Below are 56,718 nucleotides of genomic sequence, written 5' to 3' on the forward strand. Positions count from 1 at the left end.
GGTCCCGGTCCGATGTCACGCTCGCAATAATGAAAAACCCGGCACCAGGCCGGGTTTTGCTGTCACTGATCGTCGAATCAGTGGTGTTTGTTCTTGTGCTTATGCTTGTGTTTGTGCCCGTTGCCGGAATGGGAATCGCCGCTGTCAGTACCCAGGTTGTTGCCCAGCGCACCACCCGCTGCGCCGCCGAGGCCTGCGCCAATGGTCGAACCGGTCTTGCCGCCAATGCTGTTACCAATCACCGAGCCGCCCGCCGAGCCCAAACCACCACCGATCGCTGCTTCAGTGCGACTGCCTTTAGGTGCACCAACAGCGCTACCCGCCGCGCCGCCTACACCTGCGCCAATCGCGGCACCGGTGCTGCCGCCCATTTGCTGACCTACCACGTTACCCAATGCACCGCCGATACCACCGCCAACAGCAGCGGTGCCATCACCGGCAGCCATCGCACCTTGAGCAACCAAAAGTCCCAGAAACAATGTGGACAATGTCAAACGCATGATATGAACCTCTAATTCCGCATCGGGAGAAAAGAATTCGCTGCGGATGGGCGGAGTCTAGCACCTGCCCCCACTGAATCCGGCCAGCGATGACCGTTGGACAGCTAAAGATGCAAAAGCTGCGAAAGAGAAACAGCCAGATACAAAAAGCCCGGCATCAAGCCGGGCTTTTTGAGCGGATCGATCAGGATCAGTGGCCCTTGTGGCCCTTGCCCAGGTTGCTGCCCACGCCGCCGCCCAAAGCACCGCCCAGGCCTGCGCCGATGGTCGAACCGGTCTTTCCGCCCAGGCTGTTGCCGATTATCGAGCCGCCCGCAGCACCCACGCCGCCGCCAATGGCCGCTTTGGTGCGGCTGCCTTTGCGTGCTCCAACAGCACTGCCGGCGGCGCCCGCGACACCAGCACCAATCGCAGCGCCAGTGCTGCCGCCCATGCTTTGGCCGACCACATTACCCAGCGCGCCACCCAGACCGCCACCCAGTGCGGCAGTGCCGTCGCCAGCAGCCATTGCACCTTGAGCAACCAAAAGGCCCAGAACCAGAGCGGGCAGTGTTAAACGCATGACAAGAACCTCAAAAAATAGGGGGAAATCAAAAAGGGTCGAGATTGAATGCTTTAGCGGCGAGAAAGTCCAGACACACAGCCCCAACCTCACCATCGGCGACGGTTGGACAGCTTTTATGGAAAAGGTTTTATGACAGACAAAAAAAAGCCCGCTGGGGAGACGGGCCAGGTGTTGCTTTCTAACGGATGAGTTGAGATTACGTAAGGCCTTGTGAAAACTTTGTGAAAACCCAGGCCGAAAAACACACGCCGCCAAAAAGGTTGCAGGCATAAAAAACCCCGCTCAATGACGGGGTCTGGAGGGGATGGATTACTTCCTGACGGGTGCCGCAACCTTGGGTAAAAATTTCGCCTTCGGCCCTTGGGGCACCTGGGATTTCATTTTGCCAAGCTTGACCTGATCGTCACCGTAAGCCACCACATAGTCTGTCTGGCCACACCGCACGCTATTGTTGATTGGAAATTCAGCACCGTCGTCTTCGATATACGGATCAGCCATCTTTTCGCCCCTTTCAAAAGCGGGATCGATACCGGCAAGCCCTTTTGCCTGAAACATATCGACCACCAAGCTTTTGAGACTAGCCGGTCATTACCGGACTTGTAATTCAGATTCCCCAACACCCGACGAATGGCCCGCACGGCTTCCTACAAAACAAACACATGAACCGTTACCTGAATCACCTCAGTTTGACGGCCGTCCCGGTCACAAATACCACCACCATGCCGCCCTTGCCGGCCGGCATGCTGATCTCATAATCGAGCCCCACCACCGCATCGGCCTGCAGTGCCCGCGCCCGCTCCTTGATCTCGTCGGTGGCCTGAATCCGCGCCTCCTTCAATGCACGCTCCAATGTTTGAGAGCGCCCGCCGAAAAAATCCCGCATCCCGGCGAACATGTCGCGGATAACGTTGACCCCCTGCACCGACTCGGCGCTGACGATGTCGAGGTAAGCGGTGATCTGGCGGCCTTCGATGGCGTGGGTGGTGGTGGTGATCATGGGCATTCCTTCTTCATAAATAGTCACTCAAGGCCTGAAACCTCAATTATTGATACACAAAGAGATCCTCTGAAGAGTCCACCTCTCCCCACTCTCCAGTGTATGCAACGGCGTGTATCGGGACCCGCCCCGCGTCAATGACGTGTTGAAGCGTGTTCGTCATATGCACCTTGTCTCTTTGTTCCGGGGTCAAGGCCTGGCGAAGCCGGACGACCTCTGCCCACCCCTCAGGCGTGAAGCGTAGAAGCCCCATGTATTGGCCCTGAACATCATCGACTGAAGTCGGTTTGTTGCCGATTTCGGTCAAGGTGCCGGTGGAGGCAAGGCGGAACGTTTCGGCATCCAGTAACGGATCACCAAAGCGCTGTGTCCAGAGCGCCAGCCAGTTCGGGTCATAGGTGACGGCCAGGGAAGCCTTGCATGTCATTAACGACTGGACTGCTGCGGGGCTGTAAAAAATGTCGGAGTAACTCACGATGCACGGAGCATCCTGCAACCAGGCTTCAGCACACGCCAATGAGGAGACCATGTTGGTTTGCGCCCAGCGAGGATTATGGAACTCGATCAGCCCTTGGTCTGCCAACACCTCGCGCTTGTAGCCGGTCACGATGGCTATCTCGCTAATGCCTGCACCGCGCAGCGCCAAAAGTTGCCACTCCAGCAGTGTCTTGCCACGCAATTCGACCATGCATTTCGGACGTTCATCCGTGAGACTTTTCATGCGGCTGCCACGTCCGGCAGCCAGAATAATGGCTTTCACAACAGTCCTACCTCATGAAATGTCTTTATTAACCGAACAATTGCTTCAGTCGATGAACGTCGTGCGCAGCCCAGACGTCCTCTCGCTCCGGATGCCACATCCAGCCCTCCCAAGGGAGGTTGCGGTGCCGGATGGCTTCGATTTCCCCATCCCCACTGCACGCCAGGACCTCAAAACCTTCAGGGCAAGCGGCAAGCGAAAAACCGTGATAACTGTTCACCTCGGCAACGATTTTTCCTGACAGTTCATGCCGGGTTCGCACATGACCGTTCACCGCTTTCAGCTCGCCGCCCGACCAGTGCGCAATCATCTGCATGCCCCGGCAAATTCCAAGTACGGGCAGGCGCAGGGATCGTGCATGGGCAAGCAATCTGCCTTCAGTCAGGTCGCGCGCCGGACACTGGCCGATGTCATTTCCCCCCGAAAGCACGATGGCTTGTGGCGATACTGTGTGCAGCCAGTCATGCAGGGCGTCCTGAGTCAGCCGTCCGTCAGCGGTTTGCAGGCACAACCCGTTGGGTACCGGCACCGGCAAAAAGCCAGCATCCAGTAGAAAGCTGATCAGACGCTGGTCTATTGCATCGCGGCTTTCACCACGCTCGGGAAATACGTCCACACGCTGGCTGAGGGCAACGACTTTCATGCCAGCATCTCCACGCAGCGCCCCGGACAATCCAGGTGCAAGCGTTGAGCCGCCGACCAGCGCCGATAGAGGACTTCGCCGGCACCGATCACTGCCGGCAAGCCAAGTTCTCCTGCACGAATCGCCATGTGCGAGTTCGCGCCGCCCCAAGCCGTTATCAGCCCGGCAATCGGGTAGGCAAACAACCAATCGAACCCGGGATCCGCGTTGGGAATGCAGACAATCGCGCCGGCGAGTATTTCTCGGTCGTCACTGCCCACCACGGGGGCAGTCACCTGCTTCTGGGTGATGAAGTTGGGGGCTGTTTCCGGCCATTCAAAAGACCAGACATCCTCAGGCCGGGTGATCACCGGCGGTAACGATACCTTTAGTGTCTCTGCGTGGCGGGCCTTGCCCTGCTCAATGCTGCGCAACAGCACATCGCTCGTGTTGGCTGCCGCAACGTGCAGTTCCTTGAAGACACTGATGTCGCAATAGGCCATGTCTTCACGGCTGATGCCGTGCTGCGCCCCCACTTGCGCGATCAATGCCAGGGCATCCGAGAGATTGCGGGTGAAGTGGAACTTCGCCAGCTCGCGCAGTTCGATTCCTGCTTGCATGAAGTCCAGCAAGCCGACAGGGTCGGGCTGCAAGCCGTGTGATTCCAGTTGCTTCACGATTTCGCGCATTTGTGGAAGGGTCAGCGAAAACGGTTGTACGGGCTCCGGGACGGACGGGCGCTGAGTCCAGTCAAAGTAAAGTTCCGGCGCTTCATCGTAGCGAGGCGAAAGGATGTCGTAGGTGCCCGGGCGCAAGTGGCCGTAGCGCGCGAGGAACGTCGCCTTGTCCAATGTCGCGCGGTCACGCGCCAACTGGCCGCTGACAGTCGACACCCCACCCATGAAACAATCGTAGTCAGCCTGCGAGAGCACGCCCACCGTCATCAGGGATTTGAGCATCTGCACCGCGACGAAGCCGGCGCGGGCCAGACCGGCGAATGGCAGGGTCCCGTAGCGCTTGGCATCCTCCAGCAGCCAGTAAATCCGTTCCAAAGGGTCGGCGTTGGAGGCCAGCAATGCCTCACGTCGCGCATTCAGCGTATCGAGTTTGTTGGCATCAGCGCGCCACAAGCCATCCTTGGGATGGACGATGCGGTTGGTCAACTTGCGCAAACTGCTGCTGATGGCCTCCAGCTCATGCTCCAGGAAACCGGCACTGGCCAGGCGCTCCAGTCGCTGCGACAAATCCAGTGTGTAGCACGAGAACACAATCTCGAACTCCACTTTGTCGTGCAGCGTCGGCTCGGACAGCAGCCGATCGATATAGTGGTCGACCAGACGCCCCGCCAACCCCTCATCCAGGTCTGCCGGGATGAACGAGTTGAAAGACAATCGAACATCGATGTACGGCAGCCCGAAAAAATGCGGCATCAGCGGAAAGCTGCGCAAGTTGCGGTAGCCGTAATTATGGCGTTGATAGGCCCAGATCGAGTCAGTCACCAAATCCCGGTAAAGCGAAAGCGCCAGTGGTTTGGGACGGATACCGATAATTTCGGCCGGATTCCAGTCCGGCATCACACCATAAACGGTACGCTGGCCGATCAGGAACGGGTGCGGCCGCATGCCCCGCGCTACCTTGCGTTGAATATTTTCCAGCCGATCGGCTTGAGCTGCTTCGGATTCCGGGCGTGCTGGCAAAATCAGTGGTCGGGCTTGCAATAACCACAACACCTCGCCTTCAGCCTCCCGCGTGACAGCGAACTCACAGTCGACCGGTACCCCCTCGAACAACCCCAACAACTCTTCGAGCAAGGTCACGACGGGCAGCATATCTGGCGGTGGCGGCACTTTGCTGTGGGCCGCCTGCTGCCAAAGCCGGCCACCCAGACCGCCAGTGACAGAGGCGGTGTCACGGCCCTCCGTCCAGTTCACCACCCGATAGGGCGCACAGGTATTCGGGTCGTGGGAAAAGGCAACGCCGGACCGAACGACATTACTCAACATAGGTTGAATCAGAACTTCGTCTGCCTGGTTGGCATCGCCATAACTGGCGATGACCTGTTCAACCGCCGATTCCAACCCTGCTTCATTGACGTCAAGTACAGAGAGAAACGCCCCCGCACCGGATGCTTGTACGCCGTCTTCGCGCAGACAACTGGAGCGCACGATCCAGGGGCCGGCGTCCAAGCGTCCCTGAATGTCGCGTAAACAGGCTTGCCGGCCCACTTGCCAGTCCCTTACGGTGAAAGACAGCAACGGAGCAATGCGCGCCGAAGTCAGCCGCTCTTGCAGGCCGGCAAGCGTACCGGCCTTGGTGGAAAATCGCAGAGCCATCAGGATTATCTCAGCTGAGCAACCCAGATATTGGTTGAGTACGGAATCTGGATCGAGGCAGTCCCCAGGCCCTTCAAATAGTCATCGATTGCGCTAATCACCTCATGGAAATTCGCACCTGCCTGACGCTCAAGCGTTGCGTGAGAACGCCACGCCTCCAGACATTCTTCAATGGTTTGTTCGTGAATGACACGCGCATCAAGATGAACAACAGGACCGAATAGCGCACTGGCATCAATCACCGCAGTTTGATCTTCACGACGAGTACCGTAGCCGTAACCCTGAACCCGTTCTTTAATGATCGCTTCAATTCGGGCCTGGACAGGATCTTCAAGATGACGATGATTCCACATACAGGCGAACCAGCCTCGCGGCTTGAGAATGCGCGCGGTTTCCTTGAGAGCCTGCTCACGGTCACAGACATTGAAGGAACTGCCGAAAGTGACCATGTCGAAAGCTTGCGACTGCTGCCCTGTTACTTCGCCTGTTCCTTCATGCCAACTGACATGAGTCAGGTCCGCGGTACGCTTGATGCCATTCGCTCGCATCGCATCATTAGGTTCCACCGCAACAACGTCCAGGCCTCGCGCAGCCAACATTAAGGTCAGGTGCGCAACCCCGGCTCCAACGTCGCAGAACTTGTCGCCTTTCTCGGCGCCTGCAATCGAAAGCATTGCATCGATCGCAGCATCGGCGTAGTCAGGACGCTTCAAGTAAGCGTCAGCCAGTGTGGTGTAATCCCATTCCGTTTTCATACCAACTTCCTTTTATAAAAATGGTGCAGTAAGTCATCAGTCAACATAGATAGAGGGCGGTGGGGGTCGAACTCCACCACCCAGTCCGCCGCGCCCGGTTCATCAATCGACAAATCGAGCCCCGCGACGTTGTGCAACTCGCCCGCATCGAACCGGCGATAGATGCCCTTGGGATCCCGACGGCGCAGCTCCTCCATCGGCACCTTCAAATAGATTTCGAAATAACCAGGCAGGTGGGCACGGTTCCACGCATGAACTTCGCGGAACAGCGAAATCGTGGCGATCACCACCGTGAACCCCTGCGCCGCTATGACCCTGCATAAATGAGCGTATTGCATGGCCAGCGCCAACCGCCCTTCACGCCCGTGGTTTTGCGCATTGGCCGCACTTGCGCCAAACACATCACGCAGTTCATCTCCATCCAGCATGACAACCGGATGACCATCGCTTCTAAGCCTGGCAACAAGCTCATGGGCCAGCGTTGATTTACCGGCACCCGACAAACCGGTAATCCACACGACCTCGCCAATAGAGGTATTCATATCAACACTGGGAGCCTGGAAGTTACTCACGATCATTGCAGCGCTCTTTCAGGGTCGCTAATGAAATTGTCGTGAGCGCCCCCAAAAGAGTCGATCACACAGTAACGAAAACGGGACTCATGTCGGTTTTCAACCAACTCAAGAAACACCTCATCCGGATGATGAAGTCCGCTGTACTCTGAGTCGTAGAACTTCTTATAAATGAAGTACTTTTGCTCTGAAGTAAGCAGTTTAAATCCAAGCACCATATCCTTAAGCTCATCGCCATTTTTAGCGATCGGCAACAAGCCCTCCATCTGTTCCAACCAGGCTTCGACGATTGGACTGCTATCGTGACCCACTGGAACATAATAAATCGGCAGCTTGCACGTATTCAGCATAAAGGACACACCACCACTGGAGGCATCAGTGATGATCGTGTCACATATCCGATAGAAGTCTTTACTGCTGCCTTTAGTATCGTCAATTGAAACCCATGGGTACCGGGCAAGTTGCTCACACAACTCTTTTACATAGGGACGATCAAAATCCGTCATATACGGTCGAAAAATAATCTTTGCATGAGGAATCTGGGATTTCACTGAGTTAATGACCACCTCCATGTTTTCAAACAGAGAAGCGCCACTCGGGCAAATACCTATCTGGGTAGGCAGAAGGCCAACAACATACTCCTCGGACATGCACCGAAACTCAGGGGGAGCGCTGAACATGTCGGGAATTTTGATGGGCAGTACGGATACTGCGCTAGTGTTTCGAAGGTCCGTACGTGATCGGTCCGGTTCAAGTTCCAGACGCAAGGCGACTCTGTCTCGCCTGAAGTAGTACATGCCTGTTTTAATCAAATCAAAAAGCGATCTGGAGGAGGAAACAATTGCATCCCAATAGGATGTCCAGCCGGAACAGTAGTAAACATCCGCGAGGGGCATCCCTACATTGCCGTGCGCAATAAAAATGGTGAAGTTTGATTCATCAAGTAATTTCCCGATAGAAGCATCGTTCGAAATAATTACTTGTGATTTCAGTTTTCCAATATCATCCAGTCCCACCTCATCAACTGGACAGCCTAGAAACTGTTCCGCTTCAAACTTGCTGACACCGACAATATTTGTCTGAAGCACAATACAGTTGTAGTGATTGCGAAGAGCATTTAGCGCTGGCAGCAAGTACTCAAGATAGGTTTTTCCGCCATTATTGACGTTACTGATCAAATAAACGCTTTGCATATAAAACGCGCACCTTCAAAGCTGTCCCAGGCAAGCCAGGCTTAGGCCAAGTAAACGCGCAAAAAAGGGGAAAGCATTTGATCCTGCCTAAGTGCATATCCCTTTCGCACGTGTACATCCTTGTTGTTAAGCGAATCAGACTAAAGTCGTATTAATTTTCATTGAAAATCAATAGTAAAGCTTTGATCCTGATCACATAAACCGCGCCAATATATCATACGCTGGCAAATTGACACCCCACCAGGCGAGCATTTTTTACCCTTGGCGCGGCCAACGTGCCGCCTCGAAATCCAGACACCCAGAAACCACAAAACCCCTGATTTCTTTCGAAATCAGGGGTTCTGGTTACATCGAATTTGGCGGTGAAGGAGAGATTCGAACTCTCGATACAATTTCTTGTATACACACTTTCCAGGCGTGCTCCTTAAGCCACTCGGACACTTCACCGTATCTCTTCAAACATATTCTGTCTGTCGAGGCGCGCTAATGTAGTCGAAAGCTTTTCTGATGGCAAACTTTTTTTGCAGAATTTTCATGTGCTTAGCGGTTTGGAGGTTCCGGGAGCATTCCGGGCCATGGCAAACCTGCCAATCTCTGGCTTCGCGCTCTCCTATATAGAGAGGGGAATGCACGGCGGGAGCGGCGAGCTACGCTTGCCCGGCGGGGAAAGGGTGACTGGCGGGTCAGTCACGGCGCTTTACCTGGCCTGCGGCGGTGGGTAACGTCTGCCCCAACTTTCATACAAGGAATAGCGTCATGAGTGAGTTGATTTCCTACCACCTCGAAGACGGTATCGCGACCCTGACCTTGAGCAACGGCAAGGTCAATGCCATCTCTCCGGACGTGATTGCTGCGTTTAACGCTGCGCTGGATCAGGCAGTGACTGATCGCGCAGTGGTGATCATCACCGGTACGCCAGGAATTCTGTCGGGCGGTTATGACCTGAAGGTGATGACAGCAGGCCCTAAAGAAGCCGTATCGCTGGTGACGGCTGGCTCGACATTGTCCCGTCGTCTGTTGTCGCACCCGTTTCCGGTGATTGTTGCGTGCCCTGGGCATGCAGTGGCCAAGGGCGCGTTCCTGTTGTTGTCGGCGGATTACCGCATTGGTGTCGACGGCCCGTTCAGCATTGGCCTGAACGAAGTGCAGATCGGCATGACCATGCACCACGCCGGCATTGAGATCGCCCGTGATCGCCTGAGCAAGGCAGCGCTGCATCGTTCGGTGATCAACGGTGAGATGTTCAACCCGAAGAGTGCCGTGGATGCCGGTTTCCTCGACTTGGTGGTGTCGCCAGAAGAACTGCAAGGCGCGGCGCTGGCAGCGGCTCGTCAGTTGAAGAAGATCAACATGACCGCCCACAAGAACACCAAGCTGAAAGTGCGCAAGGCACTGCTGGACACCCTGGACAACGCAATCATCCAGGATCAGGAGCATTTGGGTTAACCCAAAGATGCTGCACCGAAAGCCCGACCATCGTGTCGGGCTTTTTCATACACGCTCTGTGGAAAAGTCTACAACCCCTCTAGAACAGATCTGACCAACTAGTCGGAAACATGCGCTCAAACATCGGCTATCTCCTACCTCTATAGAGGCAATTGCCGAAAACAGTGCACATCCGTACACTGCGCCACCTTTTGTCCCGGTGGGGCCTGTAAATGCTGTTCGTGTTTCGTATGTTATTGATGGGCCTGCACTTTATTCTCGCTGGTGTGCTGGGAGTGATTCTGGGGCTGTTTCGCCCGTTCAACCCGGACAACAGCCGTTTGTGCGCGCGCCTCTATGCGTGGCCGGCAATGTGCATTTTGCGTTTGCGAGTGAAGGCCGACGTCGGGCCATTGATGGACAAACCCGAGAGCTGCGTGATCATCGCCAACCACCAGTCCAACTATGACTTGTTTGTTTTCGGCAACGTGGTGCCCCGCCGCACCGTGTGCATCGGCAAGAAGAGCCTGAAGTGGGTGCCGTTGTTCGGTCAGCTGTTCTGGTTGGCCGGTAATGTGTTGATCGACCGTGGCAATGCGCACAAGGCGCGCCAGTCGATGCTGACCACCACGCACACCTTGCAACATGAAGACACCTCGATCTGGGTGTTCCCGGAAGGCACGCGCAATCTCGGCGAAGACCTGCTGCCCTTCAAGAAAGGCGCGTTCCAGATGGCGATCGCGGCGGGCGTGCCGATCGTCCCGGTGTGTGTCAGCAGTTACGTCAAACACATGCGATTGAACCGCTGGCGCAGTGGGAAAATTCTGATCCGTTCTTTGCCGGCCATTCCAACTGCCGGACTGAGCCTGGACGACATGCCGCTGCTGATCGCCCAATGCCGCGAGCAGATGCGCGAGTGCATCGCCTCGATGGATCGGCAACTGCAAGCCGCATGAAACAAAACCCGCCTTGTGCGGGTTTTCTTTTGCCTGCGAACTTTTGCCTTCGAACTCTGCAGATTTCACTGACTCTCAAGCGGTATAGAAGGATAAGCTGAACACTGCCTGCTACTAATAAGAAGTGAAGCTGAATCATGGGTAGAGTTGTTGCTGCTGCGGTTTACAGCGCTGGTAAGAAGGTCACCAATATCACCCTCGACGAAGGCGCTGCCTGGGCCGCCAAGCCTGGTCACTTTGTCTGGATCGGCCTCGAAGAGCCGAATGCCCAGGAGCTGTTCAATCTGCAACGCCAGTTCAACCTGCACGAACTGGCCATTGAAGACGCCCTGGAAAAACACAGTCGACCGAAGTTGGAAACCTTTGGCGATGCGCTGTTTATCGTCACGTATTCGCCGATCCGCCATGAAGGAAAGCTTGAGTTCATCGAGACTCATATCTTTGCCGGCAACGGTTACATCATTACTGCGCGTAACGGTCATTCGGCGTCCTACGCTTATGTCCGCCAGCGTTGTGAGGCGCGTCCACTGTTGCTGGAGCACGGGGAAGATTTCGTACTCTATGCCATCCTCGATTTTGTGATTGAAAACTATCAGCCGATGGGCGAAGCGATCCATGCAGAGATCGATGAGCTGGAACGTAACGTCATGTGCAGCTCCCTGAACGAGCGCGACATTCAAAAACTCCACAGTCTGCGCCGCGATGTATTGCGTTTGCGGCGGTACGCGGCGCCGATGGTGGAAATCGGTGAGGAGCTGCAGAAGCTGAGTTTTCCGTTCATCGACAAGAACATGCGCCCGTACTTCCGCGATGTGCAGATCCATGTGACCCGGCAGATGGAAGACCTGACGACCCTGGCAGACATTGCCAGCCAGACCATTGAAGTCGGGGTGTTGCTGGAGGCGTCACGGCAGAGCGTGGTGCAGCGCAAGTTTGCGGCGTGGGCGGCGATTCTGGCGTTCCCGACGGCAGTGGCCGGGATCTACGGGATGAACTTCCAGAACATGCCGGAGCTGACCTGGCATTACGGGTATTTCGCGGTGCTGGGGTTTATTGCGGTGGGGTGTGTGAGTTTGTGGGCGAGTTTCAAGAAGTCGGGGTGGTTGTAAACAACACAATCGCTGGCAAACCAGCTCCTACAGGGAACCGTGTACCCCTTGTAGGAGCTGGCTTGCCAGCGATGCTTTTCAGCTTCAAACAGTTTCTGGTTTATGCGCCACAAACCGCATCATCCACTCCGCAACGGTTGCGCCATGATGCTCATGCTCAAGGCTCGCCATGCCCTTGGTATACACCTGCTCGCCCAACGCTTCCTGACGAATATCCAGCAAGGCTCGCGAGTAATCGTGAATGAATTCCGGGTGCCCCTGGAAGCACAACACCTGGTCGTTGATGTGGTACGCGGCAAACGGACAGAAATCGCTGGAAGCGATGACCGTGGCGTTTTCCGGCAGCGACGTCACCTGGTCCTGGTGGCTGATCAATAACGTCAACTCTTCGCGCACCGGGCTCATCCACGGTGCCTTGGCGGCGAGTTTGTAACTGTGGGTGCCGACGCCCCAGCCCTGGGTCGCACGCTCGCTCTTGCCGCCCAGCAGCAGCGCCAGCAACTGATGGCCGAAGCACACGCCCAGCAGTTTGTCACCGCGTTCGTAGCGGGTCAGCAGGTAAGCCTTGAGGGTTTGAATCCACGGGTCGGTGCCGAAGGAATCGGCCTTGCTGCCGGTGACGAGATAGGCGTCGAAGGCCTCATCATCGCTGGGGTATTCGCCCTGCATCACGTTGTAGACAGTGAACTCGGCCGCGATGGGTTGTTGCGAAAACAGACGCTGGAACATCTGCCCGTAACCCTGATATTGATCGACCAGTTCCGGACGCAGGATGTCGGTTTCCAGAATGCAGATGCGTAACGACATAAAAAATACCTGACACGTGATGGGAATAATGCACACCCCAGAGCCTGCCTCGAAACACCGTCCCAAGGCAAGCCCCACGAGTCGTCATCGGTCCCTTAAAACACCTCCCCTTTGGCCGCTTTCTCCAGCAGCAGCGCGGGTGGCGCGAACCGTTCGCCGTACTGCTCGGCCAGGTATTGCGCACGCGCGACGAAGTCCTTCACGCCGTACTGGTTGATGAACTGCAGCGCGCCGCCGGTCCAGGCCGCGAAACCAATGCCGAAGATCGAGCCGACGTTGGCATCCGCAGTCGAGGTCAGCACGCCCTCCTCCACGCAACGCACGGTTTCAATGGCTTGCACGAACAGCAGGCGATCACGCACGTCCTTTGGTGAAATCTGCCCGTCAGCCTTCTCGAAACGGCTTTTCAGCCCTGGCCACAAGTGCTTCTGGCCGCCGGCCGGGTATTCGTAGAAACCACCGCCTGCCGCTTTGCCCGGACGCTTGTATTCGTTGAGCAACAAGTCAATCACGGCAAACGCCGGGTGCTCAATCAGTGGTTTCCCTTCCGCTTGCAGGTCTTTGGCCGTTTGCTGGCGGATATGGCTCATGAGGCTGAGGGAAACTTCGTCGGAGATCGCCAGAGGCCCGATGGGCATGCCCGCCTTGCGCGCTTCGGTCTCGATCATCGCTGCGCTCACGCCTTCGCCGAGCATGGCAATGCCTTCGTTGGTGAAGGTGCCGAACACTCGTGACGTGAAGAAGCCACGGCTGTCGTTGACCACAATCGGGGTTTTCTTGATTTGCAGGACGAAATCGAAACCGCGGGCCAGGGTTTCGTCGCTGGTGTGGGCGCCTTTGATGATTTCCACCAAGGGCATTTTTTCCACGGGGCTGAAGAAATGCAGGCCGATGAATTTGCTCTGATCCGGTACCGCGGTGGCGAGCCCGCTGATGGGTAAGGTCGAGGTGTTGGAAGCGATCACCGCGTCCGGGCCGACGACCTGTTGCGCGGCTGAAGAGACTTTGGCTTTCAGTTCGCGGTCTTCGAACACGGCTTCAATGATCAGGTCGCATCCGGCCAGATCGGCGTCACTTTCAGTGGTTTTGATCCGTGCCAGCACTGCGTCCCGTTGTTCGATGCTCAACTGCCCCCGGGCAACTTTCTTGTCCAGCAACGCCGCCGAATGAGCCTTGCCCTTTTCCGCCGCAGCGAGGTTGATGTCTTTGAGCACCACTTCGATACCGGCCGAGGCGCTGACAAAGGCAATGCCGGCTCCCATCATCCCCGCGCCCAGAACCCCCACGCGACGCGTCACGTAAGGTGCAAACCCTTGAGGTCGCGAACCGCCAGCATTGATTTCGTTGAGCTGGAACCAGAACGTGCCGATCAGGTTCTTCGAGATCTGGCCGGTGGTCAGTTCGGTGAAGTAACGGGTTTCGATCAGGTGCGCCGTGTCGAAATCCACCTGAGCGCCTTCCACTGCGGCGCAAAGAATCTTCTCTGGTGCGGGCATGCAGCCCTGGGTTTTCGTGCGCAGGATCGACGGCGCAATGGCCAGCATCTGCGCGACTTTCGGGTTCGACGGCGTACCGCCCGGAATCTGATAGCCCTTCACATCCCAACGTTGCACCGCTGTCGGGTTGGCCAGAATCCAGGCGCGCGCCTTGCTCAGCAGCTCATCGTGATCCAGCGCCAACTCATCGATCAAGCCCGCCTGCAAGGCTTGTTGCGCACGGACTTTCTTGCCTTCAAGCAGATACGGCAGGGCTTTTTCCAGACCGAGCATCCGCACCATGCGCACTACCCCGCCACCGCCCGGCAACAGGCCGAGGGTGACTTCCGGCAGGCCGAGTTGCACCGATGAATTGTCCAGCGCCACGCGGTGATGACAGGCCAGGCAGATTTCCCAACCTCCCCCCAGCGCAGCGCCGTTGATTGCGGCGACCACCGGTTTGCCCAGGGTTTCCAGGGTGCGCAGTTGGCCCTTCAGCGTCAGCACCATGTCGTAGAACGCCTTGGCTTCAGGCTTGCCGACCTTGATCAGTTCATTGAGGTCGCCGCCGGCGAAGAAGGTCTTCTTCGCCGAGGTGATGATCACGCCGGCGATGCTGTCTTTCTCGGCAACCAGTCGGGCGACGCAAGCGGCCATGGCCTCGCGGTAGACCGCGTTCATGGTGTTGGCGCTCTGGCCCGGCATGTCGATGGTCAGGACGACGATCTGGTCCTGCCCTTTTTCGTAACGAATGGCTTCAGTCATGAAGAGAATTCCTTGAAATCGTGGCTCAGAGGCGTTCGATGATGGTGGCAATACCCATGCCGCCGCCGACGCACAGGGTCGCGAGGCCAAAGCGCAGGCGCCGGGTTTCCAGTTCATCGAGCAGCGTGCCGAGGATTGCGCAGCCTGTAGCGCCCAGCGGATGCCCCATGGCGATGGAGCCGCCATTGACGTTGACCTTGTCCGGGTCGATGGCCATGTCCTTGATGAACTTCAACACGACGGAAGCAAACGCCTCGTTGACCTCGAACAGGTCGATGTCTTCGACCCGCAGCCCGGCCTTGGCCAGCGCTTTGCGGGTGGCCGGTGCCGGGCCGGTGAGCATGATCGTCGGATCGGTGCTGGTGACCGCCGTGGCGACGATTCGCGCCCGTGGCTGCAAGCCCAGTGCACGTCCCTTGGCTTCGGAGCCGATCAGCATCAACGCCGCGCCATCGACGATCCCCGAACTGTTGCCCGGCGTGTGCACGTGGTTGATCCGCTCCACGTGGCTGTAGACCCGCAATGCCGTGGCGTCGAAACCCATTTGCCCCATCATCTCGAAGCTCGGCTTGAGTTTGCCCAGGCCTTCCAGGGTGGAGTCGGCGCGGATGAACTCATCGTGATCGAGCAAAATGATGCCGTTCTGATCCTGCACCGGCACCAGCGATTTGCTGAACGAACCGTCGGCCCGCGCCCGCGCCGCTTTTTGCTGGGAGTGCAGCGCGTAGGCATCGACGTCCTGGCGGCTGAAGCCTTCGAGGGTGGCGATCAGATCGGCGCCGACGCCTTGCGGGGTGAAATGGCTGTGCAAATTGGTTTCCGGGTCCAGCGCCCAGGCGCCGCCATCGCTGCCCATCGGCACCCGTGACATCGACTCGACGCCACCGACCACCACCAGGTCTTCGAAGCCGGAACGCACTTTCATCGCCCCGAGGTTGACGGCCTCCAGCCCTGACGCGCAGAAGCGGTTGATTTGCACGCCCGCGACGCTGACGTCCCAATCGGCCACCTGTGCGGCCGTTTTGGCGATGTCCGCACCTTGATCGCCAACCGGCGTCACACAGCCCAACACCACGTCGTCGACCTGACTGGTGTCCAGCGCCGTGCGCTGTTGCAGCGCCTTGAGCAACCCCGCCACCAGGTTCACCGGTTTGACACTGTGCAATGCACCATCGGACTTGCCCTTGCCACGGGGCGTGCGTAACGCGTCGAAAATCAAAGCTTGGGTCATGACGTCCTCGAACCTGGCGGTGAAAATACTGAGCCCTCACCTTATGCCGAGCCACCGCCGATTCAATGACCGCAATGCTCACTGACGTTGACGGACACGCTCAGACGGACGGTAGTGTGCTACCGGATTGATCGTTTCAGGACACCGAGATGTCTAGCAAAAGGGCGGCAAAGAAGCTGGCAATAGGCCTCATGCCTTTTTTAAAGCAATAAGTGCGCACTCCATACGAAAGGGATCTAAGTCACGAGTGACGCGGGCCCTAAGGTGAACATATGCGAAGTTGTCGTCGGGTTTTGCCGAGGCGCTCGCCTTACAGGAAGTGCAACGCTCTGCCGTCATGGAGATATGCAGGCAGGCATCAGGAAATAACAAAAAAGGCGGTCAAGCCATGTTCAAACATTCGAAAGTACGTCAAGCCGGGCTCATTCTTTTCGCTACTACGTTGCTGTTGATTTTGCCGAACCTGACGAAGGTGATCGGCTGAGTCTTTATTAAAAAATCGGCGCACAGTTTCCATCGCCTCTTAAAAATGTGACTGGCTCGCTACCCGGGCCGGCGTGGGTGTGCCAACCTTTGCGGCACTTCCACGACATGGACGGCGATCTGTTGAAAACGCTCATTCTGCTCGGGGCCTTGCTGTTCGGCTCGCCCCTTTATGCCGCACAGCTGAACCTGGAGCTGGGCGCACACAGCCGCACCTGGCAGACCGAGGAGTTGCTCAAGCATCCTCTGGTTCAGACCATCACCATTACCAACGACGTTTCCTACAAACGGGACATGAGCTATCGCGCCGTGCCCCTGGCGGCGTTGTTGAGCGGCATCAAGCCTGACGATCACCTGCAAGCTGTGGCACTGGATGGTTTTGCTGCCGAACTGGCTGCCGCGCCGTTACTCAACAGCCAAGGTGCGCGAGCGTGGCTGGCGATTGAAGACCCGACAAAACCGTGGCCGGCGCTGTCGGCAGACAAGCCGAGTGCCGGGCCGTTTTATCTGGTATGGACGGATCCTCAGGCGGGCAATATCAGTCCCGAGCAATGGCCCTTTCAAGTGGCTGACATCAAACGCATGGCGCCGGTGGCCGAGCGCTTCCCTGCCCTGCTGCCGGATCCGGCGCTGAAGGCGAACGACCCGGTGAATGTGGGGTTTGCGCTGTTCCAGAAGAACTGTCTGGCGTGTCATCGATTGAACGGTGCCGGGGATGCGCAGTTCGGGCCGGATCTGAACATTCCGTTTAACCCGACCGAGTATTTCGGGGCGGACTTTTTGAAGCGCTACATCCGCGATCCGCAGAGTTTGCGGCAGTGGCCGCAGGCGAAGATGCCGGGGTTTTCGGCGGCGGTTTTGCCGGATGGGGATCTGGAGATGTTGGTGGGGTATTTGAAGCACATGGCCGGGCGCAAAACCAAGCCCTGACACTATTTCCATGTGGGAGCGAGCCTGCTCGCGATGACGGTGGCACATTCAACATGAATGTGACAGACAGACCGCTATCGCGAGCAGGCTCGCTCCCACAGGTTTTTGCGGCGAACAGACCTATTGCTGCTGGACTGAAATCACCGGCATCGGCAGCGGCGTCGGCGACACAAACACCTTCGCGTGCATCTGCTCGCACCCGCCGCCCCGACGCATCCCGCGTACCGGGCAGGCATCCAGGTAATCCAGGCCCACCGCCAGTTTCAAATGCCGCTCCGGTCGCGCCAGTTCATTGGTCACGTCAAAGCTGTACCACGCGTCATCCAGCCAGGCTTCCGCCCACGCGTGGCTGGCCAGATGCTCGCTGTTCTCGCTGTACAAATAGCCCGACACATATCGCGAAGGAATGCCCAGGCTGCGGGCGCAGGCGAGAAACGCGTGGGTGTGGTCCTGACAGACACCCGAACGCCCGGCGAAGGCTTGCGCGGCGCTGGTGTCCACTTCGGTGGAGCCCGGCGTGTAGGTCATGTGCGAATTCAGGCCATGCATCAAGTCGATCAATGCCGCGCGGTCCCGGCGCTTTTTGCACGCCTTCTCGGCGAACTCACGCAAGGCTTCGTCGGCCTCGGTCAGGCGCGTGAAGCGCAGGAACGGCAGCGCCGACTGGCTCTCGTGCTCGGCTTCACGCAGTTCGTCGATGTCGACCTGGCCACGGGCGCCGATGATGATCGCTTCATGCGGCTCGTCCATGGTCAGCACGTGCAGGATGTTGCCGAACGGATCGAGTTGCGCGCGCACCGGGCGCGGCAGGTCGAGCTGCCAACTGAGCACGTGCTGGCGCTCGCTGTCGTGAGGGGTCAGTCGCAGGTACTGGATGCTCGCCCGCACCTGATCTTCGTAGTGATAGGTGGTCTCGTGGCTAATGGAAAGTCTCATGCAGCCTCCAGGTAGGAACTGTGTATGGCGTTACCCAACTGGCGCACCAGCGGGATGAACTCGGTCAGCCAGGCGTGCAGGCCTTCGTCGAGAATTTCGTTGATGCCGGTGTAGCGCAGGCGTGCGTCCATCTCGGCGGCCAGACGTTGCGCAGGACGACCATTGGCCCCCGGCAGTTGAGCGAGGATCTGGTCGATTTCTTCGGTGCACGCGCGCAGGGATCGCGGGACATCGGCGCGCAGCAACAGCAGTTCGGCCACATGCCGGGCGCCGGGTGCGTCGCGGTAGATCTCGGTGTAGGCCTCGAACGACGACAACGCCCGCAACAAAGCACTCCACTGGTAATAGGCGTGAGCCGTACCGTCGCTGACCGCTTCGGCCTGATCGCCCGCCATTTCGTAGCGAGCATCGAGCAGGCGCAAGGTGTTGTCCGCCCTTTCGATAAAGGTGCCCAGACGAATAAACCGGAACGCATCGTTACGCATGATCGTGCCGTAGGACGCGCCACGAAACAGGTGGGAACGTTCCTTGATCCACTCGCAGAAACGGCTCATGCCGTAACGACTCAAGCCCTGATCGGCGATACCGCGAATTTCCAGCCAAGTGGCGTTGATGTTCTCCCACATGTCCGCGGTGATTCGCCCCCGCACGGCATGCGCGCTGGCCCGCGCCGAACCGAGGCAGCTGTAAATGCTCGCCGGGTTGGCCGCGTCCAGGGCAAAAAAGTGCAGCAGCCGTTCGGCATGCAACTCGCCGTGGCGTTCGAGGTAATCGTCCAGGGTGCCGGTTATCAGCAGCGGCATGGCGAGTTCATGCAGACCGTCACCGCGGCCATCCTGCGGCATCAGCGACAGCGAATAACTGATGTCGAGCATCCGTGCGAGGTTTTCCGCCCGCTCCAGGTAACGCGACATCCAATACAAATCCGAGGCAGTTCTACTTAACATGGCAGGCTTCCTTCAATCCTCGACCACCCAGGTGTCCTTGGTTCCGCCGCCCTGGGAGGAATTCACCACCAGGGAGCCTTCACGCAGGGCGACACGGGTCAAACCGCCGGGCACAACCCGGGTTTCGCGGCCAGACAATACAAACGGACGCAGGTCGATATGGCGTGGTGCGATGCCGTTTTCGACAAAGGTCGGGCAGGTCGACAGGGACAACGTCGGTTGCGCGATATACGCGTGGGGCTTGGCCTTGATTCGTTCGCGGAAGGATTCGATTTCCGCCGCCGTCGCCGCCGGTCCCACCAACATTCCGTAGCCGCCGGAGCCCTGGGTTTCCTTGACCACCAGTTCTGGAAGATTGGCCAGCACGTGGGACAGTTCGGAGGGATTACGACACTGGAACGTCGGAACGTTCTTCAGGATCGGCTCTTCGTCGAGGTAGAAACGGATCATGTCGGTGACAAACGGATACACCGACTTATCGTCCGCCACCCCGGTGCCGATGGCATTCGCCAGCACCACATTGCCCGAGCGGTACGACGACAGCAGCCCCGGAACGCCAAGCATCGAGTCCGGATTGAACGCCAGCGGATCAAGGAATGCATCGTCGAGACGGCGGTAGATCACATCGACGGCTTTCGGCCCGTCCGTGGTGCGCATGAACACCTTGTCGTCACGCACGAACAGGTCCGCACCTTCCACCAGCTCCACGCCCATTTCCCGAGCGAGAAATGCATGCTCGAAAAACGCGCTGTTGAAGCGACCCGGCGTCAGTACCACCACGCTCGGGTTATCGAGGTGGCTGGAGCTTTTCAGGGTGTCTAGCAACAGGTTCGGATAATGATCGATCGGGGCGATGCGCTGGGCCGAGAACAACTCAGGGAACAGGCGCATCATCATCTTGCGGTCTTCGAGCATGTAGCTCACGCCACTGGGTGTACGCAGGTTGTCTTCGAGCACGTAGTACGTGCCGTCGCCATCGCGCACCAGGTCGACGCCGGAAATGTGGGAATAGATATCCCGGTGCAGATCCAGCCCCTGCATCGCCAACTGGTATTGCTCGTTGGCCAGCACTTGTTCGGCCGGGATGATGCCGGCCTTGATGATGCGCTGCTCGTGATAGAGGTCGGCGAGGAACATGTTCAGCGCCTTGACCCGCTGGATGCAGCCGCGTTCGACGATCCGCCATTCACTGGCGGGGATGCTGCGTGGAATGGTGTCGAAGGGAATCAGGCGCTCTGTCCCCTGCTCGTCCCCGTAGAGCGTGAAAGTAATCCCGGCGCGATGAAACAGCAGATCGGCCTCGCGTCGCCGTTGTGCCAAAAGCTCGTCAGGCGTTTCGGCCAGCCAACGGGCAAACTCCCGATAATGCGGGCGGACCTGGCCGCCGGCATCGTACATCTCATCAAAATAGGTGCGGATCATGCCGTACTCCTTGTCACCCGGACATCCAGGCCTTCGCAAGGCCCGTGCCATCGGCAGAAACGCTTTGATATCAATCGGTTGGATATTCACATGATTAACACCGCACCAATCCTGTGCGGCAAATGCGCCAACCTGATCGCCCCCGCTTCATTGCGAAGCAATGCTGTCGCCTATCACCAGCATAGTCAGAGTTGATTTCACTGCCCGGAGGGGGATGCGGATAATTCGCGCATTCGCTGGAAATGCTCACCGAACTTCCCTTTTAGCCGCCTTGCTCAGGCGGCTTTTTTTTGTTTCGGGATTTGTGGGCGATGGTTTGGCGGTGATTGGGAGGACGCCATCGCCAGCAAGCTGGCTCCTACAGGGCGCCGGTGATTTGTGGCACGCCGGATTTCTGTAGGAGCCGGCTTGCCGGCGATGGGGCCTGAAATTCTGCGGTAATTCGCAGGGCGCCATCGCCAGCAAGCTGGCTCCTACAGGGGGCGGTGATTTGTGGCACGCCGGATTTCTGTAGGAGCCGGCTTGCCGGCGATGGGGCCTGAAATTCTGCAGTGATTCGCAGGGCGCCATCGCGAGCAAGCTGGCTCCTACAGGGGGCTTGATCGCCGCAAACGAAAACGGCCAACCCGAAGGTCAGCCGTTAGTGGATGTTGTCGCTGTTCATAGTGTTATGCGAGTAGCCCTCGTACCTCCTGCTTGACGCCCCATCCTTCGATGATGCCACCCAAAGGCTCGACCACCGCCTCGAAGTCCTGCTCAAAGTCGCCGATGCCGTCATAGGTGGCGTACATCACTTTGCTCAGTTCCAGGGACCAGGCGCCGTCGTCGCGCACGCTGATTTGTGCATTCATGGATTCACCGCAGTAATGCCCTGCCGCCCTGCGTGCCCGCTCCTCGTCCGGGAAAATGGCGTAGAACTCGATGGGATGGAAACGTGAAAAGTCGAAACCGCCTTCTTTCATGCGGCGCAGAACCGAGCTGCTGATGTCTTCTTGATAGGCTGTGCTCATGAAACGTCCTCCTGATACCGATGGATAGACTTTCCGTACTCCCGACGCCGGCAACCGAAGGGTGCGAGCGCTGCGGCAAGCAAATTGCCGATGGGAAACAAGCATGTAGCTGACAAGACCAGACCTTAGCGATCCATTCGCTGATCTCGCTTGCAGAGTAGCCCCAAGTCGGAGCCGCTGCCAAGGCCTGGTTATTTCACGAGTGTTCCAGAGGGGTATCAGACGGGAGTAATGCCGAGGATCTGGATGCTGTTCTGGGCTTTAAGATTCTTGACGCTTGCATCAGCAGTTCGCCCTTCCAGATCATTCAGATCCAGTTCGGCGACGACAGGAAGGAGACGTTCCTTGATCAGTTTGGCGGCGTGCTCGTTGTCCGGGCATTCGTCGCACTCAAAAACTTCGTTGGCTGTTTCACCGTGATCATCCACGAAAGTGATTTTCCACTTTTGCATCACTGCCTCCTCGAACAAACCCGTAAATGGGCTTACATCCATCTGGACTTTTACCCTGACCGATCGTTCAAACAGATTACGCCGTGCAAGCATGAAAAACACGGTCCCTGTAGGAGCGAAGCTTGCTCGCGAAGGCGGCATATCAGCCAATAAAAATGTCGACTGAAACACCGCTTTCGCGAGCAAGCTTCGCTCCTACAGGGGTTTTGCGTATTTCTTCAGTCGTTGCTTGGCTTGTTCACGGCCTGCAACACGTATTGCGGCAAGGCGAACGCGCCGATGTGGATTTCCGGATTGTAGTAGCGGGTGACGATGCCGCTACCGGCAAAGCGCTGTTGCAGGGTTTCGCGGGACAATTTGCGATAAGCGGTGTTGGTCGCGCCCCAGGCAAAAGTCATCGAACCGCCGATGTAGGTCGGCACGGCGGCCTGGTAGAAGTGCCAGTCCGGGAACAGGCTGCGCAGACGGCCGGCGGTGGTTTTGACTTCTTCGATCTGCATGAACGGCGTGCCGTTCTGAGTCACCAGGATGCCGCCTTCGTTGAGGCAACGACGGCAGGCCTGGTAGAAGTTCTCCGAGAACAACACTTCGCCCGGACCGATCGGGTCGGTGGAGTCGGAAATGATCACGTCGAACTTTTCGGTGGTGGTGGCAACGAAACGCATGCCGTCGTCGATCACCAGGTTCAGGCGCGGATCATCGAATGCACCCTTGGAGTGGTTCGGCAGGAACTCCTTGCACATGTCGACCACGGTGCCGTCGATCTCGACCATGGTGATGTGCTCGACGTTACGGTGCTTGGCCACTTCACGCAGCATGCCGCCGTCGCCACCGCCGATGATCAGCACGCGCTTGGCGCTGCCGTGCGCCAGGATCGGCACGTGGGTGAGCATCTCGTGGTAGATGAATTCGTCGGCTTCGGTGGTCTGGATCACGCCGTCCAGCGCCATGACGCGGCCCATGCGCGGGTTCTCGAAAATCACCAGGTGCTGGTGTTCGGTGCGCACTTCGTGCAGCAGTTTTTCCATGCGAAAACGCTGGCCGTAGCCTTCGTAGAGGGTTTCCAGGTAATCGCTGGTTGGAGTGTTGCTCATGGGAAGTGCTCCGATGAATGCGGTGGCAACGGACGGTTACCCGCCCATGATGGCCAATCGATCAGCTCGATTGCCCGGGAAAGGCGCGCATTCTACGTCGCGGAAGATGACAGGTCGAACCTTCTGGTGACCACATATCTGTAGGAGCTGGCTTGCCGGCGATGCAGACGACGCGGTCTGTCACATACACCGCGGTGATCGGATCGCCGGCAAGCCAGCTCCTACAGATGTTGTGTCGGGTCAGATACGCACATTGCCCCGTGGCCCGGCGATGGCCCAGATGATCAGGCCCAGGACCGGCAGCAGCAGGATCAGCAGGACCCAGATGATTTTCATCACGGTGTCGGCGCCACTTTTCAGCACGTTGATGATTGCCCAGATGTCCAGGACAAGGATGATCAGGCCCACCAGGCCGTTAAACGTGGAACCCATGGTGTCGCTCCCTAAGCGTTGTGTGCCCTCTCAGGATAGTCGGCCCCAGGGGTTTCGTTTCATGCCATCAAACGTGGATGGCGACTTTCAGGGCTTCCAGGGAAGGCGCGACAGCGATGCCGACCTCGGCGCACAGCTCGAGCACACGCGGTACGTCGTTGCCGTAGACCAGCACCACTTGCAGCTCGTCGTCGAGCAACTGGCTGAAGTTCATCAGCGTATAACCGCCGTTTTCCTTGTTCATACTGCCCATTTGCACCTGGATGCGATTGAGCGCGGTCAGCGCTTCGGTCTTGGCCAGTTGCTTGGGTTTGATGTTGAAATCCACGCCCGAACCAAACGAAGCGACGATCTGCGCGAACAGGTCCATATAGGTGTCAGCCTGGAACAGCACGGTTTCCGGCAGGCTGCCGACGACGACCCACTCGCCCAACGGAATCGGGAAGGTGTCGTCGTAGTTAATGTCCGGATTGGCTGTCAGAAAAGCCTCTGGATCGGCGTAGGCCTGGGCCGCTTCGTCGGCGACTTTGAGGATTTCGTCTTCGCTCATGCACCCGGAGCTGATTTTGCTGATGAGTTCGACGAGTGCGGCTTTCATGGGGGCGGAATCCTGTAGCGAGGGAATTTTGAAGGCGCGAAGGATAGCGCATTACGTCCCGCAGTTCCTGTGCGCGAGCGTGACCGGGAATGTTGACCCATATCAAGATCCGGCGCACGGGGCCGCGGCACAATGCTGGCACCTTGCCAATACTGTTTCCGCTATCAGAGAAGACCTCCATGGGTGCCTGGCTTAGCAACATCTCGCTGAAATATAAATTTTGGGCGGTCAACGCTGTCGCCTTCGTCACGACCCTGTTGTTGGTGCTGTATGCCGTACAGCTCGAACAACAGGCCCGCAGTCACGCATCCAAAGTGTCCGCCCAGGCACAGGCACGCCTGCTCGGCGCCTGGCCGGCCGGGCAAGCGCTGCCCAAGGCCGACAACCTGCTGACGTTCAGTCGCGGGCACGCGCCGTTGCTCAACGATCAACCCGTGCTGGAACTGACGGACAGCAACGGCTGGGTCGAGATCAACTCGATGCCGCTGTTCGGCGAAAACCCGTTGATGGGCGCCGAAGTGTTCGCGCGTGCCGACGGCCAACACATCGCCGTGATTGCCTATGGCCCGAGCCTGAGCCAGGTGTTCGAAGAACGTTTCGCCAACTACGCCGTGGCGGTGTTCATCCTGATGCTGGCGATGCTCGGTGCGTCGCAATTGTTGATCCGCTTTCTGCTCAGCCAGCTCAATACGTTGAAAGACGTCATGCTCCACGTCGAAAAAACCGGCGACCTCTCGGCCCGTGTGCCGCTGGCCTGCACGGACGAAGTTGGGCAGATGGCCGGTGCGTTCAACGCGATGCAGGCCGGTTACCAACGGGTGGTCAACACCGTCGCCAGCACCGCACGACAACTGGATGACGGTGCCGCTCGGCTGGCATCGAGCATGAACGAAGTGCGCCACGGCATGCTCGGTCAGCAAAGCGAGACCGATCAGGCCGCCACGGCGATCAACGAAATGACCGCCACCGTCTACCACATCGCCCAGCACGCCGGTGCCACCCGCGACCTTTCGAAAACCGCCGACACCCTGGCCGGCAGCGGCCAGGAAGTGGTCAGCCGCGTGCAGAAGTCGATTGCCGGGTTGTCCACTGGCGTCCAGCAGACGGCCGAGATGATTCAGCGTCTGGCCGAAGACAGCCAGAAGATCAACGGCGTGGTCAATGTGATCCACAGCATCGCCGAGCAAACCAATCTGCTGGCGCTGAATGCGGCGATTGAAGCAGCCCGGGCCGGGGAAATGGGTCGTGGTTTTGCCGTGGTCGCCGATGAAGTGCGCAACCTGGCCAAAAGCGTGCAGACCTCGACCGACGAGATCACCCTCATGGTTTCGGCGTTGCAGGCCGGTACGCGGGACGCGGTGGATTTCATGCAGGAAAGCTCGTTCAAGGCGGACGATTGCGTGCAACAGGCGCAAGAGGCTGGCGCTGCACTGGCCGAAATCACCAGCGCAGTGGCGCAGATGCGCGAAAGCAATACGCAGATTGCCGTGGCGGCGGAACAGCAGAGCCAGGTGGCGGAAGAGATGAATCGGGCGGTGGTGAGTATTCGCGATGTGACCGAGAACACCGTGAAACAGACCGTGGACTCGGCGACGACCAGTAATGAGTTGGCGGCGCTGGCCGGGGAACTGAGTAAGGCTATAGGTCAGTTGAAACTCTGAAGCCCCCATCGCTGGCAAGCCAGCTCCTACACGTTCAGCGTTGATCGCATTTCTTCGGTTAACTCGGTCATTGTAGGAGCTGGCTTGCCAGCGATAGCGTCCGCCCGGTCAACATCAATATTGACCATGACATCTATCACTCCGATAGCCATCCTTGATTCGCCGCCCGCCCATGCCGCGCCTATTCTTCAATCATGTGTTCAACATGGATCGAGGATCAGCATCATGGGCAAACGTCACCCCAACCTTCCCGCCTGGCAATGGCGCGCTTACCCGGACAATCACCAGCACCCGGCCAATCTGGTGTTGCACCTGATTGCCGTGCCGCTGTTCATCGTGGCGTTTCTGCTGCTGGTTTGCGGGGTGTTCAGCCTGAGCTTTGCGAACTTCGCGATTGGCGTCATCGGCCTGCTCGCGGCATTGGGCCTGCAGCGCCACGGTCACAGCCTGGAGGCGCAAGCCTCCGAGCCGTTCAGTGATCGCAAAGACGCGGTGTCGCGCCTGCTGGTCGAGCAGTTCCTGACCTTTCCACGGTTTTTCCTCAGCGGCGGCTGGTGGCGCGCCTGGCGTGAGCGCCACCGTCGTCACTGATCAGGCGAAAACCGTCACCGTCTGCCGGCTCATGGCAATCAACTGATCTTCTGCGTTCCACAGCTGCGCCGCCGCGTGACCGTAGCCGTCAGCGGCATGTTCGATTTCAACGAGGTATTTGCACCAGTCCAGCGTGCTCAATTCCAGCACCGGCTGGACGAATTCGATGGTCCAGGTCAGCGTGCTGCCCATCGCCGGTTTCGTCAGGTGCGGCATCAAGGATGGGGGCCAGGCGTCCACCAGCGCCAGGATATGCGCCTCACTGACCGCCTCTTCCTTCACATCCCCGCGCAAGCGCACCCAACCGCCCATCTCGCGGGATTTATTGCCGGTGAACGGCAGGCCGCCAACACTCCAGCGCATCGCCAGATGGCGCATGAATTCCGGCAGGACGCCTTTGATAAATGGCAGCTCCTGGCAATCGTCCCAGTGCTTCATTTCGGGGGCCGGCGTGGCGGTTACCGCCACTTCGGACGGTCGCGAGGCGCCAAAGCTGCCCTGGATGAGTGTCACCACCTGGCCCTTCTGCATCGCCCGACCCAGTACCTGGCTGACCGCCTTGCCTTCGCGCAGGACGTCGACTTCAAAACTGACCGGCACTTCAGGCTCGACCGGCCCGACAAAGGTGATCGCCAGCGAACGCACAGGACGATCCGCCGGCACCTTCGCGCGCATGGCTTCGTATTGCAAGGCGGCCACCAGGCCACCAAAACTGGCGCGACCCTGCGCCCATTCGGCCGGAATAGACAGCTCCAGCGGCTGGCTGCGGACGGCGTCGAGCAGATCGGAAAAGCGCATGGAAACCTCAAGGGCAGAAAAGGAATAAAGAGATCTTAACCAGCCAGCTAAAACGGCACAGCGCTTATTCCGGCCAAAAGTACGGACAGATGGGCCGCGCATGGCTCGGCTCCACACCGAACCCATGTGGGAGCGAGCCTGCTCGCGATAGCGGTACAACATCCGACATTGATGCTGCTGATTTACCGCGATCGCGAGCAGGCTCGCTCCCACAAGGTTCTGTGTTGTCCAGCCAATTAGTGATCAAGTCATCCATGGTGGTTTCAGGATCTGAAACAGCTGGCACTGAGTTTGTCGAGCACACGGTCCGCGCGTCCCTCGGCCTGGGCCATGGTGGTTTTCCAGACCGCCACGCAAGGCTGCAAATCGGCTTCCTGTTCGGCCCGGGCCAGCCATTGCCAGCAGTCGTGCCAATCGCCCAATGCGGCCTGGGCCGACTTCAATCTGGGCAGCGCCGGTTTCGGCAAGCGATCCAGCTCGGGATACGCCTCGATGCCATAACGCACGCGCTTGATCAACAAGCGCAGACGATGGCGATCATGGGCGGGATCGTGCAGCGCCTGATCGAGTTTCTTCCATTGTTTGGCCAGGCGTTTCTCGATGCGTTGACGCAAGCCCTTGAGCAAACCCTGACGCTGCGAGGCGCGTAAAAAGCGCGGAAAGGCGTCAAGGATCATCAGCAACTGCAACAGCTCAGGACTCGCCGCAACCGCCGGGTAAGCCTCGGCCATCTGCGCCATGCGCCGTTGCGCCGCCTCGGGTTGATCGTGCTCGAGCAAGTACACCGCCAGCACTTCGCGATCGCGCAACGGCGTGGTCAACTGCCCCACGGCCGACGCTGCCGCTTCCAGTTGCTCGACACCGGGCAAGCCACGCAATGGTCGCAGCAGGCTGCGCAAACGGCGAACCGTGGTGCGCAGATCGTGCAACGCTTCCGGATCGGTGCGGGCATTCAATCGGGCCTGACAGGCCAGCAAACGGACTTCCAGGCCCAGAACTTGAGCCACCAACCGATTAATCATGTGATTGACTCCAATTGTAGGAGCCGGCTTGCTGGCGATGGCAGCCGTGATGACGCCTTCACCAGCAAGCCGGCTCCTACAGATTAGCGCCTTGTTTAACGGCCAGCGCGTGACTCACGAATATAAAAGCGCGCCTTCTCGGCTTTCCTGGCGCAGCCTTCGAACGCTTCGAATTGCTGCTGGGTCTTGGCGCCGGTCAGCAACGACAGGGCCTTGGAGTAGCTGACGGTGCCGGCGAAACCTTCGGCCTTGGCCAGGTCCAGCTCACGCCACGCCGCATCGAGCCCGTTGCCGCAGCTGTCACGGTAAGCGGTTTTGCCGGCACAACCGGCGAGTGCCAGCGCAATCAAGGGCACACAGATCCAGGCTTTCATCACTCATACCTCAACAATAGGAAAACAGTCTTGCAGGTAAGACGGTCCGGCGCGTGAAAAGTGCCTTGCTCCCGCCGCCGAAACTATAGCGCTCGGGAGAATAACCATCTGCCGCCATGGAGTGTCGAAAAAACGACGCCTTCACCCTGCCAAGCGACCTTGACGATTGAAGCGCGCCCCCCGATGGGTGCATTGTTGAACCTTGTCAGACGAGGGCGATTCATGAAAAAGCGCGTCGCACTGGTGCTGGGCTCAGGTGGGGCCCGAGGGTATGCCCATATCGGGGTCATTGAAGAGATCGAACGGCGTGGCTACGACATCTCCTGCATTGCCGGCTGCTCGATGGGTGCGGTGGTCGGCGGGATTTATGCCGCCGGCAAACTGGACGAATACCGTAACTGGATCGAAAGCCTGGATTACCTCGACGTGTTGCGCCTGGTGGACGTCAGTTTTCGGCTGGGGGCGATTCGCGGCGAGAAGGTCTTCGGGCAGATCCGCAAGATCGTCGGCGAGATCAATATCGAAGACCTGCGCATCCCCTACACGGCGGTGGCCACCGACCTGACCAATCAGCAGGAAATCTGGTTTCAGGAAGGTTGCCTGCACCAGGCAATGCGCGCCTCGGCGGCCATCCCGAGCCTGTTTACCCCGGTGATGCAAGGCAATCGCATGCTGGTGGACGGCGGCATCCTCAACCCTTTGCCGATCGTGCCCGTGGTGTCGAGCCATTGCGACCTGATCATTGCGGTCAACCTCAACTCCACCAACCAGCGTCACTATCAATTGCCGGTGATCCAGCGCCCTGCCGCGTTCAGGACCCGGTTCGACAGCCTGCTCAACTCACTGGGTTCGAAAATGCCGTTCCGCCGCAAACAGGCAGAACAATTGTTGTTGCTGGAAAAGGAAGCGTTGATGGCCGAGGCGGCCGAGATCAATCCCTGGGTCGAGTCCGCCGAACCCGAAGCCCAGCAACCGGCAGCCGCCCCTGAACGCGACGGTGCGCCGAAGTCGGCCACCGGTTCATTCATCATCGACAACGTGGGACCGGCGTCCTTGCTGGATTTGATCAACCAGAGTTTCGAGGTGATGCAGACGTCGTTGGCGCAGTACAAGATCGCCGGCTATCCGCCGGATATTCTGATCAACGTGCCGAAGCGGGTGTGCCGGTTCTTCGAGTTTTACAAGGCACCGGAGTTGATCGCGCTGGGGCGGGAGATTGCGCGGGATACCTTGGATCGGTATGAGAATGAGCGGGATTCCTGAGGGTCTCGAGTGAATGTGAGGGCCTCATCGCCGGCAAGCCAGCTCCTACAAAGGTTGAGGTGATCACAAGATTTGCAAACGACTCTGGTCCCTGTAGGAGCCGGCTTGCCGGCGATGGGACCGGATCATCCAACACAAAAAACTAAACCCCACCCTCACTCAACAACCGATACCCAACCCCCGCCTCGGTCACGATAAACCGTGGCTGCGTCGGATCATCCGCCAGCTTCTGCCGCAAATGCCCCACCACAATCCGCAGATAGTGACTGTCTTCGGTATGGGTCGGCCCCCAGATATCCTTGAGCAATTGCTGCTGGGTGATGACCCTTCCCGGATGCCGCGCCAGTTGCGCCAGCACTGCGTATTCCTTGCGGGTCAACGCCACTTCGACACCTTCGAGCAGCACCCGGCGATACGCCAGATCCACCGTCAATGGGCCGAACGTCAACGCCGCTTGTTGCGCCTCGCCCACCGGCGCCTGACGCAACAGGGCACGCACCCGCGCCAGAAATTCCTGGATGCCGAACGGCTTGGTCACGTAGTCATTGGCGCCGCCATCCAGCGCTTCGACCTTCTGACCTTCACCGGCGCGCACCGACAGCACCAGCACTGGCACCGTCGACCACTCACGGAACTCGCGCAGCACTTGCTGGCCGTCCATGTCCGGCAGGCCGAGGTCGAGCACCAGCAAATCGGGTTTGTTCAATGCGGCTTGCGCCAGGCCTTCGGTGCCGGTGCCGGCCTCCAGCACTTTGTAGCCTTGGGAGGCGAGGCTGATGCGCAGGAACTTGCGGATCTGCGGTTCGTCGTCGATGACCAAAATGGTCGCGGTCTGGCTCATGGTTTCCGGTCGCGGCATGGAGATGTCCAAAGGGTATCAGGCTTCACTTTCAGTGCTCACTGTCCGCTCTCGATTTCAAAGGAAGGTTGTTCCTGCAAGGGCAAGTGAAGGGTGATGCAGGTGCCGCGCCCGTCGATGCCGTCACCGACGCTGATGCGCCCGCCGTGCGCGCCGACCATGCCCTGACAGATCGCCAGCCCCAGCCCGGTCCCCTGCCCGCCACGATCACCGCGTGCGGCGGTGTAGAACATGTCGAAAATTTTCGCCCGCTCTTCTTCCGGAATGCCCGGACCTTCATCGCTGACCGAGAAGAACAGCTCGTTTTGATCCACGCCAGCGCGCAATTGCAAACGCCCATGCACCGGTGAAAACCGTGCGGCGTTTTCCAGCACGTTGACCAGCGCCTGCTCGATCAACGCGGCGTGGACGAACAGCAGCGGCAGTTGCGCGGGCACATCGGTGCTGACCTGCAACGGCGCCAGCACCGCACGCAGGCGATTGAGCGAACTGCCAACGATATCGGCCGGTGACACCCAGTCCCGCGCGAGCTTCAGCGCACCGTGACCGAGGCGGGTCATGTCCAGCAGGTTTTGAATGTAGCGATCGAGGCGCTCGGCTTCATCACGCGTGCCTTCAAGCAGTTCGCGACGATCCTCCAGCGGGATGGCTTCGCCGAGCGCCAACAGGCTGTCGATGCTGCCGCGCATGGAGGTCAGCGGCGTGCGCAGATCGTGGGACACCGACGCCAGCAAGGCACTGCGCAGTTGCTCGGTTTCGCCGTGCAGCCGCGCCGCTTCCAGGTCTTCGGCCAATTGTGCGCGTGCCAGCGCCTGGGCCAGCGGCTGACTGAGTGCGGTCAACAAACGTCGACGCTGACCGCTCAAGGTCTGCCCTTCTTTGGCACAGACGCCGAGCAACGCCAGCGGCCCGTCTTCCACCGAAAGCGGCCACCACCACCAACGCCCGAACGGCAACGTGCCGGTGCCCGCGCCCGCCGGTTGATCGTGTTGCCAGGCCCAATCGGCGGCGGCGCGTTCGGCTTCGGTGAATTCCAGCGGGCCACCGGTTTCGACTTTCCAACCCGCCTGACCGTCGCGATTGAGCAGGCACAGCTGCACGTCTTTCCAGCCGTTGAGATGCTGCGCGGCGGCGCTGACCACGGCCTGGCGGTCGGTGGCGGCGGTGAGTTTGCGCGACAGGTCGAGCAGTTCGGTGGTCTCTTCCTGCGTATCGCGCAACGCCTGCAATTGCCGGCGCTGGCGCGCGGCGAGGTTGCCGGTGAGCGCAGCCATCAGCAGGAAAAACAGCAGCGTCAGTACGTCTTCTTCGCGCTGGATGCTGAAGGAAAAATTTGGCGGAATGAACAGAAAGTCATAGGTCAGAAACGACAGCGCCGCACAGGCCAGCGCCGGGCCGAGGCTGCTGCGCACCGCCACCAGCAACACGGCGGCAAGGAACACCAGCGAGATGTTCGGCAGCGGCAAGACACTCGCCACGGCCCAGGCCAGTGCGCTGGCGAGCACGGTTGCAACCAGCGCCAGCGCATAGTCGAACCACACCAGTGACTGCGCCGAACGCTGGCGCGGCTGATGCTGTTCGTGATCGCTGTCGAGGACGTTGATTTCCAGTCCACGTGCATCGCGCAGCAAGCGTGAGGCCAGACCACCGCCGAACAGGCGTCGACGCAAACGCTGCCGCGATTGCCCGACCAGCACCAGGCTGGCACGGCGTTCGGCAGCGTGCTGGATCAGGGTTTTCGCAACTTCGCCGGCACGCAACAACACCACTTCGCCACCGAGACGTTCGGCCAGTTGCTGGGCACTTTGCAAACGCAGGCGCGATTGCTCGTCGCGCACGCTGCCGTTGTCCACGTGCACCAGGCTCCACGGCAAATGCCGGCGCTGGGCGACACGACTGGCGTGACGCACCAGACGTTCGGCCTGAGCATCGCCATCGACACCGACCAGCAGCCGACCGCGTACCGCAGGTGCCGCCTGGCCGAGCTGGCGATACCCTTGCGCCAGATCGTTATCGACCTGAGCCGCTGCCGTCTGCATCGCCAATTCGCGCAGGGCGGTGAGGTTGGTCTGGGTGAAAAACGCATCGATGGCCGCCCGCGCCTGCTCCGGCACATAGACCTTGCCGTCGCGCAGTCGCTCGAGCAGCTCGCGTGGCGGCAAGTCGATCAGCAGCAGTTCATAGGCTTCTTGCAGCACCCAGTCCGGCAAGGTTTCGCGGACCTGCACACCGGTGATGCCGCGCACCTGGTCGTTGAGGCTTTCCAGGTGCTGGACGTTGACCGTGGTGAACACGTCAATGCCGGCGGCGAGCAGTTCCTGAATGTCTTGCCAGCGCTTGGCGTGACGACTGCCGGGTGCGTTGCTGTGGGCCAGTTCGTCGACCAGCACCAGTTTCGGTTTGGCTGCGAGCAGGCCGTCTAGGTCCATTTCTTCGAGCATCACGCCACGGTATTCCGAGCGCACCAGCGGTTGCTGCGGCAAGCCGCCGAGCAGCGCTTCGGTTTCGGCACGGCCGTGGGTTTCGACCACGCCGGCGATGACTTTTACGCCCTGGCGCAGTTGAGTGTGGGCCGCTTGCAACATGGCGTAGGTCTTGCCGACACCGGGCGCGGCACCGAGGAAAACCTTGAGCCGGCCACGGCCATCGCGGGGCAGGTCTGCTAACAGCGCGTCGGCGCGGCCGGAGTCACTCATGTTTGAAGCTCTCTTTTTTCAGGTGTTGATGTGGTGATTGTTCTATCGCCATCGCTAGCAGGCTAGCTCCCACAGGGGGTATGCATTCCCCTGTGGGAGCTAGCCTGCTAGCGATTGGCGACGCCACCGATTTACAACTTTTCCAGCGCCATATTCAGCGCCAACACATTCACCACCGGCGGGCCTACCAACGGCTGTTCGATGTGCGCGGCCAGCAGATTCTGAAGCGTAGACACCGGCAGATTCCGCGTCGCCGCAACACGCGCCAGTTGATAGGCAATCGCCGCTGGTGGCAAGTGCGGATCAAGCCCGCTGCCAGAAGTGGTCAGCAGCGCCAACGGCACCGGCCCCTGGCCTGGCACCAGCAGTTTATTGGCATCGTCGATCACCCGAGTGGCCAGGGCCGGGTTGCTTGGCGACAGGTTGCTGGCGCTGCTCGATACCGTGGCGAAAGCACCGGCCGACGGGCGCGGATGGAACCATGCGTCACCGGTGAAATCCTGGGCAATCAGCGAAGAGCCGCGGACTTTGCCGTCGGCGTCGCGCACGAGGCTGCCATTGGCCTGGTCAGGGAACGCGACCTGCGCAACGCCAGTGACCACCAACGGGTAAGCGACGCCGGTGATCAGGGTCATCAGGACCAGCAGGCTCAGGGCCGGACGTATCATTGTGGACATTTCAAAATCCTCGAATTCGGTGAACAGATTCGGTGTTCATATAGATGAACCGTGGTGCATTCTTCGCGAGCAAGCTTCGCTCCTACAGGCCGGTGGTGAACACCTGTAGGAGCCGGCTTGCCGGCGATCGAGCGCGAAGCGCTCGCCAAGGGTCAAACCAGATGCAACGCCGTCAACAGCATGTCGATCGCCTTGATGCCCACGAACGGCACCAGAATCCCGCCCAGCCCGTAGATCAACAGGTTGCGGCGCAGCAACGCCGCCGCACTCGCCGCCTGCACACGCACGCCACGCAAGGCCAGTGGAATCAGCACCACAATGATCAAGGCGTTGAACACAATTGCCGACAGAATCGCGCTCTGCGGACTGCTCAGTTGCATGACGTTGAGCACACCCAGTTGCGGGTAGATCGAGGCAAACAGCGCCGGCAGAATCGCGAAGTATTTAGCGACGTCGTTGGCAATGGAAAAAGTCGTCAGCGCACCGCGAGTCACCAGCAATTCCTTGCCGATCTGCACCACGTCCAGCAGCTTGGTCGGGTCGCTGTCGAGGTCGACCATGTTGGCCGCTTCGCGCGCCGCTTGCGTGCCGTCGTTCATCGCCATGCCGACGTCGGCCTGGGCCAGTGCCGGGGCGTCGTTGGCGCCGTCGCCGCACATGGCGACCAGACGACCGTCGTTCTGCTCATGACGAATGCGCGCCAGTTTTTTCTCCGGCGTAGCTTCAGCCAGCACGTCGTCCACACCGGCTTCGGCCGCAATCGCCGCGGCGGTCAGCGGGTTGTCGCCGGTCACCATGACGGTGCGAATCCCCAGTTTGCGCAGCTCGGCGAAACGCTCGCGGATGCCTGGCTTGACCACGTCCTTGAGGTGAATCGCGCCGAGCAATTTACCGTCGGCGCACACCAGCAACGGCGTGCCGCCGCTCTGGGCGATCTTGTCGATTTCCCGGGACAGTGCCGGGGCGAGATCGGCGCGTTTCAGGCCGACGAACGCCAGCAGCGAATCCACCGCGCCCTTGCGATACACACGGCCCTGATAGTCGACACCGGACAAGCGAGTCTCGGCGCTGAACGGCACCGCCGTCAGCACTTCGGTGGCAGGCTCGGGTTGTGGATGAATGCCGCGCAGGTACTCGACGATGGACTTGCCTTCCGCGGTGTCATCGGCCAGCGAAGCGAACAGCGCACCCTCGGCCAGCTCCTTGGCGCTCACACCCGGTGCGGCATACACCGCGGTGCAACGACGGTTACCGAAGGTGATGGTGCCGGTCTTGTCCAGCAGCAACACGTGCACGTCCCCCGCCGCTTCCACGGCGCGCCCGGATTTGGCGATCACGTTCAGGCGCACCAGACGATCCATGCCGGCGATGCCGATGGCCGAGAGCAAACCGCCGATGGTGGTCGGAATCAGCGTGACCAATAACGCCACCAAGAACACCAGCGGCAGGCTGCCGTTGGCGAAGTGGGCGAACGGTTGCAGGGTCACGACCACCAGCAGGAAGATCAGCGTCAGGCCGATCAGCAGGATGTCGAGCGCCACTTCGTTCGGGGTTTTCTGGCGTTTGGCGCCTTCGACCAAAGCGATCATGCGGTCCAGTGTCGACTCGCCAGGGTTGGCGGTGATGCGCACCAGCAGCCAGTCGGAGACCAGTCGGGTGTTGCCGGTGACGGCCGAACGGTCGCCGCCGGATTCACGGATCACCGGCGCGGATTCACCGGTAATCGCTGCTTCGTTGACCGCCGCGATGCCTTCGATGACTTCGCCGTCACCGGGGATCATTTCCCCGGCTTCGACGCGCACCACATCGCCCTTGCGCAGGCTGGTGGCCGGCACTACTTGAAAGGCGCCGTTGCCGGTTTTGCGGCGTGCGCTCAAGCCTTCGCTGCCAGCCTTGAGGCTGTCGGCGCGAGCCTTGCCGCGACCTTCAGCCAAGGCTTCGGCGAAGTTGGCGAACAGCACGGTGAACCACAGCCACAAGGCGATTTGCGCAGCGACGAAGGTCGGCACGGCGCTGTCGGGAATGAAGCACAGCACGGTGGTCAGGACGGCGGTCAGTTCGACCACCAGCATCACCGGCGCACGCTGCAATTGCCGTGGGTCGAGCTTGACGAAGGCTTGCACCAACGCCGGACGCCACAGGGCCGAGATCGCGGTTTTCGGTTGTTCCGGCGCCTTGACGGTGGCGGCTTTACTTACGGGCATATTCATCATTGATTCCTCAGAAGCCCATGCTCAAATGTTCTGCAATCGGACCCAGTGCCAGTGTCGGCAGGAAGGTCAAACCACCCACCAGCAAAATGGTCACGGTCAGCAAGGTCACAAACAGCGGGCCGTGGGTCGGGAAACTGTTCTGGCCGATCGGTGCGGTTTTCTTCATCGCCAGGCTGCCGGCCAGGGCCAGTACCGGGAGGATGTAACCGAAGCGACCGATCAACATGCCCAGGCCGAGCATCAGGTTATGGAACGCGGTGTTGGCACCGAAGCCGCCGAACGCCGAACCGTTGTTGGCGCTGGCCGAGGTGTAGGCGTACAGCAACTGGCTGAAACCGTGGGCGCCGGGGTTACTCACCGAAGCCACCGGACCGGGCAGGCTCGCGGCAATCGCACCGAGCACCAGCACGCCGACCGGCATCACCAGCAAAGTCACCACCAGCAGTTGCACTTCCTTGGCCTGCAGTTTCTTGCCGAGGTATTCCGGGGTGCGGCCGATCATCAGGCCGGCGAGGAACACCGCAATCAGCACGTTGAGCAACATGCCGTAGAGCCCGGCACCGACGCCGCCGAAGATCACTTCGCCGACCATCATGTTGACCATCGCGACCATGCCGCTCAGCGGGTTGAGGCTGTCGTGCATGCCGTTGACCGAGCCGTTGGATGCGGCGGTCGTGGTCACCGACCACAACACCGTGGCGGTGGTGCCGAAGCGCGCTTCCTTGCCTTCCAGCGGCGCGGTCTGTTCGACGGCGACGTTGTTCAGGGTCGGGTTCGGTTGGTATTCAGCCCACAGCGAGGTCGCGCCGCCAATCAGGAACAGCGCCAGCATGCAGGCGATGATCGCGCGGCTCTGACGCAGGTCTTTGACGTAATGACCGAAGGTGAACACCAGGGCGACCGGGATCAGAATGATCGAGGCCACCTCGAACAGGTTGCTCCACGCCGTCGGGTTCTCGAACGGGTGCGCCGAGTTGACGCCGAAGAAGCCGCCACCGTTGGTGCCCAGTTGCTTGATCGCAATCTGGCTGGCGGCCGGGCCGAGCGGGATCACCTGATCGACGCCTTGCATCGTCACCGCATTCACGTACTGCGCGAAAGTTTGCGGCACGCCCTGCCAGACCAGGTACAGCGCCAGCAGCAGGCACAGCGGCAGCAGGCCGTAGAGGGTGGCGCGGGTCATGTCGACCCAGAAATTGCCCAGGGTTTTGGTCGATTTGCGACCGATGCCGCGACACAGCGCAACCAGCACAGCGAGGCCGGTGGCGGCGCTGACGAAGTTCTGCACGGTGAGACCGACCATCTGGCTCAGGTAGCTCAGCGAGGCTTCGCCGCTGTAGCCCTGCCAGTTGGTATTGGTCATGAAACTGACGGCGGTGTTGAACGCCAGCGTCCACTCCTGACCCGGCAGGTTTTGCGGGTTGAGCGGCAAGTGGTCCTGGAACAACAGGATCACGAACAACAGCAAAAAGCCCGCAAGATTGAAGGCGAGCAAGGCCAGGGTGTATTTCTGCCAGCTCTGTTCGGCTTGCGGATCAACGCCGGCCACCCGATAACAGCCACGCTCCACAGGTCCCAGGATCGGTGTCAGCCAGGTGCGCTGGCCTTCCATGACCTTGTAGTAGAACCGCCCGAGAAACGGTGCCGGGATCAGCACCACGGCGAAGAAGGCCAGGATCAGCCAATAGTCATAACTGTGCATAGCCGCTCCTAGTTCCGGTCCGCGCGCAACAGCGCAACCAACAGATAAATGAACAGCCCCACTGCCAACAGCAGTGACACCCCGTCCAGAACGCTCATGGAAGTTCTCCGTGTTACGGCGTATTGCCGCGTGTGGAGTCATTGTCGGAAGGAAGGCTGTAAAGGAGCGAGATCGAGGGGGTTGGCTGTGCATAAAGAAAGTGTAAAGAGTGGGTTTATGCGGGCGTTACAGCGGTGTTTTCGCGGGCCCCTTCGCGGGCAAGCCTCGCTCCTACAGTTTTGAATGCGCCGATCCCCTGTAGGAGCGAGGCTTGCCCGCGAAGACGGCATAACAGACACCAACGCCCCCAACTGATGCATAAAACCCATCCATCCAGCGCCGAACATCCCCGATACGACACCTTTTTGCGCTTTACGACGGCCATCACCACACTGGCACGCCCACTGCACACGCCCTCCCCCGAGCTGTCCAAACCGTTCAGGGAGCAAACGCATGAACACACAACTCAAACCCACGCTGGGCACGCTGCACCTGTGGGGCATCGCGGTCGGGCTGGTGATTTCCGGTGAGTATTTCGGCTGGAGTTACGGCTGGGGCGTGGCGGGCACACTTGGTTTTCTGGTGACGTCCTTCATGGTCGCCACGATGTACACCTGCTTCATCTTCAGCTTCACCGAGCTGACCACGGCGATTCCCCACGCCGGCGGTCCCTTTGCCTACAGCCGCCGCGCCTTTGGCGAGAAAGGCGGATTGATCGCCGGGCTGGCGACGCTGATCGAATTCGTCTTCGCCCCACCGGCCATCGCACTGGCGATCGGCGCCTACCTCAACGTGCAATTCCCCGCCCTCGACCCGAAACACGCAGCGGTCGGCGCCTACATCGTGTTCATGGGCCTGAACATCCTCGGGGTGAAACTGGCAGCAACCTTCGAGCTGATCGTCTGCGTACTCGCGGTGGCTGAATTGCTGGTGTTCATGGGCGTGGTTGCGCCGGCGTTCAGCTTCAGCAACTTCGCGCTGAATGGTTGGGCCGGCTCCGATGTGTTCGGCGCACCGGCGATTGCCGGGATGTTCGCAGCGATTCCGTTTGCCATCTGGTTTTTCCTCGCCATCGAAGGCGCCGCCATGGCCGCCGAAGAAGCCAAGGACCCGAAACGCACGATTCCCAAGGCGTACATCAGCGGCATTTTGACCTTGGTGTTGTTGGCCATGGGCGTGATGTTCTTTGCCGGCGGCGTCGGCGACTGGCGCACTTTGTCGAACATCAACGACCCGCTGCCGCAAGCGATGAAAACCGTGGTCGGTGAAAGCTCCGGCTGGTTGCACATGCTGGTGTGGATCGGCCTGTTCGGTCTGGTGGCGAGTTTCCACGGGATCATCCTCGGTTACTCGCGGCAGTTCTTCGCCCTTGCGCGAGCCGGTTACCTGCCGGCGTCGCTGGCCAAACTCTCGCGTTTCCAGACGCCGCACCGGGCAATCATCGCCGGTGGTGTCATCGGGATCGCGGCGATCTACAGCGACGGCTTGATCAACCTCGGCGGCATGACGCTCACCGCCGCGATGATCACCATGGCAGTGTTCGGCGCGATCGTGATGTACATCATGAGCATGCTCAGCCTGTTCAAGCTGCGTAAAACCGAGCCGAACCTGGAGCGCACTTTCCGCGCGCCGTGCTACCCGTTGGTGCCGGCCATTGCACTGGTGCTGGCGGTGGTGTGCCTGGTGGCGATGGCGTGGTTCAACGCGCTGATCGGCGCGATTTTCCTCGGCTTCATGGCCATAGGTTTCGTGTACTTCATGCTGACCGCGCAATTGCGCGCCGATGCACCGGCGGACGCGATGTTGACCGGGCTCTGAATCGCAGCAGGTGTTGCGGGTCGATCAGGCATAGAATGGAACCACTGCGAAATTGAATCGCTCAAAGTGGTATGCACGATCGATTGGCGAAACCCGCCAATCGGCCTGCCCTCAAGGAGAGCCCTATGCCCTGGTATGCCTGGTTGATTCTGATCGTTGCAATCGGCTCGATCGTGGGTGGTTTGATGTTGTTGCGCGACACCGCCCACAAGGTCGAACTGACCGATGAGCAACGCAAACGCGTCGCTGAACGCAACGCGCAAGCGGATGCCAAGGATGCGCAGGACCGCTGAAAAAACCTGATCCCTGCAGGAGTGAGCCTGCTCGCGATGCACCTGAGAACAACGCGTTTATTCAGAATAAACGCGTTATCGTTAACGTCCATCGCGAGCAGGCTCGCTCCTGCAGGTGACGGCTATTTTTCCCAATCGGCCTTGGCGATGTGCAAGCCATGCAGCCCTTTGTACGCCGCACGCTCCGGCTGGCTCCAGCCTTCGAGCAGTGAATCCTCCAGTTTGTAGATCTCCACCCCAAGCGGGCGACACACGCTCAGCGGGTCCTGCGCGTCCGGCCCCCACATGGCCAGCGACAGATCGCCTCCCGGGCAGGTCGACAGCGCGCACAACAGATCGATCTCGGCAAAGAATTCCAGGTAATCGCCCTTCTGCGCCGGGCAGGCTTTCATGAAGTACATGTCGTCGTGATTGAGGCCGGTGCACTGGAAAATGTTCAGCACGTCATGCACGTCGAACTCGGTCAGGCCATGGGGCAACACTGCGCGGGTCAGGTTGGAGTGGCAGTGATGGTGGAAGTCTTCGCCGGTGAGCATTTTGTTCACATAGGGATCGCAGCGGGTGCCGAGCAAGTCGTGCAGGCGCCCACCATGTTCGTCAATGCCGTAGTCGGCCAGGCTGTCATCGGTGATGGTCACCAGCGGCCGCAAGAATGGCAGGTTCGACCAGAGCCGGTCGTGAGTGCTGACATGCGCCCCCTGCAACTGCCGCGTGCGTGAAGCCCACAAGCGTTCACGCGGATCGTTGGCATTCCAGACGTTGAAATCCCCGACTTGCGGGCCGACCGGCGTGGTCACGCGAAACACGTGCCCGGCCGGGACATGCCAGGCGCGGCCGGTGCGGATCGGCACTTCGAACTGCTCGATCAGCGTGCGCCCCTCCTTCGCATCCCGGATCTTTTCATAGAAGGCTTTGTCCACCTGCAAGGCCGAACCTTTGCTGACTTGGTAGGCCGCTGGATAGTCTTTGTACATGGCACGAATCCTCGATCAGTGATGGGAAGAAGGGGCAAGCATTTGCAACAGAAGGTGCTCGGAATCGTCGAGATAACGGCTCATGGCGTCCTCGGCGGCGCGTTTGTCGCCTTCGGCCAGAAACTCGTGAATCTGCCGGTCACGCGCCAGCCAGGGCGCCTGAAACCGTGATTCATCGGGCGCGGCGCAAAACACCAGGCGCAGTTGCGCGACGACATTGGTGAAGAACTCATCGAACAACGGGCTGCGCAGCAACCCGACGATGTGTTGATGAAACGCCAGGCTGTGCGTGCCCACGGCGCGCCAGTCCTCGCGCTCCCGGGCCAGCTCGGTGGCTTCCAGGGCTTCGAGCATCCGGTCGGACTGATAATCGCGCAACGGCTGACTGGCACTGATGGCCTGCAACTCCAGCGTGCGGCGGACGTTGAACAGATCCCGCACATCGTCGACGCCCAAGCGACGCACCATCACGCCCTTGTTGCGCACATAACGGGTCAGACCTTCCTGCCCCAGGCGATGCAAGGCTTCGCGGATGGTGTTGCGGGAAGCGTTGTAGGCTGACACCAGATCGTTTTCCACCAGCGCCATGCCGGGCAGCAAACGACCGCCAATGATGTCGGCGCGCAACTCCAGGGTGATGTGGTCGGCCAGGGACAGTCCGCTGTTCATACTTATCGCCTCATGATTGTTCAACAATCGTCAGCTAACGGGTAATCACTATCCGTGCCAGTTTGTTCGAGACGTCATGAAGGAGTTGGACGCATCTGCATGCTTTTTAGAAATAGAAGTACAGTCACCATCCCATTTCCATTGGTTAAGATGGCGCATTGTTGCGGAGATACCAGATGCGTTACTCGCAGGACCATAAAGCTCAGACCCACCAACGCATCATCAAGGAAGCTTCAGCGCGATTTCGCCGCGACGGTATTGGCGCGACCGGCTTGCAGCCCCTGATGAAAGCGCTGGGCTTGACTCACGGCGGCTTCTATTCGCATTTCAAGTCCAAGGATGAGCTGGTAGAAAAGGCCCTGCAGGCTGCCGGCGCCGAGGTGGAAGTCATCTGCGCCGAACTGTTCGCTCAGGAACGCCCACTCGAGGCGTTCATTGACGCGTACTTGTCCGAATGGCACCAGACTTCACCCCATGAAGGGTGCCCGTTGCCGACCATGTCATCGGAACTCGGCCTGCGCGGACAGCCAAGTCCGACCTCCGATGTGGTGCTCAACGCACGGCTCGAACAAATACAAGGCACCCTTGAAGGTGATGATGCCGCCGACCAGAGCATCTTCATCATGTCCGCAATGGTCGGGGCGCTGCTGTTGTCGCGCAGTGTCGAGAGCGCCGATCTGGCCCAGCGGATTCTCGACGTCACGCGCGATTTTCTCAAAAAGCCCCGGGATTAACCCTGCCAGCGCTTGAAGAGCACGCTGGCATTGACCCCACCAAAGCCGAAACCGTTGGACAGCGCATACTCGATGGCCATCGGCCGCGCCTGACCATGGACGATGTCCACACCTTGCGCCGCCGGATCCGGGTTATCCAGGTTGAGGGTGGCCGGCACGATCTGATCACGGATCGCCAACAGCGTGAAGATCGCCTCGATCCCGCCCGCCGCGCCGAGCAAATGCCCGGTGGCCGACTTGGTCGACGTGACCGCAATCTTGTTATCCGTGCCGAACAACGATTTGATCGCAGCCAACTCGCCCAGATCTCCAACCGGCGTCGAGGTTGCGTGAGCATTGAGGTGCTGCACCTGTGCCGCAGCAACGCCCGCCTGAGCCAGCGCCAGTGACATCGCCCGTCGCGCACCACTGCCATCTTCGGGGCCAGCGGTCAGGTGATAGGCATCGGCGCTGGTGCCGTAACCGACCAGTTCCGCCAGCGGTTGCGCGCCACGGGCCAGTGCATGCTCCAGGGATTCGATCACCAGAAGGCCTGCGCCCTCACCCATGACAAAACCATCGCGGTCACGGTCGAACGGACGCGAAGCACGCTCCGGGGTTTCGTTATATCCACTGGACAACGCGCGAGCCGCAGCGAACCCGGCGAGACTGACACGATCGATCGACGCCTCCGCACCGCCACACACCGCAATGTCCGCCTCCCCGCAACGGATCAGCCGCGCCGCATCGCCAATCGCCTGAACCCCGGCCGCGCACGCCGTTACCGGAGCACCCAGGGGGCCTTTGAATCCGTGCTGGATCGACACATGGCCCGCGGCCAGATTGACCAGAAAGGAGGGAATGGTGAAAGGCGACAAACGCCGCGGGCCACGACTGTCGGTGGTGCGGACCGCATCGGCAATCGCGCCGAAACCACCGACCCCCGAACCGATAATGGTCGCCGTACGCTCCTGGGCATTGGCGTCCTGTGCCTGCCAACCGGCCTGCTCAAGCGCCTGACGTGCCGCCTCCATGGCAAACATAATGAAGCGGTCCATCTTCTTCTGCTCTTTGGGTGGCGTCGCACGATCCGGGTCAAAACCCGCCTCGGCATCTTCGGCCAGCGTCGGCACTGCGCCACCGACCTTGGCCGGCAGATCAGCCACGACTTCGTCCGGCAGGTTGCGCAATCCCGAACGTCCGGCCAACAGACGCTCCCAGACGGCTTCGACCCCGCTACCCAGCGGAGACACCAAACCCATGCCCGTTACAACCACTCGACGTTCACTCATACCGCAACTACCTCAAGCCAATGGAGGGTGCCTCACTTGTAACGCGAAGCGGCCTTGCTTTTGGAAAGATTCGGCGCCATCACCAGACGCGCCGCGACAAACGCATCCCAGTCGGAGGCATCCGGCAACGAAGGAATGGTGATCAGTTCGCCCTGGTCCAGCCCCGACAACGATGCATCGACCATCTCGCCCGCTTCCATGACCATGTCCGCCGGGATCTGGCTTGCGTCAATACCGGAACGCTCCCAGATTTCGGTGCGTGTCACGCCTGGCAACACCGCTTGTACTTTGACCCCGGTGCCATCCAGCTCGGCATTCAACGACTGGGTCAGGCTTAACACATAAGCCTTGCTGGCGCTGTAAGTGGCGTTGAAGCGCTCGGGGAACAACGCCACCACCGAGGCGATGTTGATGATCGTACCCCGGCCGGCTTTGGCAAAACTGGCGGCCGCCGCCGAAGCCAGGCGCGTGACCGTCGTTACGTTCAATTGAATCAAACGTTCCAGTTGGTCCAGATCGGCGTTGGCCAGCAAGCCATCTGCCGCGACACCCGCGTTATTCAGCAGCAGACTGATACTCGAATCGCTGCGAAGGCGTTGCTCAAGTTTCAGCACATCATCCTTTTGCGTGAGATCCGCTTTCAGCACCTCGACCTGAACACCATGCTCGGCGCGCAGCTTGCTCGCCGCGGCCTGAAGACGCTGTTCGTCACGTGCGACCAGCAACAAATCAAAACCGCGCGCGGCCAAGCGCTCAGCGTAAATGGCACCAATCCCGGATGAAGCACCGGTGACAAGAGCCGTACCTTGGGTCTGGACAGAATTCATGACGTGCTCCTGGAATGTGTAAGGAAAAGAAAAGCGCCTGCGCTTCAGAGCGCCAAGCTGGATGACGAATTTATTATAGGCATAATTTAATCACAATATGATAGCCGTAATTTTTCATCTGCCGACGGAAGGCGCTAAATCACCACGTACGCCAGAATGCAAAAAGGCCGGTCAATGACCGGCCCATGGCGCTGAATTACAAGCTTAGTTCACCTCAAGCTTTTCGCGGTTCTTATCCAGAATGGCTTTGCCGATCCCCTTCACTTCGAGCAGCTCGTCCACCGATGCAAACGGCCCATTACTCTCACGATAGGTAACAATCGCCTTGGCCTTGGCTTCCCCGATGCCGGACAACTCCCGTTGCAGGGTCGACGCGTCGGCCTGATTCAAATCAACCTTTTCGGACTGAACCTTGGGAGCGACCTCCATGACCAGAGGTGCAGTGCCCGCCTCCGACTTGGCCGCGGGGGCGGCAATGGCGGCGACAGAGGCAGTGCTCAGGAGGGCAAAAATCAGAGAGTAGAAGTAGCCAGTACGCATAAATGAAGCTCCATGACATCAATTGGGAAAGCAGCTTTTCCGAAGCTGCCTTCCAAACTTAGGTGATGTCTGGAGCCTGTCAAAAATGTGTCAGTTACAGGATGTGAAACAATCAGGGCTCGAGGCGACGCTGCTGATAGATCCAGTCGACGATCTCGCCGTCAGGGGTATAGCCGCTGACCGTTTCGCGCAGAAGCTGGCGGACTCTTGAATAATCATCCTGATCAACCGCTGCCAGCAATTCGCCCAACCGCGCCTTCAGCACATCCCAGGTCAGGTAATCTTCGCTGGCCGTCATGATCATCGGATGCGAGGTCGCCGCAACGTTGTCGCCGATCAGCAGCTCTTCGTAGAGCTTTTCACCCGGGCGCAGGCCGGTAAATTCGATCGAAATGTCACCGTGGATATTTTTGTCCGACCGGACACTCAACCCTGACAGATGAATCATTTTCTCTGCCAACTCGATGATTTTTACCGGCTCGCCCATGTCCAGCACGAAAACGTCCCCGCCCTGCCCCATCGACCCGGCCTGGATCACCAACTGAGCGGCCTCGGGAATGGTCATGAAATACCGGGTGATTTTCGGGTGTGTGACGGTCAACGGTCCGCCAGCCTTGATCTGCTTGTGGAAAAGCGGGATCACGGAACCTGACGAGCCCAACACATTACCGAACCTGACCATGGTGAAACGGGTCTTGTTGACGCGAGACACGCTGGACTTGTCGCCAAACAACACAGGTGCTTTTTCACGGCTGAGCGCCTGCAATGTCAACTCTGCAAGTCGCTTGGTACTCCCCATTACATTGGTGGGGCGAACAGCCTTGTCGGTGGAAATCAGTACAAAGTTTGCAACTCCGGCCTGAAGTGCAGCCTGGGCCGTGTTTAACGTGCCCATGACATTGTTCAACACGCCTTCTGCAATATTGTGCTCGACCATAGGTACATGTTTGTACGCTGCGGCGTGGTAAACCGTATCGACATGCCAGGTCTTCATGACGTCCAGCAACTTGTTCTCGTTACGGACAGAACCCAGGATCGGCAGCAGTTTGACGGACAACGATTCACGCGCAATTCGCTGCTCAAGCTCGGACAGGATGCTGTAAAGATTGAACTCGCTGTGTTCGAACAACAACAGGGTCGTAGGCCTTAAAGCAAGTATCTGCCGGCACAGCTCCGAACCGATTGATCCGCCCGCACCGGTAACCATCACTGACTGGCCGGTGATGCAATGCTCCAGCAGGTCCTCTTGAGCCGGTACCGCATCACGCCCAAGGAGGTCGGCAATGTCCACTTCCTGGATATCGTCGACCTTGACCCGGCCACTGGCCAGATCCATGAATCCGGGCACGCTGCGCACATGAAGCGGGAAGCGCTCCAGGTAGCCCAGAATTTCCCGGCGGCGCCCACGGTTGGCCGAAGGGACTGCAAGCAGGATTTCCTGGGCGCCTGTCGTATCAATCAGTTGCTGGATATGCTTGGGCTTGAACACCTGCAACCCGGAAATGACACGACCGGCAATACTTCCGTCATCATCGATGAACGCAACCGGGCGCATCACCCTGCCCATGCGCAGCGCCGCAACAAGCTGGTTGCCTGCGGCGCCAGCGCCGTAAATGGCCACTTTCGGCAAACCATTATCACGATTGGCAAAAGGCACATGTTGCGCCGCCGCGAACCAATCACCCAAAAAGTACTGGCGCATTGCCAAACGCAAGCCACCAATCATGATCAGGCTCAACCACCAGTAGTTGAACATAATCGAGCGGGGCACGACCGTTTGATGATTGCTATATAAATAGACGATGACGCCAAGAATAAGCGAAGAAAGGCTGACGGCTTTAATTATCGCGATAAGTGCATCATTACCGAAATAACGCATCACGGCGCGATACATGCCAAATCGAATAAACAACGGGATGGCAACGACGGGAGCACTAAGAAATAACCAGAGGTGCTGTTGAACAGGGCTGTTCATTTCGTCGATCCCTAGACGAACGACAAAAGCCATCCATAACGAGACCCAAACCAAACCAACATCGGCAACTACCTGCAGGACCCGCTTGTGTCGGCGCGGAAGGCTCAACAAAAAAGCTCTTATTTTATCCATAACCCTATCGAACACCTCACCAAGCTCCTGAAATCAAAAAATAAACTATTGCCTTTGAACCCGCAAAGAAAACCGGCCGATTTACGATGAAATACCAGCGCGGGCAAATGCCGCACCAGCGTAAGGACTGCATCAAAAAATAAACTTCGATCAGGCACCCTTGTACCAAAACAGCTGGAGGGAGGCAGGGCCTGACAGGCTACCGAAGGCAATCCCGATATAATACCTGTGTTGCGGCAGAAATCCCTGATTGCAGGCAAAATTACTGCCATCAAACGCAAGGGCAACCCGGGCGGCCTCGGTTACCCCGGCAGGTGCTGGTAAAAAATGACGAACGTGCCGGAATCGCGGTTCCTACCTGATACAATGCCCCGAACTGCACGCAGCCTATAAGAATCGCAGCTACACCCCTCCGGTGTTGTATCAAAACTGATCAAGATGACCACAAGGAATAGTCTCTCGCCATCAGGCCTTTCACGATTGGCGAGGCACATCTGGCAATCGGCCGGCACCCTGACAACCAATCTGGAAGAAAATTCACTGCATCGAAGACGCATCAAGCTGCAACCTTGGAAAGCATCGAACAAAGAAGGCTATAATCCGCGGCGCCTAAAAAGCTTTCCAGTTCTTAGCGATAAAGAAGAGCGAGCAGGGACACGCTGTAAGAAACTTCTGTCTCCGACGAAAGACCCGGCTAACACGAACTGAACGGTTGACCCCCGATGACAAAGATGTCACTCCGCGATCGAGATCATGCCAGCGGAAGTAAACAGCCCCGCTGCGAGCACCTTCTCGAGAGGGATCAGGCTGTCTCCAGGAAGGGGTGGATTAGATCGATTGAACAGCGCGCCCCAAAGGACAATGATATCCATCTCCTACACTCGCCGACGCCCATGTTTTTTGCTCCTCTGATACTGGAAGGGTTCGGCGATGGCCGCTTGGCAACCAGAGACGATCTGCGCCAGACAATGATCCTGCGCCCGCACACCGGGCTGCCTGTGGATCAGACTCCCGGCAAAACCCTGCGTGCCTGCGCCGCTACTCCGTTAGCGGTAAATAGCGGTTCTGTGCAGCACAAGGAAACAGTGCAAAAACCAATCGAATTCGCCCTTCTCTCATTCGCGTGATAGGCCTGTGCACGCAATAATTTTTTTATTTTTTAATAGCGGTGTAGCTATGACTTTGAAAACCTTGTGTGTGTTTGGCACGCGCCCCGAAGCAATCAAAATGGCCCCTTTGGCGTTAAGCCTCGCGGCGGACGAACGCTTCGAAGCCAAGGTATGTGTAACCGGCCAGCATCGCGAGATGCTGGACCAGGTACTGAATCTTTTCGAGATCACGCCTGACTTCGATCTGAACATCATGAAGTCTGGCCAGGACTTGACGGACGTCACCACCACTATTTTGCAAGGCATGAAATCGGTCTTCGCCGAGTTCAAGCCCGACATCGTCCTCGTGCATGGCGACACTGCTACCACGTTCGCCACTACCCTGGCGGCCTACTACCAGCAAATCCCTGTCGCTCACGTCGAGGCCGGCCTGCGCACGGGCAATCTCTATTCGCCCTGGCCAGAAGAAGCCAACCGCAAGTTGACCGGCGCTCTGGCAGCCCTGCACTTTGCCCCGACAGACACCTCCAGTCAGAATCTGCTCCGGGAAGGGGTCGCCGCTCAAAGCATTCACGTCACGGGCAACACAGTGATCGACGCCCTGCTGGACGTCGTGGCGAGAATTAAAAACAGCGCCACCCTGCAGCAACAGTTTCACCAACAATTCTCCTTCCTGGGTGAAGGGAAGCGAATCATCCTGGTCACCGGCCATCGCCGCGAAAGCTTCGGTGACGGATTTGAAAAAATCTGCCAGGCACTGCTCACGACGGCGAAAGAATTTCCCGACGTCGAAATCGTCTACCCCGTCCACCTCAATCCGAATGTTCGCGAGCCCGTCAATCGACTCCTGGCCGGCATCGACAACGTTCACTTGATTGAACCACTGGATTATTTGCCTTTTGTGTACCTGATGGACCGCTCCTACCTGATCCTCAGCGATTCGGGCGGCATCCAGGAAGAAGCACCTTCGCTGGGCAAACCCGTTCTGGTCATGCGTGACACCACTGAACGCCCGGAAGCCGTCGAGGCAGGCACTGTCAAACTGGTTGGCACCGACATCGACGTTATCACGGGCAACTTGCGCAGCCTGCTGACGGACTCCAACGCTTACAGCCAGATGAGCTTCGCTCACAACCCCTACGGTGATGGCAAGGCGTGCGCGCGGATTCTTGAAACTCTTTCCCAATTTAAAAGAGGCTAACCTATGAGCTTTGAAACCATTTCCGTAGTCGGCCTCGGCTACATCGGACTGCCCACTGCCGCAGTTTTTGCCGCACGCAAGAAAAAAGTCATAGGCGTCGATGTTAATCCTCACGCCGTTGCAACGATCAATCGCGGTGAAATTCACATCATCGAACCGGATCTGGACATTGTCGTGCGGGCAGCGGTAACCGAAGGTTATCTGCGCGCAACCACCACTGCCGAACCGGCCGATGCGTTCCTTATTGCGGTACCGACCCCTTTCAAGGGCGACCACGAACCGGACCTGTCTTACATCGAGTCAGCCAGCAAAGCCATCGCTCCAGTCTTGAAGAAAGGCGATCTGGTCATCCTTGAATCGACTTCTCCGGTCGGCGCAACCGAACAAATGTCCGCATGGCTGGCTGAAGCGCGTCCGGACTTGAGCTTCCCGCAAACGCATGGCGAAGACTCTGACGTTCGTATTGCACACTGCCCTGAACGCGTCTTGCCGGGTCACGTGCTGCGCGAGCTGATCGAGAACGACCGCATCATCGGCGGCCTGACCGCCAAGTGCTCGGATGCTGCAATGCGTCTGTATAAAACGTTCGTGGAAGGTGAATGCATCATCACCGACGCGCGCACTGCAGAAATGTGCAAGCTGACCGAAAACAGCTTCCGCGACGTCAACATCGCTTTTGCCAACGAACTGTCGATCATCTGCGACAAGCTCGACATCAGCGTATGGGAACTGATCCGCCTGGCAAACCACCACCCGCGAGTCAACATCCTGCAACCCGGCCCTGGTGTAGGCGGTCACTGCATCGCTGTCGACCCTTGGTTTATCGTGAGCAAGACCCCCGATGAAGCGCGCTTGATTCGCGCCGCGCGCGAGGTCAACGACAGCAAGCCACAATGGGTGCTCGATCAGGTCGCGCTCGCAATCGGCAAGTACCTGCAAGAGAACCCGGCTAAAACAGCGAAGGATGTGACTGTCGCCTGTCTGGGCCTGGCGTTTAAGCCGGACATCGATGATCTGCGCGAAAGCCCATCCCTTGAGATCACTGTGCAGATTGCAAAAAATCATCCGGGCACCGTTCTGGCCGTTGAGCCGAACATCGAGCGCCTCCCTGCTCGCCTGGAAGGCATCGCAACCCTGAGCCCGGTCGATCAGGCCCTGTCTTCGGCCAACGTCATCGTTCTGCTCGTAGATCACAGTGCGTTTAAAACCATCCCGAAAACCCGCTTGTCATCGCTGAAAGTTATCGATACCCGCGGAGTCTGGACCTGAAAAATCAGGGGTAACTTGATTGCGTACAGAAATCAGGTGGGTCATACACTCACCTGATTTTTTTGCGCTATAAAGCGACAGCGATTTTTACTCTAGATGATCGTGTGCTCGAATTTGTCATGATGAGGTTTAAGAGGTTCCGGCATGGTCAATCTACTAATTCAGGTGCTGACGCTGATAAGTGGCCTGGTTGTAAACTTTGTTATTCCTGGCCTGTATGGACTGGATGCGTATGGCGCGTTCATCAAGGCCAATGTGCTTGTATTTTTATTTCAAAAACTTCTCGACATCGTTAACGAGCAGCTTATTGCCAGTGTCGAAGCCGAGTACATCCTCGTCACCTCATTATTTATGGCGACGTTGATTTTTTTACTGTTCAGTGTGGTCAGCCTGGTAGACGACATCGGTAATCCTTTATTGCTGAGTGTCATGCTGCTCAGCTCAGCGTGCCTGCTTTCCCTGTTCGGGCTTCGTTTGCAGCGCTGGATAGTCGGATACCTCGTTCTCTTCCTGTGTGTTTTTTTCGTCCTCTTGTTCATCAGTTATCAACAGATTCTGCCGCTGAGTATCGTGGACATTCTGCTACTGACGAATCTGATACCGTGCCTGTTTGCCGTGGCGGTGCTGTTTAGCCATGGCGCAAAACTGCCAGTGGGCAGGCAGTTATTGTCCACCTGCAAGAACGTCTTGTTTTTGTTGCCTAGAATGGTATCCATCACTCTGGTCTTCAATCTGTTTACCAATATCCTGCCCTACATTCTTTCGAAGAGTCTGCCCGTTCGGGACCTTGGACTCTTCCGGGTGATCGTGTCGATCATTCAGTCAGCGACGAGCCTGTTCCCTATAAATGTCAGGGCTGTATTTGTTGCGTTTGTCTCCGGGGGACAGCGTCAAGAGCAATACAGAATCATCATGTCCGTCGCCCTTTTCTACTTCGCACTGGTTGGCTTGTCCGGGTATGCGATGGGATGGCTGTTCCCGCAATACTCCGCTTACCTGGCGATGCTTCCTTGCCTGCCAGTCCTGTACTGGGCCGTGGTAACAGAAAGGTATCTCGTTGCTTCCGGGCTTCATCGTAAAGTAATCATCGCCAACCTCGTCCTGGGCGTACTGGCTGTGGCCGGGATGATCCTGTTCGTTCAAGGCCTGAAACAGGCAGAACTGTTTTATGCGCTTGGGTTCTCTGCCTATTTATTGTTTTTGCACTTGCTGTGCCGACCAGGAATCCGTCTACCGGTCATATTCTGGGTCTCTGTACTCTCCCCTTTCGCAATCGTATTGAAAGACGTCAATTTGATCTGGGGCGTTCTTTATATGCTTTCTCTTTTGATCATTGCGGTTGGGATACTTCGGCTTCGTCCGGCTGACTTTCGCACCTTGAGGTTTTGACAATGAACGCAGTTAAGTTGTATCGCGTAGGAAACTGGTTTTATCAGCGTCGTGTACCCGTCGTACCTGGCCTGATTCGCAACCTGATTTTTCTTTTGTTCAATTCATACATTCCGGTGTCCGCCAATCTTGGAAAAGGCACCATTTTCGCTTACGGCGCCATTGGTGTCGTACTTCACGCGAACGCTAAAGTCGGGACGGGCTGTGTATTAGGCCAAGGAATTACGATTGGTGCTGCAGAAGGCTATGTCACCAGCGAGATCAACAAATGCCCGGTGATTGGAGATAACTGCTACATCGGTGCGGGTGCAAAGATCATTGGCGATATTAAAATCGGGGATAACTGCCAGATTGGAGCATCGGCCGTAGTACTGAAAGACATACCCAACAATTCAATCGTTGTCGGCATTCCAGCCCGAGTGATTGGACAGACCTCTGTAGACTATAAAGCTATACGCCCCTGAAATGGCGAACGGAGTATCGCAATGAGTAGTAACGACTGCATGAAAAACAGCATGGCAATTGCAGCGGCCGCGTGCATTTCCATTCTGCTTATGCAGGATCCTGGCGTTCTTTTCTACACCGGCATTGTTGGTGTTTCCCTGCTTGTGCTGACGGCCATTATTTCGCCTTGGCTGGGCCTGTTGGCGCTATTCCCGCTGGCCTTTGCCTTGCGCCCGGCCCCACCGTCAGTAGGGGCTCAAGAAATATCGTTCGCCGCATTGCTGGCAGTGATATTCATTGCTGCATTGATCAAGTTGCTCCGCACTTGCGGAATCAGGTCCGTACTGCGCCTTTTCGGTATCCCGTTGCTTATAGGCGCGGGAATATTGAGCATCAACCTGGCCGTGGCCATGCACAATCATGTGCCGATGCTGGACTGGATCAGGGGCGTCATTCCCTTTCTGTTTATATATGCACTGATACCTGTCTGCGCACTGGTCAGCGGTGACGAAAGCAAGATCCGCTGGGTCGGCGCTTCAGTGGGAACCCTGATTTTCCTGACCGCCGGCTACATCGTTTTCTACTACTTCTACCACGACATGTGGCAACCGTACTGGCTCATCCTGACTAACGGAGAGGAAGTCAAAATCTCTCAAGAAGCGGCCTTGAACAACGTCAACGCCATGGGGCCGATGCGCGACCGGATCACCATGCTGCTGGCACAGGCAACAGATGCGTTGCTGCCTGTCGGCATGGTTGTAGGGTTCGTTGTAAGCACGTTGGCACGAGACCGGCGGATTACTATTGTCGGCGCTTTGGTGGCCATGCTTTGCATGGCAGCCGTACTAATCACCTTCACAAGAAGCATGCTGATCAGCGCCCTTTTGGTCATGCTGCTCTTTTCGCTCTATGCATTTTTCACCCATAAAAACTTGCGCGTAAAGTTGTCGGCCAATTTGGCCACTCAGGGCGTATTTGGCGTTGCATTCATCTTTTCCACTGGCATGGATCAGGTTTGGCTCGGACGCTTGAGTTTGTTATCGGGGGCCGCCTGGAAACGAAAAGGTGACTTCAACGTAATGTCCCGGCTTGAAGAATACAAAATCGCCTGGGAAATGTTCTTGAGCCATCCAGTGCTGGGCAACGGGATGGGTATCAAGCATGGAATGCGCTGGGAAACTTCTGAAGGTGTCTCCTTCACCGAGATGGTTGCGTACATACACAACTGGCCGCTCTACATGCTGATGGTTGGCGGACTTCTGGGCTTTCTGGTTTATTCGTTGGTCATCGCAGGCCCCGTTCTCTATCGTCTTACGTCCCTCAGATCTGAGTCTGCACATTTAACAGTTGTTCGTGCAGCCGTCATGACACTGGCGGTCTATGGTTTGTTTTTCGCGGTATTCCGTCTGATTTCGTTCAACCTGTTGCTTGCTGCTGCCTGGGGAGTGGTCTTCGCGCATAAGTGGTCCCGAGAGAACCGTGCGTCTAGCGCCCATGCCGTACATTCACACACGGCCTCGACTCAAACCAAAGAAAAGCCTGTTGGGCATGAGCCTGCCGATCAAAAAAATGTGGAGCTATCTGTATAATGTGCGGCCTAAGTTTTTTTGCTGTTAAACGCGAGGTCCTCGGAGTTCAGAGCCAGCTGGAATCAAGCCTGGCCGTCACCAAACATCGCGGCCCGGATGCGTCTGGTACTTACTTCGCCAGTGTCGGGGACTACCAGGTAGGCCTCGGACATAACAGGCTCAGCATCCTGGACCTTTCGCCGACCGGCAGTCAGCCAATGTTCGCCGGCAATGGCGTCAGCATCGTATTCAATGGTGAGGTATTCAACCATCATGAACTGCGTAATCAGCTGATCGAAAAAGGCTACTCATTCAAGGGCACCTCGGATACAGAGGTCATTCTTCAGCTTTATGTTGAGCACAAGGAACACGCTTTCAAACTGCTTGAAGGCATGTTCACTTTTGTCATCCTGGATGAAGCCAGAAATAAATTCTTCCTGGTAAGAGATGTTATCGGGATCAAGCCTGTGTACTGCTACTCCAGCACGAACGGCATCTACGCCTGCTCGGAAATACGCGGCCTCAAGAGTTATTCGGAGGTCACCGCCGATATTGATCACGATGACGTTTTCGAGTTCTTCAATAACGGTTTCCTCTACGAACCGAACACCGGCTACAAAGCCATCAAAAAATTGATGCCCGGGACTTACCTTGAGTTCGATCTGCTCACGGGCGCTTGCGAGACCCAGCGTTACCAGACCGTGATGAACTTCAAGACCGAGCAAAACCTCGCCGCAGATGTGAGCAGCGCGGTGACACGGCAATTGGAGGCGGATGTTCCGGTTGGCGTATTTTTCAGTGGCGGCGCTGACTCCAGTATTCTGGCCAGTTACACGGGTGAGGCAGATCTGTTTTTCGCCAAGTACGAAGCGACGGAAGATTCTGCTGTCGATATGAAGTTCTCGGCTGATATCGCTGAACACCTGGGCAAGAAACTTGTGGTGACAGAGATTCTCGATTCGAACACCAACGTGTTCGAGTCGATCGATTTCGTCGCAGCGAATACGGAAGAGCTGGTTTCCGATTACACATTCTGGGCTACCTATCGGTTATCAACAGAAGCCAGGAAGAGCGGCTACACCGTAATGCTCAGCGGGATGGGTGGGGACGAGGCATTCGCCGGTTATCCACGCTACAAAGTCCTGAAGCATCACGGGCTGATTCGGCGGCTCTACCCAGTGCTGAATGCTCTGCTGAAATTCAAGCTGTTTCCCAAGCAGCTCGACAAAAAATTCGAACGACTGGTGTCCTATGCCCAGGAAAGTTACTGGCCTTTGGCGTATTCACGAATGCTGGGATATTTCTCCAGGCAGGAGTTGAAAGGCTTTTTCCCCGATTACTCGAAACGGGAACAGCATTACAAGCAACGCCTTGAGTCCGTGCTCGTCAATTACAAGGGCGATCCCGCAGACAAAGTAAAATGTGCACAACACTTTGACCTGACAGGCTTTCTAAGCCACAACCTCAGTGTTTCCGATAAAGCGAGCATGCTCGCCAGTATCGAGTTGCGTGTGCCTTTGCTCGATGAGCGAGTCGTTGCTAATGGTTTCGCCACCTCAAGTGCAGAACTGCTGAAGGATGGCGCGCCAAAGGCCCCTCTGAAGAGCCTATTGAAAAGCCTGCTTCCAGCCGCTCTTGTGGATCGCCCGAAAACCGGCTTCAACCCTCCCCTCGACGGCATTATCCGTCGGATAGGGGCGGAGCGATTGCTCAGCGAGTTCGAGCGGATTTATCAGTATCTAGAGCGCGAAGAAGTGGAAAAGCTGGTGACGAATCATTTTTCGGGCGCAATCAACAACACGTACAAGCTGTGGCAGGTGCTGTACTTTGAACGTTGGTTGAAACTGAACTTTGCGTAAAAGCTTTCAGGTCCGCTTGTAAACGACGACATCTTTCATTATTTAAGTGATTTTTATGGGCAATGCGCTGACATCTCGGCTTTTCAAGCTCTACCACACAGCCAAAATGTTACGGTTGAAGCAGATTTTCTACCGGATCTATTACCGTTTCGCCAAAGTAAAACCCTTTACGGCAACCGGATTCGGCAAGCGATCGGCCTTTGATCTGGCAAAAGCCCCAGGCTGGAGTGCGTCCCGCTTTACGACGGACGAGCAGTTCGACTTCATGGGCATGAAATCGCCCATCGAGTGGAGCAACACGACACTCCCGAAAATCTGGCAATACAACCTGCATTACCTCGATCATTTGGCGGCATCCGACCAGGCATCCACTGCATTCGAC

At 58.2% G+C, this 56,718-nt stretch carries 53 protein-coding genes and 1 tRNA gene (1 of these 54 only partly in view); 17 read left to right on the top strand and 37 right to left on the bottom strand.

Translation table 11 applies throughout. The features are described 5' to 3' along the window. Positions 1–77 precede the first annotated feature (77 nt). The 11 genes from KGB25_RS20305 to KGB25_RS20355 form a co-directional block, all read right to left on the bottom strand. Entirely contained in the window at positions 78–500 is a 423-nt protein-coding gene (locus tag KGB25_RS20305; RefSeq protein ID WP_008027332.1) for a glycine zipper domain-containing protein, read from the bottom strand. A 190-nt stretch (positions 501–690) separates the two neighbouring features. After that, positions 691–1,062 (bottom strand): hypothetical protein, encoded by a 372-nt coding sequence (locus tag KGB25_RS20310; protein WP_008027331.1) that lies wholly within the window; start codon positions 1,060–1,062, stop codon positions 691–693. A gap of 312 nt (positions 1,063–1,374) precedes the next feature. Next, a complete protein-coding gene (locus tag KGB25_RS20315; RefSeq protein ID WP_032828671.1) occupies positions 1,375–1,563 on the bottom strand; it encodes a hypothetical protein in 189 nt (62 codons plus the stop codon). Between the two features lie 178 nt (positions 1,564–1,741). Then, entirely contained in the window at positions 1,742–2,062 is a 321-nt protein-coding gene (locus KGB25_RS20320) for a YbjQ family protein (protein WP_008027329.1), read from the bottom strand. A 46-nt stretch (positions 2,063–2,108) separates the two neighbouring features. Then, positions 2,109–2,822 (bottom strand): phosphocholine cytidylyltransferase family protein, encoded by a 714-nt coding sequence (locus KGB25_RS20325; protein WP_223436437.1) that lies wholly within the window; start codon positions 2,820–2,822, stop codon positions 2,109–2,111. 28 nt (positions 2,823–2,850) lie between these two features. Then, positions 2,851–3,465 carry a gamma-glutamyl-gamma-aminobutyrate hydrolase family protein gene (locus KGB25_RS20330; RefSeq protein WP_207286650.1) on the bottom strand — a complete coding sequence of 205 codons (615 nt, stop codon included), beginning with the start codon at positions 3,463–3,465 and terminating at the stop codon, positions 2,851–2,853. Then, complete coding sequence (locus KGB25_RS20335; protein ID WP_223436439.1) at positions 3,462–5,777, bottom strand: PEP-utilizing enzyme; 2,316 nt, start codon at positions 5,775–5,777, stop codon at positions 3,462–3,464. Before KGB25_RS20335 ends, KGB25_RS20330 begins: the two co-directional genes overlap by 4 nt. Before the next feature lie 5 nt (positions 5,778–5,782). Beyond that, positions 5,783–6,532, bottom strand: a complete 750-nt coding sequence (locus tag KGB25_RS20340) for a class I SAM-dependent methyltransferase (protein ID WP_192416939.1) — start codon at positions 6,530–6,532, stop codon at positions 5,783–5,785. Then, positions 6,529–7,110 carry an adenylyl-sulfate kinase gene (locus KGB25_RS20345; protein ID WP_207286653.1) on the bottom strand — a complete coding sequence of 194 codons (582 nt, stop codon included), beginning with the start codon at positions 7,108–7,110 and terminating at the stop codon, positions 6,529–6,531. Before KGB25_RS20345 ends, KGB25_RS20340 begins: the two co-directional genes overlap by 4 nt. Further along, complete coding sequence (locus KGB25_RS20350; RefSeq protein ID WP_223436441.1) at positions 7,107–8,297, bottom strand: hypothetical protein; 1,191 nt, start codon at positions 8,295–8,297, stop codon at positions 7,107–7,109. Before KGB25_RS20350 ends, KGB25_RS20345 begins: the two co-directional genes overlap by 4 nt. A 357-nt stretch (positions 8,298–8,654) precedes the next feature. After that, positions 8,655–8,744: transfer RNA gene (locus KGB25_RS20355), tRNA-Ser, on the bottom strand. Between the two features lie 309 nt (positions 8,745–9,053). Here KGB25_RS20355 and KGB25_RS20360 point away from each other — a divergent pair. The 3 genes from KGB25_RS20360 to KGB25_RS20370 all read left to right on the top strand — a co-directional run bounded on the left by KGB25_RS20360 (position 9,054) and on the right by KGB25_RS20370 (position 11,787). Beyond that, positions 9,054–9,743: a crotonase/enoyl-CoA hydratase family protein gene (locus KGB25_RS20360; protein WP_008027327.1), complete on the top strand. Its 690-nt coding sequence runs from the start codon at positions 9,054–9,056 to the stop codon at positions 9,741–9,743. A 212-nt stretch (positions 9,744–9,955) separates the two neighbouring features. Further along, the gene (locus KGB25_RS20365; protein WP_008027326.1) at positions 9,956–10,678 is read left to right on the top strand and encodes a 1-acylglycerol-3-phosphate O-acyltransferase; all 723 of its coding nucleotides are present in this window, start codon (positions 9,956–9,958) and stop codon (positions 10,676–10,678) included. Positions 10,679–10,815: 137 nt separating this feature from the next. Beyond that, on the top strand, positions 10,816–11,787 hold the full coding sequence (locus KGB25_RS20370; protein WP_008027325.1) for a magnesium and cobalt transport protein CorA: 972 nt from the start codon (positions 10,816–10,818) through the stop codon (positions 11,785–11,787). Between the two features lie 84 nt (positions 11,788–11,871). Here the strand turns inward: KGB25_RS20370 and KGB25_RS20375 are convergent, their stop codons facing one another. The 3 genes from KGB25_RS20375 to KGB25_RS20385 form a co-directional block, all read right to left on the bottom strand. Then, a complete protein-coding gene (locus tag KGB25_RS20375) occupies positions 11,872–12,594 on the bottom strand; it encodes an amidotransferase (RefSeq protein WP_008027324.1) in 723 nt (240 codons plus the stop codon). A gap of 95 nt (positions 12,595–12,689) precedes the next feature. Then, complete coding sequence (locus KGB25_RS20380; protein WP_223436443.1) at positions 12,690–14,834, bottom strand: 3-hydroxyacyl-CoA dehydrogenase NAD-binding domain-containing protein; 2,145 nt, start codon at positions 14,832–14,834, stop codon at positions 12,690–12,692. A 25-nt stretch (positions 14,835–14,859) separates the two neighbouring features. Next, the gene (locus tag KGB25_RS20385) at positions 14,860–16,065 is read right to left on the bottom strand and encodes an acetyl-CoA C-acetyltransferase (RefSeq protein WP_008042192.1); all 1,206 of its coding nucleotides are present in this window, start codon (positions 16,063–16,065) and stop codon (positions 14,860–14,862) included. 591 nt (positions 16,066–16,656) lie between these two features. On the opposite strand from KGB25_RS20385, the gene KGB25_RS20390 reads away from it, so the two are divergent. Beyond that, positions 16,657–17,478, top strand: a complete 822-nt coding sequence (locus KGB25_RS20390; RefSeq protein WP_223436464.1) for a c-type cytochrome — start codon at positions 16,657–16,659, stop codon at positions 17,476–17,478. A gap of 120 nt (positions 17,479–17,598) precedes the next feature. Here the strand turns inward: KGB25_RS20390 and KGB25_RS20395 are convergent, their stop codons facing one another. The 8 genes from KGB25_RS20395 to KGB25_RS20430 form a co-directional block, all read right to left on the bottom strand. After that, the gene (locus tag KGB25_RS20395; RefSeq protein WP_223436445.1) at positions 17,599–18,414 is read right to left on the bottom strand and encodes a transglutaminase domain-containing protein; all 816 of its coding nucleotides are present in this window, start codon (positions 18,412–18,414) and stop codon (positions 17,599–17,601) included. Beyond that, entirely contained in the window at positions 18,411–19,361 is a 951-nt protein-coding gene (locus KGB25_RS20400; protein WP_008042189.1) for an alpha-E domain-containing protein, read from the bottom strand. The genes KGB25_RS20395 and KGB25_RS20400 overlap by 4 nt, the downstream gene beginning before the upstream one ends. A 12-nt stretch (positions 19,362–19,373) precedes the next feature. Further along, a complete protein-coding gene (locus KGB25_RS20405) occupies positions 19,374–20,783 on the bottom strand; it encodes a circularly permuted type 2 ATP-grasp protein (protein WP_008027316.1) in 1,410 nt (469 codons plus the stop codon). A 668-nt stretch (positions 20,784–21,451) separates the two neighbouring features. After that, a complete protein-coding gene (locus KGB25_RS20410) occupies positions 21,452–21,793 on the bottom strand; it encodes a ribonuclease E inhibitor RraB (RefSeq protein ID WP_008027314.1) in 342 nt (113 codons plus the stop codon). 218 nt (positions 21,794–22,011) lie between these two features. Then, a complete protein-coding gene (locus KGB25_RS20415) occupies positions 22,012–22,245 on the bottom strand; it encodes a hypothetical protein (RefSeq protein ID WP_008042188.1) in 234 nt (77 codons plus the stop codon). Between the two features lie 218 nt (positions 22,246–22,463). After that, positions 22,464–23,339: a polyamine aminopropyltransferase gene (gene speE / locus KGB25_RS20420; RefSeq protein ID WP_008027310.1), complete on the bottom strand. Its 876-nt coding sequence runs from the start codon at positions 23,337–23,339 to the stop codon at positions 22,464–22,466. Positions 23,340–23,579: 240 nt separating this feature from the next. Continuing rightward, positions 23,580–23,771: a PLDc N-terminal domain-containing protein gene (locus KGB25_RS20425; protein WP_008027309.1), complete on the bottom strand. Its 192-nt coding sequence runs from the start codon at positions 23,769–23,771 to the stop codon at positions 23,580–23,582. Positions 23,772–23,838: 67 nt separating this feature from the next. Continuing rightward, entirely contained in the window at positions 23,839–24,369 is a 531-nt protein-coding gene (locus KGB25_RS20430; RefSeq protein WP_223436447.1) for a hypothetical protein, read from the bottom strand. A gap of 179 nt (positions 24,370–24,548) precedes the next feature. On the opposite strand from KGB25_RS20430, the gene KGB25_RS20435 reads away from it, so the two are divergent. Together KGB25_RS20435 and KGB25_RS20440 are read left to right on the top strand one after the other, a co-directional pair. Further along, positions 24,549–26,030 (top strand): methyl-accepting chemotaxis protein, encoded by a 1,482-nt coding sequence (locus tag KGB25_RS20435; protein ID WP_008027306.1) that lies wholly within the window; start codon positions 24,549–24,551, stop codon positions 26,028–26,030. A gap of 225 nt (positions 26,031–26,255) precedes the next feature. Then, positions 26,256–26,621: an Mpo1-like protein gene (locus KGB25_RS20440; protein ID WP_008027303.1), complete on the top strand. Its 366-nt coding sequence runs from the start codon at positions 26,256–26,258 to the stop codon at positions 26,619–26,621. Here KGB25_RS20440 and KGB25_RS20445 read toward each other — a convergent pair whose 3' ends face one another. From KGB25_RS20445 to KGB25_RS20455, 3 genes are all read right to left on the bottom strand, one after another. Beyond that, a complete protein-coding gene (locus tag KGB25_RS20445) occupies positions 26,622–27,419 on the bottom strand; it encodes an acyl-CoA thioesterase (RefSeq protein WP_192226186.1) in 798 nt (265 codons plus the stop codon). Between the two features lie 263 nt (positions 27,420–27,682). Then, positions 27,683–28,441, bottom strand: coding sequence for a CHAD domain-containing protein (locus KGB25_RS20450; protein ID WP_223436448.1), 759 nt, complete (start codon positions 28,439–28,441; stop codon positions 27,683–27,685). A gap of 95 nt (positions 28,442–28,536) precedes the next feature. Continuing rightward, entirely contained in the window at positions 28,537–28,815 is a 279-nt protein-coding gene (locus KGB25_RS20455) for a hypothetical protein (RefSeq protein ID WP_008027298.1), read from the bottom strand. A 222-nt stretch (positions 28,816–29,037) separates the two neighbouring features. Here KGB25_RS20455 and KGB25_RS20460 point away from each other — a divergent pair, with 222 nt between their 5' ends. Next, a complete protein-coding gene (locus tag KGB25_RS20460) occupies positions 29,038–30,078 on the top strand; it encodes a patatin-like phospholipase family protein (RefSeq protein WP_192226182.1) in 1,041 nt (346 codons plus the stop codon). 142 nt (positions 30,079–30,220) lie between these two features. On the opposite strand, the gene KGB25_RS20465 is transcribed toward KGB25_RS20460, so the two are convergent. The 6 genes from KGB25_RS20465 to kdpF form a co-directional block, all read right to left on the bottom strand. Continuing rightward, positions 30,221–30,919 carry a response regulator gene (locus KGB25_RS20465; RefSeq protein ID WP_192226570.1) on the bottom strand — a complete coding sequence of 233 codons (699 nt, stop codon included), beginning with the start codon at positions 30,917–30,919 and terminating at the stop codon, positions 30,221–30,223. 56 nt (positions 30,920–30,975) lie between these two features. Then, entirely contained in the window at positions 30,976–33,633 is a 2,658-nt protein-coding gene (locus tag KGB25_RS20470) for a sensor histidine kinase (protein ID WP_192226180.1), read from the bottom strand. Positions 33,634–33,764: 131 nt separating this feature from the next. Then, a complete protein-coding gene (gene kdpC / locus KGB25_RS20475) occupies positions 33,765–34,310 on the bottom strand; it encodes a potassium-transporting ATPase subunit KdpC (protein WP_008027289.1) in 546 nt (181 codons plus the stop codon). 152 nt (positions 34,311–34,462) lie between these two features. Then, the gene (kdpB, locus tag KGB25_RS20480; protein ID WP_223436450.1) at positions 34,463–36,520 is read right to left on the bottom strand and encodes a potassium-transporting ATPase subunit KdpB; all 2,058 of its coding nucleotides are present in this window, start codon (positions 36,518–36,520) and stop codon (positions 34,463–34,465) included. A gap of 10 nt (positions 36,521–36,530) precedes the next feature. After that, positions 36,531–38,225: a potassium-transporting ATPase subunit KdpA gene (gene kdpA / locus KGB25_RS20485; protein WP_008042180.1), complete on the bottom strand. Its 1,695-nt coding sequence runs from the start codon at positions 38,223–38,225 to the stop codon at positions 36,531–36,533. Between the two features lie 8 nt (positions 38,226–38,233). Beyond that, positions 38,234–38,323: a K(+)-transporting ATPase subunit F gene (kdpF, locus tag KGB25_RS20490; protein WP_007899818.1), complete on the bottom strand. Its 90-nt coding sequence runs from the start codon at positions 38,321–38,323 to the stop codon at positions 38,234–38,236. 394 nt (positions 38,324–38,717) lie between these two features. On the opposite strand from kdpF, the gene eat reads away from it, so the two are divergent. Together eat and KGB25_RS20500 are read left to right on the top strand one after the other, a co-directional pair. Continuing rightward, positions 38,718–40,082: an ethanolamine permease gene (eat, locus tag KGB25_RS20495; RefSeq protein ID WP_223436452.1), complete on the top strand. Its 1,365-nt coding sequence runs from the start codon at positions 38,718–38,720 to the stop codon at positions 40,080–40,082. Positions 40,083–40,207: 125 nt separating this feature from the next. After that, entirely contained in the window at positions 40,208–40,375 is a 168-nt protein-coding gene (locus KGB25_RS20500; RefSeq protein WP_008031772.1) for a DUF2897 family protein, read from the top strand. Positions 40,376–40,497: 122 nt separating this feature from the next. On the opposite strand, the gene KGB25_RS20505 is transcribed toward KGB25_RS20500, so the two are convergent. Both KGB25_RS20505 and KGB25_RS20510 read right to left on the bottom strand, forming a co-directional pair. Next, complete coding sequence (locus KGB25_RS20505; RefSeq protein ID WP_223436454.1) at positions 40,498–41,349, bottom strand: urea carboxylase-associated family protein; 852 nt, start codon at positions 41,347–41,349, stop codon at positions 40,498–40,500. A 15-nt stretch (positions 41,350–41,364) separates the two neighbouring features. Further along, the gene (locus KGB25_RS20510; protein ID WP_008031774.1) at positions 41,365–42,018 is read right to left on the bottom strand and encodes a GntR family transcriptional regulator; all 654 of its coding nucleotides are present in this window, start codon (positions 42,016–42,018) and stop codon (positions 41,365–41,367) included. Positions 42,019–42,194: 176 nt separating this feature from the next. Here KGB25_RS20510 and KGB25_RS20515 point away from each other — a divergent pair, with 176 nt between their 5' ends. Then, positions 42,195–42,752, top strand: a complete 558-nt coding sequence (locus KGB25_RS20515; RefSeq protein WP_223436456.1) for a TetR/AcrR family transcriptional regulator — start codon at positions 42,195–42,197, stop codon at positions 42,750–42,752. Here the strand turns inward: KGB25_RS20515 and fabF are convergent. The 4 genes from fabF to KGB25_RS20535 form a co-directional block, all read right to left on the bottom strand. Next, positions 42,749–44,023 carry a beta-ketoacyl-ACP synthase II gene (gene fabF / locus KGB25_RS20520; RefSeq protein ID WP_008031777.1) on the bottom strand — a complete coding sequence of 425 codons (1,275 nt, stop codon included), beginning with the start codon at positions 44,021–44,023 and terminating at the stop codon, positions 42,749–42,751. The genes KGB25_RS20515 and fabF overlap by 4 nt on opposite strands. Positions 44,024–44,055: 32 nt before the next feature. Continuing rightward, a complete protein-coding gene (locus KGB25_RS20525) occupies positions 44,056–44,850 on the bottom strand; it encodes an SDR family NAD(P)-dependent oxidoreductase (protein ID WP_008031779.1) in 795 nt (264 codons plus the stop codon). 204 nt (positions 44,851–45,054) lie between these two features. Next, entirely contained in the window at positions 45,055–45,390 is a 336-nt protein-coding gene (locus KGB25_RS20530) for a ComEA family DNA-binding protein (protein WP_192416958.1), read from the bottom strand. Positions 45,391–45,502: 112 nt separating this feature from the next. Next, positions 45,503–47,497: a polysaccharide biosynthesis protein gene (locus KGB25_RS20535; protein WP_032832695.1), complete on the bottom strand. Its 1,995-nt coding sequence runs from the start codon at positions 47,495–47,497 to the stop codon at positions 45,503–45,505. A gap of 1,176 nt (positions 47,498–48,673) precedes the next feature. On the opposite strand from KGB25_RS20535, the gene wecB reads away from it, so the two are divergent. The 7 genes from wecB to KGB25_RS20570 form a co-directional block, all read left to right on the top strand. Further along, a complete protein-coding gene (gene wecB / locus KGB25_RS20540) occupies positions 48,674–49,807 on the top strand; it encodes a non-hydrolyzing UDP-N-acetylglucosamine 2-epimerase (protein WP_008042169.1) in 1,134 nt (377 codons plus the stop codon). Positions 49,808–49,810: 3 nt separating this feature from the next. Next, positions 49,811–51,076 carry a UDP-N-acetyl-D-mannosamine dehydrogenase gene (gene wecC / locus KGB25_RS20545; RefSeq protein ID WP_192416960.1) on the top strand — a complete coding sequence of 422 codons (1,266 nt, stop codon included), beginning with the start codon at positions 49,811–49,813 and terminating at the stop codon, positions 51,074–51,076. A gap of 144 nt (positions 51,077–51,220) precedes the next feature. Further along, a complete protein-coding gene (locus tag KGB25_RS20550; RefSeq protein ID WP_008042167.1) occupies positions 51,221–52,465 on the top strand; it encodes a hypothetical protein in 1,245 nt (414 codons plus the stop codon). A gap of 2 nt (positions 52,466–52,467) precedes the next feature. After that, complete coding sequence (locus KGB25_RS20555) at positions 52,468–52,929, top strand: serine O-acetyltransferase (protein WP_008042166.1); 462 nt, start codon at positions 52,468–52,470, stop codon at positions 52,927–52,929. Positions 52,930–52,950: 21 nt separating this feature from the next. Then, positions 52,951–54,498, top strand: a complete 1,548-nt coding sequence (locus tag KGB25_RS20560) for an O-antigen ligase family protein (RefSeq protein WP_223436458.1) — start codon at positions 52,951–52,953, stop codon at positions 54,496–54,498. Continuing rightward, positions 54,498–56,336 carry an asparagine synthase (glutamine-hydrolyzing) gene (asnB, locus tag KGB25_RS20565; protein WP_008042146.1) on the top strand — a complete coding sequence of 613 codons (1,839 nt, stop codon included), beginning with the start codon at positions 54,498–54,500 and terminating at the stop codon, positions 56,334–56,336. Before KGB25_RS20560 ends, asnB begins: the two co-directional genes overlap by 1 nt. A gap of 55 nt (positions 56,337–56,391) precedes the next feature. Next, positions 56,392–56,718, top strand: the start of a protein-coding gene (locus KGB25_RS20570) for a heparinase II/III family protein (RefSeq protein WP_223436460.1). The gene runs 1,320 nt beyond the window's last position; only the first 327 of its 1,647 coding nucleotides appear in the window; the start codon lies at positions 56,392–56,394; the stop codon falls past the right edge of the window.

It is taken from the genome of Pseudomonas sp. BF-RE-21, from assembly GCF_019947305.1.
Classification (GTDB): Bacteria; Pseudomonadota; Gammaproteobacteria; order Pseudomonadales; family Pseudomonadaceae; genus Aquipseudomonas; species Aquipseudomonas migulae.

What these genes read in the sequence shown, in the direction of transcription:
- KGB25_RS20500 (WP_008031772.1), top strand. Translation starts at nt 40,208, where the DNA reads ATGCCCTGGTATGCCTGGTTGATTCTGATCGTTGCAATCGGCTCGATC.
- KGB25_RS20530 (WP_192416958.1), bottom strand. Translation starts at nt 45,390, where the DNA reads ATGCGTACTGGCTACTTCTACTCTCTGATTTTTGCCCTCCTGAGCACT.
- kdpA (WP_008042180.1), bottom strand. Translation starts at nt 38,225, where the DNA reads ATGCACAGTTATGACTATTGGCTGATCCTGGCCTTCTTCGCCGTGGTG.
- KGB25_RS20440 (WP_008027303.1), top strand. Translation starts at nt 26,256, where the DNA reads ATGGGCAAACGTCACCCCAACCTTCCCGCCTGGCAATGGCGCGCTTAC.
- KGB25_RS20535 (WP_032832695.1), bottom strand. Translation starts at nt 47,497, where the DNA reads ATGGATAAAATAAGAGCTTTTTTGTTGAGCCTTCCGCGCCGACACAAG.
- KGB25_RS20445 (WP_192226186.1), bottom strand. Translation starts at nt 27,419, where the DNA reads ATGCGCTTTTCCGATCTGCTCGACGCCGTCCGCAGCCAGCCGCTGGAG.
- KGB25_RS20305 (WP_008027332.1), bottom strand. Translation starts at nt 500, where the DNA reads ATGCGTTTGACATTGTCCACATTGTTTCTGGGACTTTTGGTTGCTCAA.
- KGB25_RS20400 (WP_008042189.1), bottom strand. Translation starts at nt 19,361, where the DNA reads ATGTTAAGTAGAACTGCCTCGGATTTGTATTGGATGTCGCGTTACCTG.
- kdpB (WP_223436450.1), bottom strand. Translation starts at nt 36,520, where the DNA reads ATGAATATGCCCGTAAGTAAAGCCGCCACCGTCAAGGCGCCGGAACAA.
- KGB25_RS20340 (WP_192416939.1), bottom strand. Translation starts at nt 6,532, where the DNA reads ATGAAAACGGAATGGGATTACACCACACTGGCTGACGCTTACTTGAAG.
- KGB25_RS20455 (WP_008027298.1), bottom strand. Translation starts at nt 28,815, where the DNA reads ATGAAAGCCTGGATCTGTGTGCCCTTGATTGCGCTGGCACTCGCCGGT.
- wecB (WP_008042169.1), top strand. Translation starts at nt 48,674, where the DNA reads ATGACTTTGAAAACCTTGTGTGTGTTTGGCACGCGCCCCGAAGCAATC.
- KGB25_RS20410 (WP_008027314.1), bottom strand. Translation starts at nt 21,793, where the DNA reads ATGAGCACAGCCTATCAAGAAGACATCAGCAGCTCGGTTCTGCGCCGC.
- KGB25_RS20505 (WP_223436454.1), bottom strand. Translation starts at nt 41,349, where the DNA reads ATGTACAAAGACTATCCAGCGGCCTACCAAGTCAGCAAAGGTTCGGCC.
- KGB25_RS20350 (WP_223436441.1), bottom strand. Translation starts at nt 8,297, where the DNA reads ATGCAAAGCGTTTATTTGATCAGTAACGTCAATAATGGCGGAAAAACC.
- KGB25_RS20370 (WP_008027325.1), top strand. Translation starts at nt 10,816, where the DNA reads ATGGGTAGAGTTGTTGCTGCTGCGGTTTACAGCGCTGGTAAGAAGGTC.
- eat (WP_223436452.1), top strand. Translation starts at nt 38,718, where the DNA reads ATGAACACACAACTCAAACCCACGCTGGGCACGCTGCACCTGTGGGGC.
- KGB25_RS20450 (WP_223436448.1), bottom strand. Translation starts at nt 28,441, where the DNA reads ATGATTAATCGGTTGGTGGCTCAAGTTCTGGGCCTGGAAGTCCGTTTG.
- KGB25_RS20385 (WP_008042192.1), bottom strand. Translation starts at nt 16,065, where the DNA reads ATGACCCAAGCTTTGATTTTCGACGCGTTACGCACGCCCCGTGGCAAG.
- speE (WP_008027310.1), bottom strand. Translation starts at nt 23,339, where the DNA reads ATGAGCAACACTCCAACCAGCGATTACCTGGAAACCCTCTACGAAGGC.
- KGB25_RS20550 (WP_008042167.1), top strand. Translation starts at nt 51,221, where the DNA reads ATGGTCAATCTACTAATTCAGGTGCTGACGCTGATAAGTGGCCTGGTT.
- KGB25_RS20345 (WP_207286653.1), bottom strand. Translation starts at nt 7,110, where the DNA reads ATGATCGTGAGTAACTTCCAGGCTCCCAGTGTTGATATGAATACCTCT.
- KGB25_RS20320 (WP_008027329.1), bottom strand. Translation starts at nt 2,062, where the DNA reads ATGATCACCACCACCACCCACGCCATCGAAGGCCGCCAGATCACCGCT.
- KGB25_RS20415 (WP_008042188.1), bottom strand. Translation starts at nt 22,245, where the DNA reads ATGCAAAAGTGGAAAATCACTTTCGTGGATGATCACGGTGAAACAGCC.
- KGB25_RS20310 (WP_008027331.1), bottom strand. Translation starts at nt 1,062, where the DNA reads ATGCGTTTAACACTGCCCGCTCTGGTTCTGGGCCTTTTGGTTGCTCAA.
- KGB25_RS20365 (WP_008027326.1), top strand. Translation starts at nt 9,956, where the DNA reads ATGCTGTTCGTGTTTCGTATGTTATTGATGGGCCTGCACTTTATTCTC.
- wecC (WP_192416960.1), top strand. Translation starts at nt 49,811, where the DNA reads ATGAGCTTTGAAACCATTTCCGTAGTCGGCCTCGGCTACATCGGACTG.
- KGB25_RS20510 (WP_008031774.1), bottom strand. Translation starts at nt 42,018, where the DNA reads ATGAACAGCGGACTGTCCCTGGCCGACCACATCACCCTGGAGTTGCGC.
- KGB25_RS20330 (WP_207286650.1), bottom strand. Translation starts at nt 3,465, where the DNA reads ATGAAAGTCGTTGCCCTCAGCCAGCGTGTGGACGTATTTCCCGAGCGT.
- asnB (WP_008042146.1), top strand. Translation starts at nt 54,498, where the DNA reads ATGTGCGGCCTAAGTTTTTTTGCTGTTAAACGCGAGGTCCTCGGAGTT.
- KGB25_RS20525 (WP_008031779.1), bottom strand. Translation starts at nt 44,850, where the DNA reads ATGAATTCTGTCCAGACCCAAGGTACGGCTCTTGTCACCGGTGCTTCA.
- KGB25_RS20555 (WP_008042166.1), top strand. Translation starts at nt 52,468, where the DNA reads ATGAACGCAGTTAAGTTGTATCGCGTAGGAAACTGGTTTTATCAGCGT.
- KGB25_RS20395 (WP_223436445.1), bottom strand. Translation starts at nt 18,414, where the DNA reads ATGAGACTTTCCATTAGCCACGAGACCACCTATCACTACGAAGATCAG.
- KGB25_RS20315 (WP_032828671.1), bottom strand. Translation starts at nt 1,563, where the DNA reads ATGGCTGATCCGTATATCGAAGACGACGGTGCTGAATTTCCAATCAAC.
- KGB25_RS20435 (WP_008027306.1), top strand. Translation starts at nt 24,549, where the DNA reads ATGGGTGCCTGGCTTAGCAACATCTCGCTGAAATATAAATTTTGGGCG.
- KGB25_RS20375 (WP_008027324.1), bottom strand. Translation starts at nt 12,594, where the DNA reads ATGTCGTTACGCATCTGCATTCTGGAAACCGACATCCTGCGTCCGGAA.
- KGB25_RS20430 (WP_223436447.1), bottom strand. Translation starts at nt 24,369, where the DNA reads ATGAAAGCCGCACTCGTCGAACTCATCAGCAAAATCAGCTCCGGGTGC.
- KGB25_RS20360 (WP_008027327.1), top strand. Translation starts at nt 9,054, where the DNA reads ATGAGTGAGTTGATTTCCTACCACCTCGAAGACGGTATCGCGACCCTG.
- KGB25_RS20425 (WP_008027309.1), bottom strand. Translation starts at nt 23,771, where the DNA reads ATGGGTTCCACGTTTAACGGCCTGGTGGGCCTGATCATCCTTGTCCTG.
- KGB25_RS20515 (WP_223436456.1), top strand. Translation starts at nt 42,195, where the DNA reads ATGCGTTACTCGCAGGACCATAAAGCTCAGACCCACCAACGCATCATC.
- KGB25_RS20405 (WP_008027316.1), bottom strand. Translation starts at nt 20,783, where the DNA reads ATGATCCGCACCTATTTTGATGAGATGTACGATGCCGGCGGCCAGGTC.
- fabF (WP_008031777.1), bottom strand. Translation starts at nt 44,023, where the DNA reads ATGAGTGAACGTCGAGTGGTTGTAACGGGCATGGGTTTGGTGTCTCCG.
- kdpC (WP_008027289.1), bottom strand. Translation starts at nt 34,310, where the DNA reads ATGTCCACAATGATACGTCCGGCCCTGAGCCTGCTGGTCCTGATGACC.
- KGB25_RS20470 (WP_192226180.1), bottom strand. Translation starts at nt 33,633, where the DNA reads ATGAGTGACTCCGGCCGCGCCGACGCGCTGTTAGCAGACCTGCCCCGC.
- kdpF (WP_007899818.1), bottom strand. Translation starts at nt 38,323, where the DNA reads ATGAGCGTTCTGGACGGGGTGTCACTGCTGTTGGCAGTGGGGCTGTTC.
- KGB25_RS20460 (WP_192226182.1), top strand. Translation starts at nt 29,038, where the DNA reads ATGAAAAAGCGCGTCGCACTGGTGCTGGGCTCAGGTGGGGCCCGAGGG.
- KGB25_RS20390 (WP_223436464.1), top strand. Translation starts at nt 16,657, where the DNA reads ATGGACGGCGATCTGTTGAAAACGCTCATTCTGCTCGGGGCCTTGCTG.
- KGB25_RS20380 (WP_223436443.1), bottom strand. Translation starts at nt 14,834, where the DNA reads ATGACTGAAGCCATTCGTTACGAAAAAGGGCAGGACCAGATCGTCGTC.
- KGB25_RS20335 (WP_223436439.1), bottom strand. Translation starts at nt 5,777, where the DNA reads ATGGCTCTGCGATTTTCCACCAAGGCCGGTACGCTTGCCGGCCTGCAA.
- KGB25_RS20465 (WP_192226570.1), bottom strand. Translation starts at nt 30,919, where the DNA reads ATGAGCCAGACCGCGACCATTTTGGTCATCGACGACGAACCGCAGATC.
- KGB25_RS20560 (WP_223436458.1), top strand. Translation starts at nt 52,951, where the DNA reads ATGAGTAGTAACGACTGCATGAAAAACAGCATGGCAATTGCAGCGGCC.